Annotated in this window: 46 protein-coding genes and 1 tRNA gene (1 of these 47 only partly in view); 12 read left to right on the top strand and 35 right to left on the bottom strand. The window is 41.3% G+C overall.

Annotation, left to right across the window (positions count from 1 at the left end; translation table 11 throughout):
• Window positions 1-6742: Ig-like domain-containing protein (locus JIG37_RS19425; protein ID WP_199530109.1), on the bottom strand; the 6742-nt coding region annotated here is incomplete at its 3' end.
• Window positions 6743-6986: 244 nt separating this feature from the next.
• Here JIG37_RS19425 and JIG37_RS19420 point away from each other — a divergent pair.
• The 4 genes from JIG37_RS19420 (at window position 6987) to JIG37_RS19405 (ending at window position 13238) form a co-directional block, all read left to right on the top strand.
• Window positions 6987-8999: a TolC family outer membrane protein gene (locus tag JIG37_RS19420; RefSeq protein ID WP_244664416.1), complete on the top strand. Its 2013-nt coding sequence runs from the start codon at window positions 6987-6989 to the stop codon at window positions 8997-8999.
• Window positions 9000-9071: 72 nt separating this feature from the next.
• A complete protein-coding gene (locus JIG37_RS19415; RefSeq protein WP_199530108.1) occupies window positions 9072-11210 on the top strand; it encodes a type I secretion system permease/ATPase in 2139 nt (712 codons plus the stop codon).
• Window positions 11207-12628 (top strand): HlyD family type I secretion periplasmic adaptor subunit, encoded by a 1422-nt coding sequence (locus tag JIG37_RS19410; protein WP_199530107.1) that lies wholly within the window; start codon window positions 11207-11209, stop codon window positions 12626-12628. The genes JIG37_RS19415 and JIG37_RS19410 overlap by 4 nt, the downstream gene beginning before the upstream one ends.
• A 22-nt stretch (window positions 12629-12650) precedes the next feature.
• A complete protein-coding gene (locus JIG37_RS19405) occupies window positions 12651-13238 on the top strand; it encodes a response regulator transcription factor (protein ID WP_166341764.1) in 588 nt (195 codons plus the stop codon).
• Here the strand turns inward: JIG37_RS19405 and JIG37_RS19400 are convergent.
• The 3 genes from JIG37_RS19400 to JIG37_RS19390 form a co-directional block, all read right to left on the bottom strand.
• Entirely contained in the window at window positions 13235-15193 is a 1959-nt protein-coding gene (locus JIG37_RS19400) for a LapD/MoxY N-terminal periplasmic domain-containing protein (RefSeq protein WP_199530106.1), read from the bottom strand. The genes JIG37_RS19405 and JIG37_RS19400 overlap by 4 nt on opposite strands.
• Entirely contained in the window at window positions 15187-15894 is a 708-nt protein-coding gene (locus JIG37_RS19395; protein WP_138600306.1) for a transglutaminase-like cysteine peptidase, read from the bottom strand. The genes JIG37_RS19400 and JIG37_RS19395 overlap by 7 nt, the downstream gene beginning before the upstream one ends.
• 120 nt (window positions 15895-16014) lie before the next feature.
• Window positions 16015-16473, bottom strand: a complete 459-nt coding sequence (locus tag JIG37_RS19390; protein ID WP_054554372.1) for an LPP20 family lipoprotein — start codon at window positions 16471-16473, stop codon at window positions 16015-16017.
• A 110-nt stretch (window positions 16474-16583) separates the two neighbouring features.
• Here JIG37_RS19390 and JIG37_RS19385 point away from each other — a divergent pair, with 110 nt between their 5' ends.
• Window positions 16584-17774 (top strand): flagellar assembly protein FlgT, encoded by a 1191-nt coding sequence (locus JIG37_RS19385; protein WP_054554371.1) that lies wholly within the window; start codon window positions 16584-16586, stop codon window positions 17772-17774.
• Here JIG37_RS19385 and JIG37_RS19380 read toward each other — a convergent pair.
• Window positions 17757-18656, bottom strand: coding sequence for a LysR substrate-binding domain-containing protein (locus tag JIG37_RS19380; RefSeq protein ID WP_194442586.1), 900 nt, complete (start codon window positions 18654-18656; stop codon window positions 17757-17759). The genes JIG37_RS19385 and JIG37_RS19380 overlap by 18 nt on opposite strands.
• A gap of 109 nt (window positions 18657-18765) precedes the next feature.
• Between JIG37_RS19380 and JIG37_RS19375 the strand changes: the two genes are divergently transcribed.
• From JIG37_RS19375 to JIG37_RS19365, 3 genes are all read left to right on the top strand, one after another.
• Entirely contained in the window at window positions 18766-19494 is a 729-nt protein-coding gene (locus tag JIG37_RS19375) for a glutathione peroxidase (RefSeq protein WP_199530105.1), read from the top strand.
• Window positions 19495-19726: 232 nt separating this feature from the next.
• Window positions 19727-21160 (top strand): sodium:proton antiporter NhaD, encoded by a 1434-nt coding sequence (nhaD, locus tag JIG37_RS19370; RefSeq protein WP_199530104.1) that lies wholly within the window; start codon window positions 19727-19729, stop codon window positions 21158-21160.
• Window positions 21161-21341: 181 nt separating this feature from the next.
• Complete coding sequence (locus JIG37_RS19365) at window positions 21342-22406, top strand: zinc-binding dehydrogenase (RefSeq protein WP_199530103.1); 1065 nt, start codon at window positions 21342-21344, stop codon at window positions 22404-22406.
• 42 nt (window positions 22407-22448) lie between these two features.
• Here the strand turns inward: JIG37_RS19365 and JIG37_RS19360 are convergent, their stop codons facing one another.
• From JIG37_RS19360 to rppH, 18 genes are all read right to left on the bottom strand, one after another.
• On the bottom strand, window positions 22449-23405 hold the full coding sequence (locus JIG37_RS19360; RefSeq protein WP_194442589.1) for an alpha/beta hydrolase: 957 nt from the start codon (window positions 23403-23405) through the stop codon (window positions 22449-22451).
• Between the two features lie 361 nt (window positions 23406-23766).
• Window positions 23767-23841 (bottom strand) — tRNA-Arg (locus JIG37_RS19355).
• A 110-nt stretch (window positions 23842-23951) separates the two neighbouring features.
• Window positions 23952-24617 (bottom strand): FlgO family outer membrane protein, encoded by a 666-nt coding sequence (locus JIG37_RS19350; RefSeq protein WP_138618699.1) that lies wholly within the window; start codon window positions 24615-24617, stop codon window positions 23952-23954.
• Window positions 24618-24620: 3 nt separating this feature from the next.
• Window positions 24621-25295, bottom strand: coding sequence for a FlgO family outer membrane protein (locus JIG37_RS19345; RefSeq protein ID WP_138600292.1), 675 nt, complete (start codon window positions 25293-25295; stop codon window positions 24621-24623).
• 14 nt (window positions 25296-25309) lie between these two features.
• Window positions 25310-25903: a FlgO family outer membrane protein gene (locus JIG37_RS19340; RefSeq protein WP_054554363.1), complete on the bottom strand. Its 594-nt coding sequence runs from the start codon at window positions 25901-25903 to the stop codon at window positions 25310-25312.
• 54 nt (window positions 25904-25957) lie between these two features.
• Complete coding sequence (locus JIG37_RS19335) at window positions 25958-26560, bottom strand: SPOR domain-containing protein (protein ID WP_171041497.1); 603 nt, start codon at window positions 26558-26560, stop codon at window positions 25958-25960.
• Complete coding sequence (locus JIG37_RS19330) at window positions 26550-29540, bottom strand: hypothetical protein (protein WP_206769774.1); 2991 nt, start codon at window positions 29538-29540, stop codon at window positions 26550-26552. The genes JIG37_RS19335 and JIG37_RS19330 overlap by 11 nt, the downstream gene beginning before the upstream one ends.
• A 20-nt stretch (window positions 29541-29560) precedes the next feature.
• The gene (locus tag JIG37_RS19325; RefSeq protein WP_138600288.1) at window positions 29561-30352 is read right to left on the bottom strand and encodes a fimbria/pilus periplasmic chaperone; all 792 of its coding nucleotides are present in this window, start codon (window positions 30350-30352) and stop codon (window positions 29561-29563) included.
• An 8-nt stretch (window positions 30353-30360) separates the two neighbouring features.
• Window positions 30361-30828, bottom strand: a complete 468-nt coding sequence (locus JIG37_RS19320) for a DUF4402 domain-containing protein (RefSeq protein WP_054554359.1) — start codon at window positions 30826-30828, stop codon at window positions 30361-30363.
• 19 nt (window positions 30829-30847) lie between these two features.
• Entirely contained in the window at window positions 30848-31441 is a 594-nt protein-coding gene (locus JIG37_RS19315) for a DUF4402 domain-containing protein (protein ID WP_054554358.1), read from the bottom strand.
• 111 nt (window positions 31442-31552) lie between these two features.
• Entirely contained in the window at window positions 31553-32161 is a 609-nt protein-coding gene (locus JIG37_RS19310; RefSeq protein WP_082389317.1) for an SPOR domain-containing protein, read from the bottom strand.
• Window positions 32162-32234: 73 nt separating this feature from the next.
• Window positions 32235-32744 carry an SPOR domain-containing protein gene (locus tag JIG37_RS19305; RefSeq protein WP_054554356.1) on the bottom strand — a complete coding sequence of 170 codons (510 nt, stop codon included), beginning with the start codon at window positions 32742-32744 and terminating at the stop codon, window positions 32235-32237.
• Window positions 32745-33172: 428 nt separating this feature from the next.
• Window positions 33173-34054: a UTP--glucose-1-phosphate uridylyltransferase GalU gene (gene galU / locus JIG37_RS19300; RefSeq protein ID WP_054554355.1), complete on the bottom strand. Its 882-nt coding sequence runs from the start codon at window positions 34052-34054 to the stop codon at window positions 33173-33175.
• A 26-nt stretch (window positions 34055-34080) separates the two neighbouring features.
• Window positions 34081-34932, bottom strand: coding sequence for a thymidylate synthase (locus JIG37_RS19295; RefSeq protein ID WP_138600286.1), 852 nt, complete (start codon window positions 34930-34932; stop codon window positions 34081-34083).
• Window positions 34933-34945: 13 nt separating this feature from the next.
• Window positions 34946-35749, bottom strand: a complete 804-nt coding sequence (gene lgt / locus JIG37_RS19290) for a prolipoprotein diacylglyceryl transferase (RefSeq protein ID WP_054554353.1) — start codon at window positions 35747-35749, stop codon at window positions 34946-34948.
• 14 nt (window positions 35750-35763) lie between these two features.
• On the bottom strand, window positions 35764-36573 hold the full coding sequence (locus JIG37_RS19285) for a sulfite exporter TauE/SafE family protein (RefSeq protein WP_054554352.1): 810 nt from the start codon (window positions 36571-36573) through the stop codon (window positions 35764-35766).
• Between the two features lie 338 nt (window positions 36574-36911).
• Window positions 36912-39188, bottom strand: coding sequence for a phosphoenolpyruvate--protein phosphotransferase (ptsP, locus tag JIG37_RS19280; RefSeq protein ID WP_138619366.1), 2277 nt, complete (start codon window positions 39186-39188; stop codon window positions 36912-36914).
• 33 nt (window positions 39189-39221) lie between these two features.
• The gene (gene rppH / locus JIG37_RS19275; RefSeq protein WP_054554350.1) at window positions 39222-39740 is read right to left on the bottom strand and encodes an RNA pyrophosphohydrolase; all 519 of its coding nucleotides are present in this window, start codon (window positions 39738-39740) and stop codon (window positions 39222-39224) included.
• Window positions 39741-40280: 540 nt separating this feature from the next.
• On the opposite strand from rppH, the gene mutH reads away from it, so the two are divergent.
• Window positions 40281-40952: a DNA mismatch repair endonuclease MutH gene (gene mutH, locus JIG37_RS19270; RefSeq protein WP_063707194.1), complete on the top strand. Its 672-nt coding sequence runs from the start codon at window positions 40281-40283 to the stop codon at window positions 40950-40952.
• Here mutH and JIG37_RS22955 read toward each other — a convergent pair.
• From JIG37_RS22955 to rlmD, 6 genes are all read right to left on the bottom strand, one after another.
• A complete protein-coding gene (locus JIG37_RS22955) occupies window positions 40947-41915 on the bottom strand; it encodes a 2OG-Fe(II) oxygenase (RefSeq protein WP_054554348.1) in 969 nt (322 codons plus the stop codon). The two genes, mutH and JIG37_RS22955, sit on opposite strands and share 6 nt — an antisense overlap.
• Window positions 41916-42070: 155 nt before the next feature.
• Window positions 42071-43369: a phosphopyruvate hydratase gene (gene eno, locus JIG37_RS19260; protein WP_138619368.1), complete on the bottom strand. Its 1299-nt coding sequence runs from the start codon at window positions 43367-43369 to the stop codon at window positions 42071-42073.
• Between the two features lie 113 nt (window positions 43370-43482).
• Window positions 43483-45117, bottom strand: coding sequence for a CTP synthase (locus JIG37_RS19255; RefSeq protein ID WP_054562242.1), 1635 nt, complete (start codon window positions 45115-45117; stop codon window positions 43483-43485).
• A gap of 157 nt (window positions 45118-45274) precedes the next feature.
• On the bottom strand, window positions 45275-46075 hold the full coding sequence (gene mazG / locus JIG37_RS19250; protein WP_199530102.1) for a nucleoside triphosphate pyrophosphohydrolase: 801 nt from the start codon (window positions 46073-46075) through the stop codon (window positions 45275-45277).
• Complete coding sequence (gene relA / locus JIG37_RS19245) at window positions 46075-48234, bottom strand: GTP diphosphokinase (protein ID WP_054554344.1); 2160 nt, start codon at window positions 48232-48234, stop codon at window positions 46075-46077. The genes mazG and relA overlap by 1 nt, the downstream gene beginning before the upstream one ends.
• Before the next feature lie 7 nt (window positions 48235-48241).
• Window positions 48242-49567 carry a 23S rRNA (uracil(1939)-C(5))-methyltransferase RlmD gene (gene rlmD, locus JIG37_RS19240; protein WP_054554343.1) on the bottom strand — a complete coding sequence of 442 codons (1326 nt, stop codon included), beginning with the start codon at window positions 49565-49567 and terminating at the stop codon, window positions 48242-48244.
• A gap of 80 nt (window positions 49568-49647) precedes the next feature.
• Here rlmD and barA point away from each other — a divergent pair, with 80 nt between their 5' ends.
• Genes barA through JIG37_RS19225 form a run of 3 tightly spaced genes read left to right on the top strand, consistent with a single transcriptional unit; the run spans window position 49648 to window position 53265 of the window.
• Window positions 49648-52416, top strand: coding sequence for a two-component sensor histidine kinase BarA (barA, locus tag JIG37_RS19235; RefSeq protein ID WP_199530110.1), 2769 nt, complete (start codon window positions 49648-49650; stop codon window positions 52414-52416).
• Between the two features lie 33 nt (window positions 52417-52449).
• The gene (locus tag JIG37_RS19230) at window positions 52450-52926 is read left to right on the top strand and encodes an energy transducer TonB (RefSeq protein WP_199530101.1); all 477 of its coding nucleotides are present in this window, start codon (window positions 52450-52452) and stop codon (window positions 52924-52926) included.
• Between the two features lie 12 nt (window positions 52927-52938).
• Complete coding sequence (locus tag JIG37_RS19225; protein ID WP_199530100.1) at window positions 52939-53265, top strand: hypothetical protein; 327 nt, start codon at window positions 52939-52941, stop codon at window positions 53263-53265.
• A gap of 70 nt (window positions 53266-53335) precedes the next feature.
• Here the strand turns inward: JIG37_RS19225 and pdxJ are convergent, their stop codons facing one another.
• The 6 genes in view from pdxJ to lepA are tightly spaced (at most 43 nt apart) and all read right to left on the bottom strand, a layout consistent with a single transcriptional unit that may run on beyond the window.
• Entirely contained in the window at window positions 53336-54067 is a 732-nt protein-coding gene (pdxJ, locus tag JIG37_RS19220; RefSeq protein WP_054554340.1) for a pyridoxine 5'-phosphate synthase, read from the bottom strand.
• A gap of 43 nt (window positions 54068-54110) precedes the next feature.
• Entirely contained in the window at window positions 54111-54797 is a 687-nt protein-coding gene (recO, locus tag JIG37_RS19215) for a DNA repair protein RecO (RefSeq protein WP_199530099.1), read from the bottom strand.
• A gap of 17 nt (window positions 54798-54814) precedes the next feature.
• Entirely contained in the window at window positions 54815-55747 is a 933-nt protein-coding gene (era, locus tag JIG37_RS19210; RefSeq protein ID WP_054554338.1) for a GTPase Era, read from the bottom strand.
• Entirely contained in the window at window positions 55737-56414 is a 678-nt protein-coding gene (gene rnc, locus JIG37_RS19205; RefSeq protein ID WP_054554337.1) for a ribonuclease III, read from the bottom strand. Before rnc ends, era begins: the two co-directional genes overlap by 11 nt.
• Before the next feature lie 2 nt (window positions 56415-56416).
• Entirely contained in the window at window positions 56417-57352 is a 936-nt protein-coding gene (gene lepB, locus JIG37_RS19200; RefSeq protein WP_054554336.1) for a signal peptidase I, read from the bottom strand.
• A 26-nt stretch (window positions 57353-57378) separates the two neighbouring features.
• A protein-coding gene (gene lepA, locus JIG37_RS19195) for a translation elongation factor 4 (RefSeq protein WP_054554335.1) crosses the window boundary here: on the bottom strand, window positions 57379-57401 show its end. The gene runs 1765 nt beyond the window's last position; only the last 23 of its 1788 coding nucleotides appear in the window; the start codon falls outside the window, past its right edge; the stop codon is at window positions 57379-57381.

The following is a 57401-nucleotide window of genomic DNA, read 5'->3' as shown; positions in this document are numbered from 1 at the left end:
GTGGAATGGTGTCGACTTCACCACTGTCACTGGCACTGCTGTTATTACCTGCTGCATCACTGATACTGGCACTGACTGTGTAGTTGCCATCGGCTAAGGCTTGCCCTGCTTCGGCGCTCCAATTACCTGAAGCATCAGTGGTGACTGTCACGGTATGGCTGATACCATCAGCATCGGTAAAGGTCACGGCGAGTGAGGTATTGGCTAAGTCTGAGGTGCCAGTGACCGTCGGCGTATTGTCGCTGGTCAGTGCTGGCGCATCAATGCTAATCGTTGGTGCCGTCACATCAATGGTGCCTGTTTCAGTATCGCTGCCTTCGTTACCCGCCGCGTCGCTCACGGTGGCCACCACGGTATAATCACCTTCAGCTAATGCCGTACTTGGCTCAACAGACCAACTGCCATCCGCTTGCACCGTCGCTGTCGCACTTTGTACATTACCGGCACTGTCAGTGATAGTAAGCAGCACTAAGCTGCCCACAGCCGCTCCGGTGGTTTGCCCACTAATGAGCGGTGTCACATCATTACTATCGGCCAAGGTATCAAGGCTAATCGTCGGTGCGGTAATGTCGATTTCACCAGTGGCACTATCGGTACCAGTATTACCTGCCGCATCTGAAACTTCTGCTTCAATAGTGTAATTACCCTCGGCAAGTACTTCAGTTGCAGCAACTGACCAGCTTCCGTCAGCACTAGTAATAGCAATTAAAGTTTGAATATTACCAGCACTGTCGGTAACCGTTAGTCTAACCTCAGTACCTGCAGGAACGCCTGAGCTTTGTCCTGAGAATACTGGGGTTGTATCATTTGTGATATTTTGAGGATCGATGAATACACTTGGTGCTGTGGTATCGATATTACCCGTTGCGGTGTCAGATCCTTGATTTCCTGCAGTATCTTGTACTGTAGCAACAACAGTAAATTCTCCTTCAGCAATTGCTACGCTTGGCTCAACAGACCAGCTGCCGTCCGCTTGAACAATCGCTGTCGCTGTTTGAACATTACCAGCACTATCGGTGATTTCTAAATTAACAAGTGTACCTGTTGCCACACCATTCGCTACACCACTGATCAGCGGTGTTACATCAGCACTATCTGACAATGGATCAACACTAATAGTAGGGGCTGTTAAATCAATTAAACCGGTTGCCGAGGTTGAAGCAGAGTTTCCAGCAACATCACTCACAGATGCTTCGACAGTGAAGCTTCCTTCAGCAATAATAACCTCAGCATCAACAAACCATGATCCATCAGCTAATGTGGTAGTAGTTAAAGTTTGGGTATTACCCGAACTATCTGTTATTAATAAAGTTACCTGCGTGCCTTGCGGTACACCTGTTGTTTGACCCGTTAGAGTAGGTGTAACGTCATTTGTATCAGCAATAGCATCAATGCTAATTGTAGGCGCAGATAAATCGATGATACCTAATTGAGAGTCGCTCGCTTCATTGCCTGCATTATCTACCACCTCAGCTAATACAGAATACTGTCCTTCAGCCAGCGCATTGCTAACTTCTGCTGACCATGAACCATCTTGCGAGATAACAACAGATGCTGTCTGAACGGCTCCTGCACTGTCAGTAATTGTGAGTGTTACGACACTACCAGCCGCCAAACCTGACGTCTGACCCGTAATGATCGGAGTTACATCGTTGCTATCTACTAAGGCATCAATACTGACTGTCGGCGCTGTTACATCAATTACGCCTTGAGCAGCAGCATCACTGGTCAAGCCATCAACTGTTACTGACGCATTAACAGTAAATGTGCCTTCACTTAAAGCTTGCTGTATCTCTACACTCCACTGACCATTCAGCACTGTTGCAGTAAGCTGTTGGCTGTTGTTATTACTGTCTTCAACAATTATAGTTATGACGCTGCCATTAGGGGCATCTGAGGTGCCACTTATAGCTGGCGTTGTGTCATTGGTTTCGTTGATTGCATCTATTGCAATGCTAGGCGCAGCACTATTTAAAATAAAGCTATTCGTTGCTTGGGCCTGATTGCCTGCAGCATCAGTTATTGACGCTGTAACATTGATGTTGCCATCGTCTAATTCTGCAGGCACATCCCCAGACCAACTGCCATCAGCATTAACGGTTGCGCTAAATTCATAGCTGTTAATACCATCTGAGACAACAACCGTAACGATACTACCCGCAGGCTCATTCGTTTGTCCGCTAATTGTAGGCGTTGTATCGTTGACCGTTCCCAAATTGTCAATCGTAATAATTGGAGCAGTGAGATCAACAACACCGTTTTGAGTGATTTGCGTTTGATTGCCAGATTCATCCTCTACACTTGCTGTCACCGTGAACGCCCCTTCAGCTAGAGGCGTAGTAGGGCTGATTGACCAGCTTCCGTCCGCAGCCACAACCGCAGAAAGCGTTTGTACCACGCCATCGCTGTCAGTAACGTTGACAGTAACAATACTGCCTGCAGTGACATCAGTTGTGCCTGTGATCAACGGCGTACTGTCATTAGTCAAAGGATCAAAATCTAACGTTAATAAAGGATTAATTCCATCGAACGTACCAACTTCAGTATCCGTGCCTGTATTACCTGCATTATCAGTGATGCTGGCTGTTACAGTAAATTCCCCTTGCGACACTGCACTTGTAACAGGCACTGCCCAATTTCCATCAGCATCAACAGTTGTCGTATAGGTTTGGCTATTATTTTGAGAGTCGACAACAGTAACTGTTACTGTATTACCTGCCGTCGCTCCTTGTGAGCTGCCTGAAATTAGAGGCGTACTGTCATTGATAGCGCCTATGGTATCTATGCTAATAAGCGGTGCAGTCGTATCAACCACTGCGGTGATCGAATCATTTGCGGTATTACCAAATTGGTCGGTAACAGTGGCATCAATCGTAAACTCACCCTCTGCAAGTTCATCTGATACATTGATACTCCAATCTCCATTTGCATCAACTGTTGTTGTAAATGTTTGGCTTGGACCCGAAGCAGGAATAATCACCACCGTGACCACATCACCTGCTGTTGCATTTAATGTTGAACCTGAAATACTGGGTGTTGTGTCGTTTGTTTCGCCTAACGCATCAATTAAGATAGTTAAAGATGAACTATCCACCGTACCCGTTTCTGAATCCGAGGCTTGATTACCAGCTAAGTCAGATACCGTAGCGGTAACCGTGTATTGCCCATCAGCAAGGCTGCCTGGTACGTCTGCACTAAATACACCATTATCATTAGTGATTGCAGTAAACGTCTGACTATTGCCATTTGCATCTGTGACAACTAAAGTGACCGGTGTGCCTGCTGCAACGCCTTGCACTGTACCTGAAATTGTAGGTGTGTTGTCAGCACTACTTCCTAAGTTATCAAGGCTTATAATTGGCGCGGTTAGATCAATGATCCCTGTCGTCGTATCTTGAGCTTGATTACCAGCAGGATCACTCACTGTTGCGGTAATTGTAAACTCACCCTCAGCCAACACTTGATTTGCACCAACTTGCCAGCTGCTATCTGCATTAACTGTGGTCGTCAGTATTTGCTGATTTCCATTACTATCAACGAGTATGATCGTAACAACCGAGCCAGCATCAACCCCTGATACAACACCTGAAATAATGGGTGTAACATCATTAGAATCGTTAAACTCATCAATTGTGATGGTAGGTGCAGTTAAATCAATCACACCCCTTTCAATGTCTTGTGCGCTATTTCCTGCTTCATCTTGAGTTTGCGCAACAACAGTGAACTCGCCTTCAGCTAGCTCTTGATCAATATTAATCGACCAGCTGCCATCGGCATTTGTAACAGTTGCAAATACTTGTGCACTCCCATTACTGTCGGTAACCGTGACTGTAACTGTGCTACCAGCATTTAACCCTTGTGTTGTGCCTGATATTGTCGGCGTGGTGTCATTACTATCAGCAATTGCATTAATATTAATAATTGGTGCAGTTAAATCTATTGTGCCAGTTGCTGTTGCTGAACTGGTGTTACCCGCTTCGTCGCTTGCGCTTGCAGTGACAGTATAATCTCCCTCAGCAAGCTCATTTAAAGTTTCGACTTGCCATACACCTTGTGCATTTGTGGTGGTTGTTATCGTTTGCACAACACCATTACTATCTGTAATGACTAACGTAACTGTCGTTCCTGCTGGTACATCTGCAACAGATCCTGAAATTAGTGGAGTTGTGTCATTAGTATCATTTAAAGGATTGATTGAAATAGTAGGATCGGTTAAATCAATGACCCCTATTTCTGTTGCTGTTGCTGTATTACCCACTTCATCGGTTACTGTCGCGGTGACTGTGAATTGACCTTCAGCCAATGCAGTACTTGCTTCAACAGTCCAATTACCGTTTGCATCGGTAATAACTTGTAAAGTTTCAGTCGCTCCATCACTTCCTGTAAATGTAACAGTAACGACTGCGCCTGGTTCAACATCTTGTGTTGAACCAGATACACTTGGAGTCGTGTCATTAGTATCAATAATGAAATTAATACTGACTGTTAAATCTACATTACCAATCGCGGTTGCTTGTGCTTCATTGCCTTGAGGATCTAATACCGATGCGACAACTGTAAAATCTCCTTCAGGTAAAGGTTCTGTCAATTGAATAGACCAACTTCCATCAGCTTGAGTGATTGCGAGTAAATTAATAACCCGCCCATCACTTGCTGTAATTGTCAGCGAAATTGTCGTTCCAGTAGCTACGCCATCGGTTTGCCCACTCAGCAATGGTGTTGTGTCATTACTATCAGCAATAGAATCAATTGTGATTGAAATAGGAGAAAATGCGACGGTACCTGTCGTATTTGCAGATGCTGAGTTACCCGCAGCATCACTAACGGTAGCAATTGCCGTAAAACTGCCTTCAGGCAAAGGGCTTATTGCATCAACACTATAACTGCCATCAGCAAGAACAAGCGCCGTCAACGTTTGCGACTGACCATTACTATCAACAACTTGTATTGTAACTTCGGTGCCCTCTGGCACCCCTTCAACTCGCCCGACAAAGGTTGGCGTTGTATCATTTGTATTGGCAATAGCTGTTAACGTTATGTCAGGAGCCGTCAAGTCAACAACCCCTTGGGTGTCAGCTTGGGCAGTATTTCCGGCTGCATCAGTTACGGATGCACTTACGTCAAAAATCCCTTCAGCAAGATCTGCGACAACATCTAAACTCCAATTCCCATCAGCATCGGTTACCGTTGTCAATGTTTGAACTTGACCATTAATATCAGTGACAACAACGGTAACAAGTGTGCCTTGTTGAACACCAACAACATTACCACTGATATTTGGCGTAGTGTCCTGCGTATCATCAATTGGCGTGATACTAATCACAGGCGCTGTATTATCAATAACACCTGTGGTCGTTGCTTGCGCCTCATTTCCAGCAATATCAACGGCTGTTGCAGTTACAGTAAACTCACCTTCAACAAGTGCATCAGGCACATCAACGATCCAACTACCATCTTCAGCAACAATTGCAGTTACGGTCTGCACTGTATTATCTGCGCCAGTGATCACGACAGTGATTTCACTACCAACAGTGACTCCACTTACCGTTCCTGAAATAGTTGGCGTGGTATCATTTGTTTCGCCGATGGTGTCAATACTTATAACGGGAGCAGTCAGATCGACTAGACCATTTTCACTATCACTGCCTTCATTGCCAGCCTCATCAACTGCCGATGCAACGACTGTATAAAGCCCCTCAGCAAGTGCTTCAGTCGTAATACTCCAACTTCCTTGATCATCTACTTGCGTCGCTATTACCTGAACTTGTCCTGCGCTGTCTGTAACAGTGATAGTGACAGTATCACCACTGCTGATACCAGACACTGTGCCAGTAATTAGTACATTTTGAATCGCTGAATCAGTAAGTGTATCAATCGTTACAACTGGCGCGACAGTATCAATACTTGCGCCAATATTATCTGATACAGGGTCACCATTTGGATCAAGAGCAACCACATCGACAGTGATTGGACCATCAGGTAATGGGTCAAGTGGTGGGGTTACAAAAGTACCATCTGGTTGGACCACAACAGTCACAACTTGGGTATTACCATTCGCGTCGGTTACTGTCACCGTGACCGTTTGTCCTACTAGGTTTTCAGATGTACCTGATATAACTGGTTGTGGATTATTAGTAAGACCTAATTCATTGACACTCAATGTTGCAATTAACTCATCACCTGGTACAACACCATCGGTTGTATCTCTAGGAGAGAAAATGCCAGTGTTATCAGCGTTAAAGCTGTCATCAAATGCTAAACTAGATGGATCGATACCTTCAGCGATACGTGCTAGCTCTACAAACGAGGTGCCTCCGCCAGATGCAGCACCACCGCCTCCACCAGCAGCCGTCGCCTCTAAATTATCTAAAATGTCTCCCCCCCCTTCAAGCGCATCTAAAAAATCACTGATATCAGTGCCTGTTTGTTGCTCTGGGGTTGGTTGATTGGGTTGATTTAAACTTGCAATGGCTTCGTCGATACTATCATCGAAAAGGGTATTCTCTGAGTTATCTTGCGTCTCTTTTGCTAGCAAGTCAGGGGTTATAGTCACTGATTTATTGGCAGGGATCGCCAACGACTCTCCTTGTACATCAATTAATATGGTCGAGTTATCTGCGGTAACAACAGTATCACCTACCGTTATCACATCGCCAACTGAGAGGGCTTTTATAGAACCATCCGCTTGCACTAAGCCTGCAGAACCTTGTACATCAATAACCAGTAATTGATTTGCGTCCATTTGCTTTTCCTCAAACTATGAGTAATACATTTGTATAACTTAAGCTTAGCCAGCAAGTAACACTTTGTTACTGGACTATGGTACAGGTGAACACTAAAAAACAGCACTATTTCACTAATATTCGAATAAACAAAACAATTAATAAAAAACTAAAAGCAACACAAAAGTATCATTTGCAGTATTTGAAATTGTTGGCTAAACCTTAACTTAGCGTGAATAAAATTTAGTCTAAAAAGAGGATCATATGGCTATAAGCAAGCAGTTCACTAGCAAAAAGCTCAGCGCTTTACTTATTTTAATGTTTGCAGCGAATGGAAGTGTATTCGACGCACAAGCAGAACAAACCTCTGTAATGCCTTTGCATTATGTATCTGATAAAGCAATTTCATCTAACCCAGAAGTACAACAAGCTTGGCATGCATTTAAAGCATCAATGTATGGCATTGATGCTGCTCGTTCAGGTTATTTACCAACCGTCGATGTATCAGCGAGTGCAGGTTATGAAAAACGTAACTACGGTATTGAAGATGAATACAACCGCAATACCGCAGAGCTCACATTGGGGCAAATGCTATACGATGGTTTTAGAACATCGAACACAGTTAAGCGCTTTGAACGAATTCAACTGATACGTTATTTTGAACTACTTGATCAAGCTGAAAAAATTGCACTTCAGGCAAGTATTGCTTACCTAGATGTGCAAAAGTTCACTGAGTTAGTTGAGCTTGCTGAAAATAACTTAAAAGAGCACGAGGCTGTCTATCAGCAAATAGAGCAAAGCGTTGGTGCTGGTGTTGCTAGAGCAGCAGATCTTGAACAAATTAATGGTCGCCTCTCGCTTGCGCAATCGAATGTTATGACAGAGTATGCAAACTTGCATGATGTAAGTGCTCGCTATTTACGCATTGTTGGAGAGCTGCCAACAAAAGGAACTGCAAAAGCAAGACTAAGTGATGATGCAATTCCCATCACCATCAATCAAGCACTTGATATAGCTTACAAAAGCAGCCCTAACTTTTACGCGTCTCTGTATAATATCGAAGCGCAAAAAGCGAATGCTGATTCACAACGCTCCGCATTTCATCCTAATGTAGATTTATCTGCACGCTACGGAATGCAAGATAGAGATGAGTTAGGTTTAAATGAAACTCGCTCTGAGGCAAGAGTTGGTATAGATATTCGCTACAATTTATACAATGGTGGCTTAGACAGTGCGAATCTTGATCAAGCCTATCAAGAGATTAATGTTGCTAAATATCAGCGCGACCAAACCTGTATTGAAATTAGACAAAACCTTCAAGTTGCTTATAACAATGTGCAGGTTTTACAAAATAAGATCCCTTCTCTTGCTAGTCATAAAGAGTCATCTAATAAAGTAAAATATGCCTATAAAGACCAGTTTGATATTGGCCAAAGAACGTTACTTGATGTGCTTGACGCTGAAAATGAAGCATTTCAATCAAATCGTTCTTATATCGCGGCTCTATATGACAGACAGTCAGCTATTTTAACTATGCTTGCGGAGATGGGTAAATTACTCGACACGCTCAACGTTACATCCGACAAGTTTCCAAAAATTACAGAGTTAACTGATGACCCAATTGCATTAAATGCAGACAGTATTTGTCCAAAATTTGATGTAGCTGCAACGATTGGCAGACAAGCATTCTTGCAGAAAAAAAAACAGCAAGATAATGCATATATGACAGTAACCGCTATGCCTAGCTACTTAACTATGCCGGCAACTACTGTCGAAACAGCTACGACATTTGCCGATGATGATAATGATGGTATCGCAAATGCGCAAGATGAATGCCCATCTACGCCTGCATTTACGGAGGTTGATGAAAAAGGCTGCACAAAGTATCGAAGCAACACGAGTAATGTAGAGATTGGCATTCCTTTTCTCGCAGACTCAAGTGTTGTGCGCCCTCAGTATATGCAGGAAATAGCTCGACTTGCTGATTTCTTAAAAGAACACCCCAACAAAAATGTTGAAATTCAAGGGCATGCTTCCCTTGAAGGACCAGCCCTTTACAATAGAAAGCTCTCTGAAGAACGCGCATCTTCGGTTGCTGAGATATTAATCCAGCAATACGGTATTGCCCCAAACAGAGTGAAATCGCTTGGTTATGGTGTTGATCAACCAAGAATAAATGAGATTTCAGTTAGAGCAAATGCTGCAAATCGTCGCATTGAAGCAGTGATAACCGACGCAGGTAGCCGCCCAGCAGTCATGAAAGATGGCTGGTCGTAAAGCTCATGGTGAATTTAATACCAATTCGCTTAATTTAGTATTTTTGCACATTGGTATAAGTATGGATATTGTATGCAAGAAACTGATGCTCAAGATCATGGTGGCAGCCTTGTTGACTGTTTAGAAACGCTATGCCGCTATCATGATCGAGAATTTTCTCGTGAAACATTATTAAGCGGTTTACCCCTTGAGAACGGCTTATTGACTCCGTCAGGTTTTTCACGTGCCGCTAAACGTATAGGCTTTAAAACTAAAATTGTTCACAAACCCCTATGCGACCTTAATACAGCTTTGTTACCTGCGGTGTTAATCCTAAAAGGTAATAAAGCCTGTGTAATTACTGAGCTTGATATCGAAAACGACAGCGCTGAGGTCATCTACCCTGAATTAAATGACTCTGCCGTTAAAATCAGTATTACAAAACTTGCTGATAGCAGCACAGCAATGGTTATTTATGCACAGCCCGAATTCGCTTTTGACGCACGCTCCCCTGTACTACAAAAATTAGCTAAAGATGGCTGGTTTTGGGGAGTCATCAAAGAGTGCCGAAGTTTATACAAAGATGTAGTCGTTTCTGCCATTGCATTAGGCGTATTATCAATTGCGATGCCGCTTTTTGTTATGAATGTGTATGACCGAGTTGTACCCAATCATGCAGTAGAAACCCTATGGGTGCTGGCAAGCGGTGTTTTAATTGCACTCACCGCAGATTTTATTTTACGGTTAGTTCGAAGTTACTTTGTGGAGCTGGCAGCAAGTCGTATTGATGTCAAAGTTTCAGCTGTCATTATGGAACGCGTACTTGGCATGAAACTAAAAAACCGCCCCGCTTCTGCAGGTTCGTTTGCAAGTAATATTCAATCATTTGAAGCGGTCAGAGGCTTCTTTAGCTCTATGACCCTTATTGCGCTTGTCGATTTACCTTTTGTTTTACTCTATTTAATCGTAATCGCGATCATTGGCGTCGAATTGAGCTTACCAATAATCGTCGGGGCTTTGATATTGCTCTGTTACGCATTAGCAGCCCACCGAAAGCTTGAAAGCCTCTCAGAGCAAACAATGAAAGCAAGCTCTATGCGCAATGCAATTTTAGTTGAAAGCTTAACTAATATTGAAGATGTAAAAAGCTTTCATAGTGAGTGTAAAACTCAGTCCAATTGGGAGAAATCAACAATTTACATTGCTCGCGTTAACGCGCAAAGCCGCTTAATTTCATCTTCTATCAGCAATGCAGGTTCATGGGTTCAGCAATGTGTTGGGGTCATAATTATGATGGTTGGCGTACATCTCATTATTTCCGGTGACCTCACTCAAGGAGGGCTCATTGCAGCCTACTTACTTTCGTCGCGTACTATGGCTCCAATTACCCAATCTGCTGCTGTGCTAGCTCAGTTTCATCATGCCGCAATTGCAATGCATTCACTCAATGAAATTATGGATAATGAAGTTGAACGCCCTGCCGGCAAGCACTGGCTAAGTCACCCAGTACTACTGGGTGATATTGAATTTAATGATGTTCGGTTTAAGTACTCTCAAGAAAGCAATGAAGCATTAAGTGGTGTTAGCTTTAAAATAAAGTCTGGTGAAAAAGTAGCGATTCTTGGTCGCAATGGCTCTGGTAAAAGCACAATTGAAAAATTAATTCTCGGCCTATATGAACCAACTTCTGGCAGTATCTTAATAGATAATAATGATATCCATCAGATCGATCCTGCCGAGTTACGACATAACATTGGCTATGTACCACAAACAATTTCTTTATTTTTTGGCACCCTTAAAGACAATATCACCCTTAGTGCATGGCATGCTAAAGACGAGCAAATTTTATCTGCGTGTCAACAAAGCCAATTATTTGAGTTAATAAACTCACACCCAGATGGTTTTGACCTACAAGTGGGTGAACAAGGCCGGCTACTTTCTGGCGGGCAGCGCCAAGCTGTTGGGATTGCACGTGCGCTTCTGAACAACCCGCCCATCTTACTGATGGATGAACCCACATCAGCACTTGATCACAATAGCGAAAGTAAAATTATTAACAATATCAAGCGCAACTGCCAAGAGAAGACCCTAATTGTCGTCACTCACAGAACCTCATTACTCGAGCTGGTAGACCGCATCATTGTACTTGATAACGGCAAAGTGGTTGCTGATGGCCCCAAGGCACAGGTGTTATTGGCTTTAAATAACCATACAGTAGGAAAAGTATCATGAGTAATAAAAACTTACCTATTGAACAGCGCTCATTTGAACATCTAAACAAGGTGCTGGAAAAGCAAAAAGCAAAACGTCCCTCTATTTTCTCTAAGCTTTTTTCCGGTTGGTTATCACCGCCAAATAGTCAAGACTGGGTCGTTGACGCACAATGGGAAAAAATGCAGCAACAACCAGCAAGTGCCCGATTACTGCTTTACATTATCTGTATCAGTATTGTTGCGCTTATTGTTTGGTCGGGATTTGCTCATCTCGATGAAGTAGCCAGAGGAGAAGGCCGTGTAATCCCATCTCACAAATTGCAAATAGTGCAGTCGTACGATGGTGGTATGGTCGAGCAGATATTTGTACGTGAAGGACAAGTTGTTAATGCAGGTGATGTTTTAATAAAAATTGATCCCACACGGTTTATTTCTTCATTTAGAGAAAACCAAGCTAAGGTACTGTCTTTGACTGCTAAAGTTGAGCGATTAAAAGCTCTTACGCAAAAAAAACCTCTGCTATTTACTGCCAGCTTGATAGAGCAAGCACCGGACGCGGTTCTACATGAACAAGCTATTTTTGAAAGCAGTAACAAAGAACTTGAGCAACAGGTTACCATTCATAAACGCCAATTAGAGCAGCGTCGACAAGATTATGCCGAAGCTAGGGCTGCATTACAGCAACACACGAATTCATTGAGTTTAGCTAACCGAGAGTTAGCAGTAACTCGCCCCCTACTTCGCACAGGTGCGGTATCAGACATAGATATAATTCGCTTAGAGCGCCAAATTGTTGAACATACAGGTGAAATAAATCGAACAAAAGCGGCAATAAATCGTAGCCTATCAGCTATAAATGAAGCAAAAAACAAAGTCACCGAAGTTGAGCTTGCCATGATAAATCGCTGGAGTAATGAGCTATCAGAAGCCTTACTCAGGCTTGATGCAATGAAAGAAACTGAGTCTGGACTTGCTGATAAAGTTGCACAAACGGAGATCCGCTCCCCCGTCAATGGAACGGTTCAACGCCTATTAGTCAACACAGTTGGCGGAGTACTCCAACCTGGCAGCGACGCAATTGAAATTATTCCACTCGATGATCAATTGGTTGTTGAAGCTAAAATTCTACCTAAAGACATTGCTTTTTTACGCCCAGGTCAAGCTGCAATGATTAAATTTAGTGCTTATGATTTTGCGATCTATGGCGGCTTAGAGGCTGAAGTTACTCATATCAGCGCTGATACGATTACAGATGACAGAGACAATACATTTTACTTAGTGCAGCTTAAAACAAATCGTAATCACTTTGCAGACAACCTAACCATCATTCCGGGAATGACTACACAAGTCGATATTATTACCGGTAAAAAAACGGTTCTTGAGTATTTATTCAAACCAATTTTGCGTGCAACGTCGCTGGCAATGAGTGAACGCTAGCGGGCTTTTTAATGGAGTAATCATGCGTCGCAGTATTTTTATTACACAAGATGATTTGCAATCGCCTCACTGGCTAAATGCATTTCCAAATTGCGTAATTCAGACAGCCTGTCCTAAGAAATTATTAGCAGACACATTAGTCTGGTTACTTGCAGACTCTGCGGATTGGCAAGTGCAGCTACAAAAATTAACCGCACAACGACTACCCGTGATTGTGATGACAACTCAGCTGGATATTCAACAACTGTGTGATGCACTGCAACTTGGTGCACGCGGATACATTGAAGCATTTGCAAACAAAACTGTCATCGAACAAGTTGCTGAAACCGTTAACGCCGGTGGAATTTGGCTTCCTGGGCAATTACTTTCAAACTTGGTTGGCGTGTTATCAGGACAAGCAATTAACTATCCGCATCAATGTGATCTGAGTTCTCTCACCAAGCGTGAAAAACAGGTTGTTGATGAAGTTATAAAAGGTGCAACCAACAAACAAGTCGCGCAAGTTTTAAATATTACTGAGCGCACTGTCAAAGAGCACATGAGCTCAATTTTTCATAAATTAAAGGTACGCGATCGAATGCAATTAATGCTTGCTGTGAAGGGTCATTAAACTGACTCTTCAACCGCAACAACACCATCAAAACCAAGCCCTTTTAAGGTTGATTGATCACTTGGGTTTTTAACCCCTTCAGCAACAACCTTAATCCCTAGCGAGTGAGCTAATGAGCATACCCCTCTCAAAAAGCTTTGGTTTGAGTCATTAAAACTAATGTTATGACAATAAACGCTATCTACCTTTATCATCTCAAGGCCAAGCTCTTGGATTTTAGTTAATTTTGTAAACTCAGCCCCAACGCGTTTTAACGCAACTTTTGCACCTATGCTATGCACCTGACTGCAAAAACGCCTGAATAACGGTAAATCTTTAATGGCAGTGTTTGCTCGTACCTCAAAGCAAATTCGCTTAGCAAGTTCAGGGTAAGCACACAATCCTGTCAAAATTGACGCTACGGCCATATCATCATGTAAGGTACCTGCTGAGAGCTCCATCCCCAGCAAGGCACCGTCTGTTAACTCACCATATTGCTTAATCATCAATTTCATTAGGCTCCAATCAAGCCGCGCTAATAATTGAAGTTTGTGCGCCCATTGATAGTAAAATCCTATTCCGTACTTCTCTCCTTTGAGCAATAAACTCAGTGAAATTTGTTGTTGTAGAAGAACGTCGCTGAACGAGGTAACGGGATATAATGCAATTTCTAGTTGGTTTTCTTTTAATGCTGATTCTATCGTTTCTCGCCAAAAATTAAGGTCATCATTTCTAAGCTCAGCAGTACCATCTACAGTAAAGTGGGCATTACAACCAGGCTTTGAAATCGCCACTTTTAATAAGCTATCAACCCGTTTTAACAGCGCTCCTCGCGTATCGTTGGTAGTAACTAAACTGCAACTATGAGATACAGCAAGATCCACCTGTGCGTACTGAGCAACTAATTGCTGATGAGACTGCAAAATATTGTCACTCAACAGTGTTAGATCACTCACATCAGAAAACAACACCAAAAAGTCGACATGCGACATTCGCGCAATATGGCTCTCTCTAAAGCTATCTTCATTAGACTCTAGAAATGCAACTAACGACTGCGAGAAAAGACGTAAAAACTCGACCATCTCTACACGTCCAACTTGCTCTGTTAGCTCCTCAAGATTAACCACCCTAAAAAGGAATAATGCGCCATGCCCTTGTGTATTATCTAAAAAGGTATCTAAGGTCGCATTAAAATACTCACGATTTGCAAGTCCAGTCAGGTCATCGTGCTGGCTCTTAAAACGCATTTCTTCAAGCCTTTGACGGTCTTCTTTCACAATGCGGCTAAAACGTGTAGATAGTAAGTTCATTGAAGAAACTAATTTGGCAAACTCGTATGTTCTAGGCACCTTTGATTTAATAAAGCGCTTTTCTCCTAACGCTATTGCTTGGCGCATTACATCGCTCAAAGGGCTTAAAATTTTCGATAAGAAGTAAGCGCTCGCTATACAAGCAACAACTGCAACAGCAAGAAAGCTAAAAAACAAATGCACCGAACTTTGCCAAAGCGCATCTTGTGTATGTTGACTATGACTTTCAACATATAAAGTACCATATTGCTGCCAACCATCACTGACAAGCGCAATGCCGGGTGCTACTTCAAGAGAATATAAATGGCGGAACCAGCTCGGTGCATCAAGCACTAACTCGCCCTTAAATGCACGTTTTATAATAGTCTCACCATTCGGATCTTTTAATTCAATACGTTGGTAATAACCTGTATCAAACGACGCCGAAAGAAGCAGTTCGATTTCCACCGGGTCCTTATCCATTTGACTCAACATTAGCGCTAATGAATTTGCATTATCTACATTTTTCATTTTAAGTTCGGCTGTAAAATAGTCTTTTGCCGAACTTGTACTAATCAGCAAACTGCTAATAAAGCCAATAATGATCACCACTAAAATGGCAATCCATAACTCTTGTTTCAAAGTAATGGTTTTTTTGCGTTTAAACGCTTTAATTATATTCACCATTTAACTCCTTCTTTACGAGTTTGCTCTAAAATATGTCGCCAACGTGATAGTCTCGCTGTCGGATCGGCTACGCTTTGTGCTGAATTGTTAGCCCAAAGGCCCTTACTGTTAAAGCTGAAAACAGGACTAAGATCGGTGCGCTTTGCAGCAGGCAACACTTTTACGATTAAGCTGTCTAAAATAAGTGGTTGTGCATTGGGTTGACTGTAATAACCCAACACCATGTGGGCTTGGGTCTTCCTAGTTCCAGGTAATTGCGCTTTAACATAAATCAATCGGAGCTTGGTATCGCTTATACCCAAAGCGCGTAAGCTGACGTACTTAGCAATAGCGTAATCTTCACAATCACCAAGCCCTGTTCCCATTGTTTCTAGTGGGGTTGCCCAATAATCATTTTGTTTCCATAGCTGGATATCAGTTTGATAACGTAAACTACGCGCAAAAAAATCATTAACGACCAAAATTTGCTGTTGTTCAGGAAGGTTTTGAGCATGCTGCAACATGCCTTGCCATTGCCTTGCGACAGTAACTCGAGTGGCGCCGTAGCGTTGCTGCATTTGTTGAATAAAGGTTGAAAACTCGATCACTAAGCGCTCAGCTAAAGCACCGCTAGTGACGCAAAATAGAATGACAATTAAAGAAGATAAAAAGCGGTAACGCCCAATAAAACGACAAGCAAAGATACAAGCCTTAGATAACATAAGGCATGCCTTGAAGATATTCAGCTTGAATGTAATCGTGTGTGTTACCCATTATGCTTTAATAAAAAAATATGATTTTTAAAGCATAGCACCCAAGCTGAAACTATGAGAATTTAAGCGCTAATAATACGTTACTTTTTTTACCTGCCGAGGTTTTACTTCGCCGATGTATAAATCGTGCACACGCTTCATATCGAGCTGCAATTCAGTTGCATAGGTATCGCCTACTGCATAAGTCTTGATCACCTGTGCACCTTTGATCACACCTTGTACTTGGCTTTGTAATTGATCATTATGTGCGATACTGTTTTGCACTGTGGTACCTGCGGAAATTTTTTGCCCGTAAACTTGCTCAGCAAGCTCTCGATACGCTTCAAGCTTTGAGGCTTTAATCGCAAGAAGGGTACGCTGCGATTCATTATTACCAGGTTGAGCACTAATAGGCGCATAACCCACGGCTTTTAGCACTGGGTAGCTATCTGGCTCAATGTAAGTGTATTCTACATGTTTATCAAAAATACTACTGCAGCCGGTTAATGCTGCGCAGGCAACCAGCCCACCGAATAATAATGCTCGCATGATTTATTTCCGCTTAAAACTCTTTGGCTACAAATATGCACGTTTAATGCCACTGTGGTACAGTCCTTGCTCGTTAAGGTTATTCATTGGTTTTAATGCTAGGTGTCAGCATGAAAAATAAAACAAGAGCCAACTTTAAGTGGTTCGCTTTAGCCTTTACAATTTTGTTTTCTAACAATAGCTTAGCGCAGTGGTTTGAATCTACAGGTCATGCTGTTATAAAAAATGGCGATACGAGCCAAGCCAAATCTGCCGCTATTAAAGACGCCATAACTCAGGCGTTAGTGTTTTCTGGCGCTCGAGTTAGCTCAGTACAAACCCTCGTTGACGGGGTTTTGACGCAAGATCAGCTAAAAATAAGCAGCCACGGTGAAATCCAAAAAATAGAACTGATCAGCGAAGACCGCCATAACGACACCTATGCTATAACGCTTCGCTTAGATATTTTTGCTCAAGCAGAAGAATGCCCAGCAAACCAATACACTAAATTTATTGCCGTGACACAAAGCCAACTGGCCAACCGCGAGCAAGCGCGCATGGGCCAAATTTTTGACGTAAACAAAGCTATTAGCGAACACCTCTATGCCAGCTTAAACAATACGCAAATGGCTGCAAAGCCAACAGCCTATTACAATATCCCACTGCGAGTAGATCATTTTTTCACTCAGCAATACGATTACAGTAATGCGCTACTTGAAGAGATCACTAGTCGCAGTAACTCGCAATATGTATTACTGAGCCGTATTCGTGACTTATCGGTTAACCATAAGATCAACAACGATTATGCATTTTGGCAAGATGACAGTTTCAAGCGTGCATACAAAGTAGATTACGTATTATTTGATGGCACCACTTACGAAAAGCTCTGGCAAAAAAGCTACCAAACAGAAGGCATTTGGCCGTATAAAAAGACTGAGATCATCGATGTATATAGCGACCGATTTTGGGCAACTGACTATGGCCAAGCTATCAGCGATATAAACCAAACCCTAACCTATGACTTACAAGCAGCCATGGCCTGCTTACCCACGCAAGGAAAAATACTGCATATCGAAAACGATAGGCTAATCATCAACTTGGGTAAGGCGCACGGGATTGAGCAAGGGCAAATTTTAAATATTGCCCATCATAATTACCTAACGGATGCTCAGGGTAATAAGCTTCCGCATAAAATCACCACACTTAACCAGGTAAAAGTAACTCAGCTTTATCAGCAATCAGCGGTAGCCATAAGTATTGATCAGCAACCACTACCAAACATTCAAATAAACGATATTGTTGAATTAGCTACTAGCGAGTAAATGAGCTTGTAGTCCCTTATGAGCATTTAGCCAGTCGGCTAATTGCTCAACGCCTGCTATATGTGGGTAATGCTTACGGGTTGCAATAACAACTTGGCGCTGCTGATTTGGTGTAATTGCTAAGTACTTTACTCCTTCACGTGGTGTACAAGCAAGCTTAGGAACAAAAGTTAACCCATCATCCATTGCCACCAGCGCGAGTAAGGTTTCAATACTATTGCCTTTATATTGATTTGACACCTCAACCCCTGCTGAAAAGCAAAATTGTTCTGCTTGATCTTTAAAGCAATGCCCTTCATTTAGCATCAATAAATCACAACCTTGTAATTGAGCCAGCGCAACCTCAGGGCATTTTGCTAATGCATGTTGTTCAGAAACCGCTACTAAAAAATCTTCTTTATAAAGCGGTGACACATGATAAGGCGCTAAATCAGCCACATCAGCAACAATGGCAATATCAATCTCACCATTATCAAGCGCTACAAGCGTTTGTGCTGTTTGCATTTCTATAAATGAAAACTGAGTTTCACTAAAGGCTTGCTTCATCGATGTTAGCAGCGTTGGCAGTAAATAAGGCGCAATGGTAGGAATAATACCGACATTTATTTTACCTTTAAGTGGGTCGTGTGAGCTGGTAGCTATTTCTTTAAGTACCTGTGTTTGCTCTAAAATAACTGTGATCTGTTTAAGTAGTTGCTCACCTTGCACAGTCAACGTAACCTGCTTAGTTGAACGGTCAAAAATAACAACACCCAACTCTTGCTCAAGCTTTTTGACCTGACCACTCAATGTCGGTTGGCTGACATAGCACGCATCGGCAGCTTTTCTGAAGTGCTTATATTGTGCAACCGCTTTTACGTATTCAAAGTCTTTTAAATTCATACCACACCATCAATAGTTTTTACCTATCATACTAACACAAACAAACGATTGGAGCTATCATAAATTAAATTGCATAATGGCACTCAACAAATCAAGAGGAATCAAAACAATGTTAAAGAATATCGAAGGCCAAAGAGTACCAAACGTTACATTCGCAACGCGTGTAGACGAGCAGTGGAAATCAATAACCACTGACGAAATTTTTAAAGGTAAAACGGTTGTGCTCTTTGCATTACCTGGTGCATTTACACCAACATGCTCATCAACTCACTTACCACGTTATAACGAGCTTGCAGCTGTATTTAAACAAAACGGCGTTGATGACATTGTTTGTATTTCTGTAAACGATACATTCGTAATGAATGCATGGGCTCAAAACCAAGAAGCGCAAAACATTACTCTATTACCAGATGGTAACGGTGAGTTTACCGACGGTATGGGTATGCTCGTTGATAAAAACGACTTAGGTTTTGGTAAACGCAGCTGGCGTTATTCTATGCTGGTAAAAGATGGCGTTATCGAAAAAATGTTTATCGAGCCACAAAAGCCTGGCGACCCGTTTGAAGTATCTGATGCAGATACCATGCTTGAATACATTAACCCAGCACAGGTAAAACCAGAATCAGTGAGCATTATTACTAAACCTAACTGCCCGTTCTGTACCAAAGCTAAAGCGCTACTAGAGGCGAAAGGTTATGTGTACGAAGAAATTGTATTAGGTCAACACGCTTCACTAACGAGTTTAAAAGCAATTTCAGGTCGTGAGACAGTGCCGCAAGTATTTATAGGCGGTGAGCACATTGGTGGCTCTGACGATTTAGAAAAACACTTTGCATAATTTTCAAGTTGGGGCTGCTCGTTGCAGCCCTTTATTATTTTAAAATCTCAACCCATTGATTAAATTACAAATTATACAACTGGTCTGCTCTCGCCATCACCCATATTTATATTCAAAATACCAACACCTTAGTTACCAAATTGTTACATAAAGCCAAGAATAAACTTAAAATGTCTGCAGCTACATTTACTCAAACCGTAACGAATTTAAGATGAATTAAGTGGAATATACAATGAAAAAACTATTACAAGGACTGATCCTATCCTTGCTATGTTTCGGTGGCCAAGCTCATGCTGCGTCAACTGGTACAATCGATTTACTCACCCACCCTGTTGGCATTATCTGCCTTGTTATTTTTATCTTTGCTTATGTGCTCGTCATACTCGAAGAAAAAATTCACTTACGCAAATCAAAACCCGTATTGGTTGCAGCCGGGATTATTTGGACCCTTATTGCTTGGCAATACAGTGCACAAGACTTATCTGATCTTAGCACCGACGCATTTCGCCATGCCTTGTTAGAGTTTTCAGAGTTAATGCTATTTTTGCTCGTTGCGATGACCTACATAAACGCCCTAGAAGAACGCCGTTTATTTGATGGTCTAAGAAGCTGGCTGGTTGCGAGGGGCTTTAGCTACAAACAATTATTTTGGATAAGTGGTGTACTGGCATTTTGTATTTCACCTGTAGCCGATAACTTAACAACCGCCCTACTTTTATGTGCTGTGGTAATGAAAGTTGCTGCAAATGATAACCGCTTTATTGCTATGTCATGCGTAAATATAGTGATTGCCGCTAATGCCGGCGGCGCATTCAGCCCATTTGGTGACATCACGACACTGATGGTTTGGCAAGCCGATGTTGTTGCCTTTACCGAGTTCTTTGTTTTATTTCTGCCAGCTTTAGTCAGCTATATCATTCCAGCCTTCGTTATGTCTTTATTTATCAATAACCGTCACCCTGATACGGCCGATGAAGATATTGAGCTTAAACGCGGTGCGCTTCGCATATTGTGCTTATTCTTACTGACAATTTTAACCGCCGTGGTGCTAAAAACCGCCTTTGGTTTACCGCCGGTTGTGGGCATGATGATGGGCCTTGGCTATTTACAGTTTTTTGGTTACTTCTTACGCGTGACACTCCCTGGCTCTCTTGCCAGAAAACGCGCGATGGCAGAGCGTGAAGGTGATAAAGAACGCTTATCACGCTTAGGTAACGTTGTTCCTTTTGATGTATTTAGCCGTGTATCGAGAGCAGAGTGGGACACGCTCTTGTTCTTTTATGGCATCGTTATTTGTGTTGGTGGCTTAGGGTTTATCGGCTACTTAGCGCTGCTTTCTGATTTACTTTATAACAACTGGTCTGCCACCGGTGCGAACATTATTCTTGGTTTAATGTCAGCGGTAGTCGATAACATTCCAGTGATGTTTGCAGTGCTGCAAATGATGCCTGATATGTCGCACGGTCAATGGTTGCTTATCACGCTAACAGCCGGAATTGGTGGTAGCCTGTTATCAATTGGCTCCGCGGCAGGGGTTGCACTCATGGGTCAAGCGCGAGGGATCTACACCTTTAATAGCCACTTAAAATGGTCGCCGGTCATTTTACTCGGTTACTTTGCTGGAGTATTAACTCATTTATACCTCAATACAGCCTACTTCGGCTAAGACTTAATAAAGTAAAAACCCTTATCACTTTGAGGGTTTTTACTTTAAATATTTCACAATGAGCAGTTTATAAACAACAGCGTCGTAATAAGCTGTGTTTTTGTCGTAAAAAGTCAAGATTAAGGCAGGCACTTTACTTTAGTCTAATAATTCACAAATAAGGTGAATTGAGGACACACATATGAGCCAAATGAATTCTGTTGCCATGCAAAATGGCAAGCTGCATGTAAAACAAATTGATATCCCTACACCTGGACCCGGCCAAGTACTGGTAAAAAGCCTAGCTTGCGGTATTTGCGGTTCTGATATTCATATTACCCGCCACACCAACGATGTATTCGATATCTATAAGAACCTTGGCATCATGGCTAAAGAGGCAGGCGATGACCAAGAAGTATTATTAGGCCATGAATATGCGGCAGAAATCGTTAGCTATGGCCCCAATACTAAAGGCGAATTAGCTAAAGGCACCCGCGTAACCTCAGTGCCTATTTTACTTTCTGCGGGCGGCGCTGGCGTAGGTGTAACCCCTGGGCTATATGGTGCCTATTCTGAATATTTTATTGTTGATGAAGCCTTGCTATTACCTATTCCTGATGCAGTTCCATCAGAAGCAGCAGCCATTACAGAACCACTTGCTGTTGGCTTGCACGCAGTGAACCGTGCACAAATGAATAATGACGATGTTGCCATTGTGGTTGGCTGTGGCCCAATTGGCCTTGCCGCGATTGCCGCGTTAAAGCTTCAAGGCGTAAAACACATCGTTGCCTCTGATCCACAAGAAAGTAAAAAACAAATTGCCCTTGAATTTGGCGCCACAGTATATGTTAACCCTATGGCGGATGATGAAGTTGCTACAGCCGCAGCACTTGCGGGTAACAACAAGGTGGTTATTTTTGAATGTGCTGGTGTAAGCCGCTTATTAAACGATTACATTTTACGTGCGCCAGCAAAAGCAAAAATCATTGTAACTGGTGTACATACCGCGCCACTAAACGTTAACTTTGCTTATGCCACAGTGAAAGAGTTAGACCTTATTTTCTCTTATTACTACCAGCCAGAAGAGTTTGCACAATCGCTTGAGAACATCGCGTCAGGCAAAATTGCATGGCAAAAAATGCGTACTGGTAAAGTCGGCATAGATGGCGTACAAGGTGCATTTGATACCTTATTTAAACCAAACGACCATATCAAAATCATCATTGAACCATGGCGCACAGGCGAGCTTGAAAAAGTAACGGGTTAATTTTAATGAGGCTATTAAAAAATTAATAGCCTCATTTTAGAGCTAAAATCTATAAGCGTTCAACTTACTATCAAAAACTAAGCCATCAGTCTCCTCACCTCTACCGCCATTTAAAACAGTTGTAAAAAATGATTTAACTACATCATTTGTCTTTTCATAGAACAGGCCATGGGTTTTCCCTACATTTGGGCCGCCAGTAAAGTCAAAATAAAAAGCATTTGAAGCGACCAAATTCCTAGCAGTTCTTCCTAACCGATCTTTTTGAAAATTCGCATCAGACCATTTTAGGACCCAATCATTTTCATTGATCGTAATATAAACTCGTTTTCCAGCTTCTATATTATTTACCCAATGTTGATGACCTGCGTTATCAACATCAGCTTGGCACAATACAACGTTATCAAACATTCTTGTTTCAGCTTCGTATAAAGCGTTGATAACGTAATTCTGAAACAAGAAATTCCCCAAACTGTATGTCATAAAGGTAAATTTAATATCACATGCCTCAAGGGCCTCTTTATTGAACGGCTCTTTCATGTAATGACCTAGCTTTTCCAACGTAGCATCCAAAGCACCAACTGACGCCTGTGCATTCCTCTTAGCGCTTCGGTATTCTTTTGTCTTAAAACCTCCAGGATTAGAGGGCCAAGAAAAAACAACAACCTCAACCCCATGCTCTTTTTCTAATGCTAATGACTTTTCTAAGTTCTTATAAAAGCTTTGATTAAAGCCATGTACAAAAAAAACGCAGTTTTTACCTGAAGAAGTGAGCCGTTCACGAACTTCTGCAAATGCTTTTTTAGAGGGAATATTATTCTCTGTGATTTTAGATGGCTCAGTGACTAGTCGCACTTGCCATACTCCCTCTACTTTATCTGCATGAGCGAGCCTAACTTCATTAGGTCCTTTAGCGTTTGCGTAGTCACCAAAAGCATTGTGATCGCCTACGCCACTTTTAAAGTTTGATTTATTTATGTTTCTATTCGTAATAATCAACATATCAATATCCTTATTCTGTTTTTAGCCATAGGAAGTAGTTAGAACCTGTCACTTTTATAGGCGGGGTTAAAACTAATCTGCAAAATAATGATTAGTTTAGATTTCAATCAAACAGCAAGAAAAACAGTAAAGAACACGACAAACGTATTGTTTTTTAATATTGAAAATAGACATAGTGTTGAGTAAGTGAAATGCTGGCAGCACTAAAAAACGACTTGATAAGAAGACTGTTCGAATGAAGAAATCTGTATTATTTAATAGAACACTCAAATTTATCGGATATTGATTTAGGCAATCGATTTGGAACTTTAATGCTACAAATTTGCTTCAAAGAAGAACATGACTAACTTATTGATTTTATTGGTAGCCCCTACAGGAATCGAACCTGTAACTGCCCCTTAGGAGGGGGCCGTTATATCCATTTAACTAAGAGGCCACTTAAAAAGCTGAGGTAAAGCTACAGAAAATTATAACGGTCTAAGGCTTTGGTAATCAAGAAATTAATCCAACCGGCTTTAGAGCAAGCCGATCGGTAAAATAATGAGGCTAGTTAACGCGAGCAGTTGCTGATTTGATTGACTCATTCTTTAGCACAAAATAAGGGATCACTTTTTGTGCGCTGGCAATAACCAGCTTTGAGTTTAGATTAATTACTCGCGCATTCACTTCAACACCATTAGGGCGATATATCAGCGTGCCTGTAAGTACATGGCTGGCGATGCGACGCTCGGCTAGCTCTTCTACATCACGCGACATAACAAAATCACCACGCGAGGTCACACTAATGATATCCATCGCTTTAAAATCAACAACGCCAAAGCCGAATTTTTGCAGCTGGTGCATCATTGTTTCAGAGAGTTGATTACCAAGTTGAGAGCTGTTTTTTAGGCTCGCATCTAAATCAACAAAGCTAGTAATGGCTATTCCTAACTCGCTTTCTTGTTGCATGGTATCCACTAATTCAAGGGCCATTTGCTCGACATAATTAACAACGGTTTTATGATGTTGATAAGGCACAAATAAACGATGGTTAGCGTTATCCTGCTGCATATCTTTTTGCTCAAGCGCTTGCAGCATAGCAACATAATCGACTTGAGTACTTGCTGATGCAGGTGCACTTTGAGCGGTATTTTGCGGCTCTGCTGATTGCTCTGGCAGCAATTGGCAGCCAGAAATCGCGAGCGTTAACGATGCGAAGATAAAACCTTTCATAGCTTACTCACTTGCTTGTTTAAGTGTAATACCATCACTACGGTTGGTGCTATCAAGGGCATCAACCACTGATTGTGGTATAAAGCCTTGCGCTGACCCTACAACTGCTTTGCTTGCTAAACCAACAATGCGGGCATTAACGAGCACACCACTTTGATGATTAACCAAAGTACCCGCCAATACATAATTGAAGTTTTGATCTTGGCTTAGCTCTAAATAATCACGACTGAAAACATAGTCACCACTTGGCGTGACACGCATATAATCAGTGGTTTTAAAATCAATGACAGGTACACCAAATGCATGAAGCTCATGAATGAAACTTTCAGCAATTTGATTACCTAGCAAATTCGTTGAGTTGTAATCTGCATCAAGGTATACAAAGCTTGAAACAGCAACCGGCGTGTTATCGCTAACATATTGCAAGTTTTCAACTAAGTCCTGCATGATGCCACGCACATAGTGATTAATATTTTTGCGCGTTGGTGCAGCGGTAAAGGTGCTGTTATTCATCACCGCCTGATTGGTTTGAAACACACTGTAGTTACTATGCGGCGCGGCAACTTCTCTTTGCGCAGCTAATTGAGGATCATTATCGTGTTGTGTTACATCACCAGTTAACATTGACGAGCAACCAAAGCCAAAAGGCAAACATAAAGTTAAAATTAAACGTTTCATTAAATGAGTTCCTCTTAATATTCGCTTCGATACAACTGGCCATCACGTTGCTGAACTTTTTCAGCGCCCCACATCACATTGATAGGGATCTCGGTGCTTGCTGCTGACACTATTCGCAGATCTTTGGTATTTACCAATCGGGCGTTAACTATGTAGGCATGTTGTTGCCGCGTCAGTGTGCCGGTAATAACAAAGTCAATATTCTGACGTTGACGCAAGGTATTTACATCACGACTAAGTACACTATCGGCCGATTGCTGCAAATTTAAAGTCTTTTCTAATCGATACTCTATGGTATGAAAACCAAGCTGAGTAAATTGCGTTAATAAACTTTCTTGAATTTGCTGACTCAAACCACTGCCCTGATCTTCTGCTAAATCAGTACCTAAGCCATCAGCCATATAGAAACTGGTCACAGCAATACGTGCATTGCCTTTGTAAGGGCCTTGAATACGGCTCAGCTGACTACTTAGATCAGCAACGTATTGATGCACCGTATAAGGTGCCATCGGCGATTTTGGGGTTTCTCTAGGGGGCGCTTTTTGTGGCTTTTCAGTTAAGCTACAACCCACCAACACTAAAAAAACTGAATAAAATAACAGGCGCATAATTGCCATCCTCACTAAACTTAGTAAGTATAAAGCAATAATTATGCCTAAGTATTATTGTTGATGGGATAAATCAAGCGGATTTTGCACATAGTGCGATACCAAGCATGCCACCCCGACAGATGCTAACTTTTTACAATCATTAGCAGCTTGCTGCTTTTGTTGATATGCACCAATTTTCAAGCGATGGAAAGTGCTGCCATTTACAGTTACTGACTCTACATTAGCAATAAACTGACCATGAAATAGTGCCGGCGCTTGTTTTTTAATTTCAGCAAGGCGAGCTGTTAGTCGAGGTAATTCTGTTACGGAAGCAAGCTGTAGTGCAAACTTAGCTTCAGGCTCCGCAATAAACTGAGGGGCGGTTACTGATGACTTTTTAGTATTTACAGGCTCAGCTTGCTGCGTATTTAACAAAGTAAGTTGTTCAGTGAGTAAGGTTAACTCACTTTCAATTGTCAGCAAGCGCTCAAGCTCTGGCTTCATTGCTTGGAATTGCTGATGCGACTGCCTTAGCTCCATAAGCTCTTGCTGGCTAATTTTCACTAAGTTTTCTTCACTCACTTGTGGCTCTGATACGCTTTGGCAACCAAAGATAGGAGTAACCAGTAAAACTAACCATACTTTCTTCAGATTTTGAAAAATACTAAAAACCATAATTTGCTCCTTGCAAGTGTTGGACATGCTGTTCTGTTACATGGCATTTAATTGCTTGTGATATTAGCTGCACACATTGCTGCTCAAGCTCGTTTGCAGATTGTGCGTCAAAGCCAACCGCAAGCGTGTAGTGCGCATTTGCTTTATCGTGAATATAAAAAGCGTTTTTTAACCCTTGCTGTAACAAACGCTGTTTCACCAATGAGTAATACACCTTTAATATTTTCAGTGAATTAAACTTGCCAATACTCGCTATATATCCCTGGCGCTTTTCGAGTGGCCGCAAAGTAATGTCAACTCCCACCAGCACATCACCTTTGGGCGATAACTGTATTTTATGTGTTTGAGTACTAGTCAGTGATTTTTGTCCTTGGTACTGCTTATCTACAATCGCCTGATACTTACCGGGCTTAATATCAGTAAACAAGTAATAGCCATCATAAGCCGCTTGCGTAGTTGCTACATCATTACCTTGCTCATCCACTAAAGTAATTTGGGCATAAGGTTGAACATTAGCTCCTTGCTCTGTCTGCTGATAAACAGTGCCTTCTATTTCGCTGGCATTATTTACTGGGTAATCCATGTACTCAACAAAGCCTGCTCGTGGTGTTATGGAGAAACCATCGTGGGCGGGGATCATAAAAGGGTCAGCAAAACTGTCACGATCGAGCACTATATCTGTTGTGCGGTTAGCTGGCATAGCAGAAAGAATCGCGATCCCTTGTTCATCAGTAATCGCTTGGCGATAATTTTGTAAGCCTTTTACTTTAACACCCGCCAAGCCCTTCTCAGTACTGTCTTTAATACCATTATCATTTTCATCTAAAAACACATTAACCATTAAGCTACCTGTATTGGTCAACGTTCTGTTGCTCATAAATGGTTGATTATATTGGCTATCAAAACCAAAGCTAAATCGGCTATTTAAGCGAATTTGCCATTGGTCATTACTATCGTAATTAACATTACTGCTTAAGTTAATCCTGTCATTTTGCCACGTTAGTCCTAATTCTGCAGACTGAACATCGTAATCTAGAGAGTCCCTTATAGTTAACTCTGCTTGGAGACTCGGGCCTAAACTTCGGCTAAATTCAGCTTCATAACTTGCTATCTCACTCACTGGAGAAAGTCGATAATTAACACCAAACCGACTGTACACTCTGCCTAGTCGTGTTTGTAAACGCGTCATACCATCTACACTTTCTTGCCCGGCGCTTGGGTCTTGCCATTGCAATAAATTATTTATTGAGACGTTTGCATAGCTGTAATTTAAACGGTTATAAATTTGCTTTAAATCACCACTTTGTGCGTGTTGAACTAAAAAGTTGTTTTGATAATTAAGACGCCCAAAGTTGTTTTGCATCAGCTCACCAGACATATCAAATTGATAGCTTTTCAGCGTTATATCTCGACCATTCTGGTTATCAGTACGGTTCGTTGCGCTGAATAGCAAAGACTGATCAGCCAGTTTAGTTCTTGTTGTTAATTCAAATTCTCTTTGTTGTTGATTGTTTTCTTCATATTCCAGATTAACTAATAACCTATCTAACAAGCTGAGATTCGTTCCTAGAGCAACATGGTATAACTCATCTTGCTCTTGCTTTTGCGCCATAAAGCCTGAGTACATAGCAACGTTATCACTCAATCCATATTGGTATCGCCCTGCAGCAACCCAGCCCTTGTTTGCACTATTACTGTAATTACCTAATAACTGCTTGCCTTGCTCTGAAACAGATAACTCATAGACTGCTTCCCCTTGTTCAAGCTGCGTACCATCAATGTAGTAATATTCTGTTTTTCGCTCTACTTGCCCTTGCGGACCATAAAAAATCAACTCAAAGTTATTTTCACCAAACAGTAAATCAACGTCAGCAAAAACATAGCGCCCATCCGCCAAGCTCAATTGCTGCTCAATTAAAATACCATTGCGGTATAATTCAACATCCCAACCTGGCTGTACTACACCAGTTAGATTCACTCGATTATTATTAACTGCTTGCCCAAGTTGATAATTCGAAATTTTAACTCCGCGCCCGTACTGGTTGTTATAACGGCTGCCAACTTGCGTAGCTGTGACATCACCTACCTCAATAAGACTTGCAGCAAGTGGACCTAACAGCTGATTATTCACATCTTGCTTGGAGAAAGTTAGTCTTGAGTTATTCAATAAATCACTTTCACGGCCCGATAAAAAGTATTCCATAGTAAGGTATGCAAAATCTTGCGAGCCAAGTAATGAGTAACTTGCCTGACTACCATCATTATCTTGGGTATAGTTCAATTGTAAGTCAGCCACAGGGACAGATAAGGCCTGATATGGGCTTGGTTTCCAAGGTAAAGTTGCTTGCTTTTGAGTACTATAGCTTTGTAGTTGTTTTTTATGTCGCTGCGCTTGGGCGACAACCGGATAAACAGACTCAGTTTCAATATACAGCTCTAAGCTTGCGTAATCAGAGCGATGCTGAAATTCTAAAGCCTCAGCGAGTACTGCTGCCTCTATATAAATATCATCATCAACACTAATTTGTTGTTCTGTAAGCTGCCACTTTTTTGTATCTGTAATCAACTGTTTTTGAGCTGTTAATTGAAAGGTTTTATTGGTGTTAATGAACCAACCTTCGGCCCTCTCGGCTGATATATCGACATTAATTGCAAGCTGTAAAATATCAACTAGCCCCGAAACGCCAAGCAATATGTCTTGATCAGACTTAAGGGCAAACAACTCACCTAAATAATTTTCATTTAAATAAATTGAAAATAGCAAAAATTCCCCAGTGGCAATTCGTTGCTGAGCGTCTAAGGTATCTGCAGAATGATTAACAGCAGGTATATGCTTAGATTGTGGAGCGTAAAGCTGTTCGCCATTTAGCTTAGCTCTTATGGCATTGACTCTAGCTAGTACATCCTCTGTACTCACAGTCGAATTAGCAACGCTGATAGGACTTAATAGTATAAGCCCTATCGCAAATAAGCGATTCATAAATGTTTTCGCATTAATCCTTAATGTCGAATAGGCAATGAATATGAGCCAAAATCGACGCCTTCATACTCATCGGCACCTTGATATTTAAGCTCAATGTTCCCTTGTTTTGGCAACTGTTTACCAGAGAATAAATCTAACAACACAGTCGCTTGTTCAATTTCAGGGTATAGGCTTAGATTCCCGATTTCTGCGATTTTTTCTTGTTTACCTGCAGAATTAGTAACATACGCGCTAAGTCGACCGTAACTACTAAAACCTTGTTGTTCAGTTAATTTAACGGCAATTTTTGGTTTTTTGTTTACCGAATCTTCAACTATTTCTGCAGTTTGAAATGCAACTTTTGGCAGCTCACCTTGTTCACGATATACAACTGGAATACTAAAACTCAAAATCATATTCACTTTAAGTCCAGCCTTAGCTGCCTTATCTTCATTTGGTAAGGCTTGAAATAGTAAATGGGAACGATATTCCCCTTTAGCCAAATCCTTAGGCTTTCTAATTGCTATTTTAATCGTTTGCCTTTCGCCAGGTGCTAAGCGAATTTGCTTTGGTGATAAGCGTGCCATAGGAGAAAGGCTCGTGGTTACTGGCTCACTCAATGTTTGATAGCCCCCACCAGGTAGCGCTAATTTTTCGCTCCATACCACGCGGTATGTACGGTACTCTTCTGAGCTATTAATGACGGTGACTTTTGCGCTTCGTTGGCGCTCATCAAATGAAACCCGCGTTGGTGAAATAAGTAAGTTTGCCGTTGCATATTGACTGAAAAAAACAAAAAGAAGTCCACATAAAAGACGTTTTGCGAACATATCTATCCTTAGTAATCGACTGATATTTCTAAATAAGTTGTAGAAGAATACTGACCATCAGCGTATGGTTTAGCGCTACGGTCTGTCGTTAAAATACCGCCAATAAATACTTTTGCTTCACCAAATTCATTGGTAATCACATATTTAGGAAAACCATTAAGGCGTACAGAAAATCCAGCACTCGAGTTGCCATCGATATCATGTGTTAAGTCAACTGGGGCAACTAGATTCATAGTTAGCTGAGTTCTAGCTGGAAAGTCAGTAAGTAATAATTCTGCAGGGCGGCCATTTTTAAGAACATAAACCGAGCCCTGCGTATTGATACTGCCATCATCTTTGACGATTACAGAGCTGGTATTTGTATTAGCTAGAATAACTAGAGTACCAAAATCAAGCGCTTGTTGCTCTGTGCTCGCAGCCTGTAAGGGTGTTGAGAACACACAAAATAAAACAGTAGCTAAAAGCAAAAAGCGCATGACTAATTACCTAGTATTATTAGTAAGCAACTTCTAATTGGAAAGTGCCGGTATACTCAACATCACGATAAGGCTCAGATGACGCCGAATTTGAGGTAGATAAATTGGCACCAATGTTAAACTCAACACTGCCGTCTGCATCTGCTGTTAAATTTGGGCTGCCTGGAAGGTAATAAGCATTTGCATTTGGGCCTGAAGTAATAAAATACTTCCATTCATCAACAATAAAGTTTGGCTCATTTAAACCTTGTCCATCAGAAGCTAAAGTATTAGCAGTAGGATCAGTAATCGACAAACGCGCATTTGGCACCGCTTCCGATACCGTAAATGAAGCAGGAGACCCTTGCTCAATAATTGAAATAATCGCAGGAGATGCATCTGTTCTTGTTGAAACAGGGCTTGCATCAGGTTCTGGGTTAATTGTTAAAACAGCTTGCGCAGCACCTGAAGGATCGGCTACGGCACGAATAGTACCAAAATTTAGATCATTCCCTTTTGTTAAAACAACTGAGTTTTGAACCTTTACTGTTGCACTGAAAGATTCAGTAGTGGCATAAGAATAAAAAGCAGAAAATGCTAATGAGCATGCAATTAAAGAAAGAGGTAATTTCATATTAAGTCCTTATAAATAAATGGCTAAGCCATTTTGCTGTATCTTAAGCTTTATCGACCTCTAGAACAAATACTTTAAGGTTAATCCCCTAATTTCCAAGAGGAAAGATACTTATAGCATCTCCCCAATAAAAGGGGCTGTCACACAAGTTTGCCCCATTCTTTTGGCTATCTCACAAAAAGCTGTCGCCTGAGTATAATTTGCAAATGGACCTGCTCGTAATCCATACAAGGTTACCCCTTTTTGCTCACGAGTTTTAAAGCGAAAATCTAGGTCATTTAAAACAGCAGGATAATCACGTTTAAGGTTCAAGACCTGATGTCTGACCTTTTTCGGCGTTAAATATAAACCTAATTGCACACCTGCTTCTGCTGCTTTGTTTGCAGCAATAATCGTTTCTAATGAGTCGATTGATGATGATTGCTGAGATTGTATTTGCTCACTTTGGTGATAGATCACATCATTTTGCGGCTCAAATGCCGATGGTTGTGCAGTTAAATCACTATTAGCCGAAAGTACCTCGATTAACAACGCAAGGTCTTTTTCCATTGCAGCAAGACGTTCAATGCTAGGCTGTTGATTTTGCCACTCGGCAGCAAATTGCTGTACCTGCTGTTCAGTATAAACAGGCTGGCTTTGTTCTTGGCTCATCATACATGCTGTTAAAGCAGTTAAGCAGATGGTTAACAATAAATATTTAGAGAAAATAGAAAAATGCATGGTGACGTCAATTCTAAAAAACAGACTTAAATCTTAGCAATAAAAATGCCACCTTTAGAGTGAATATTTGACGCTAAAAATAAATTCGATTATCTGTGTATTTACTAACCCAACAATCAATACCTTGTCGCTTAATAGCCGCGCAGTCAGCTTTCGCATTTTTTAAATACTTATAGCCTCCAAACTTTAAGCGGTAGAAAGTTCTATCATGCACGTCTGCAACTTCAACATTCAAAATTGGTTTACCTTGAAAAATACTAGGCGCTTGTTTTGCCATTTTATGAAAGGTGACTTCTATTGCGGTCTCAGAGCTAACTGATGCTAACTGTAACGCAAAAGTATAATTAGGTTTTGTAGGTGCTAATATAGCAGCAGTGGCTAGGGTATTTTTTTGTGTAGCCGTTGATTGAAGCTCAGAACTAGTTTTTACATTAATTTGAAAAATAGGATCGATTAAGCGAAGTGCAAAACTTTGCATAGAATTAACGGTAGAGCTTAGCAGCAGCTCATTACTGCAACCAGAAACAGTTAATAACACCATTAGGTATATACTGCAGCGAAAAGGCTTGAAGTAATCTTTCATAATCAGGATTCTTAAACGTACCGTTAAAAAATTGCTTCTTACTTTGAAGAAGACTATCTGTTAGTACTTACCTGTACATCAAAAGCTAAAAGATAATTTAAGATATTGAAAATAAACACTAACATTATGTTTTTATTATAATTTCAGTTTAGTGCTTTAATTCGCTGCAAATCATGTTGTTAGTAAAAAGTAGCTTTATAACATAAACAATTTGCAGCAAAATTATTAATGCTTTTCATTACTCAGTTAACTAACTGAATTAGAGCAATTAATCACCATACTCATCTTAACAACCCTATAAGACAAAGGTATATCAGAAAAGTCCCTAATTTGTTAATAATCAACAATTGTCAGCTGCTTGTAAATAACAAAAAAGTGCCATATAGGCACTTTTTTAACATAATTTATTACTAAGTAAATAGAATTGGTTATTTAACCAACGACTTTATGAAGTCGCTCAATTCATCTTTGAATTCCTCACGTCGTAAAGCAAATTCAACGATGGCTTTTAAATAACCAATTTTGCTACCACAGTCATGGCTTTTACCTTTCATAGAGTATGCATCAACCGTTTCTTTTTCCATTAGCATGGCTATGGCATCTGTTAATTGAATTTCATCACCTGCCCCAGCTGGAGTTTTTGCAAGTAATGGCCAAATATTTTTGCTCAGTACATAGCGACCCACAACAGCAAGATTTGATGGAGCTTGATCAATAGGAGGCTTTTCAACCATATTCAAAATTGCGGCGCTTTCACCTTGATTGATTGTTACATCACCTAAGTCTACTACACCGAACTTGTCTACTTCGTTTTGCGGCACAGGCTCAACCATAATTTGGCTCTCACCGGTGGTTTCAAAACGCTGGATCATTTCAGCTAAGTTATCTTTTTTAAGATCGCTCGCAACATCATCGATGATAACATCCGGTAAGATAACAACAAACGGTTCATTACCTATAATAGGCGCCGCACAATTTATCGCATGACCAAGGCCTTTCGCTTCACCTTGACGAACGTGGATAATAGTCACATCTTTCGGGCAGATTGACTGTACTTCAGCAAGTAACTGACGTTTCACACGCTTTTCAAGTGTGGCTTCTAACTCAAAACTGGTATCAAAGTGGTTTTCAATTGAGTTTTTACTTGAATGCGTTACTAAAACAATTTCTTTAATTCCTGCTGATATTGCTTCATTTACAACGTACTGAATCAACGGGCGATCAACAATAGGAAGCATTTCTTTAGGGATTGCTTTTGTTGCAGGTAACATACGCGTGCCAAGACCAGCAACTGGGATCACTGCTTTCATTGATTTCTCCTTAAATTTTATTGTTCTTAAACTGAAAACGGATACTTAATTGCATCGTGACACTGATAACCTACTACTTCAAAATCATCTTTTGTAACCCAGCTTTCAATGTCTTCTAATGATTTAATATTTGGGTTTATTTTTAATTCTGGCGACGCGAAAGGCTCTCGCTTAAGTTGTACATCACGCATCAATTCAAGTTGGTTTTCATAAATATGCGCATTCGCTATTTTATGATACGCCTTACCCGGTTTATGTCCGGTTATTTGTGCAACTAAAGCAAGTAACACAAAACATTGAATTTGATTAAAGTTCAGACCCAGCGGCACATCACAGCTACGTTGGTATGATGTTAAGTATAAAGTATCGCCCAACAAAGAAAAGGTGTGCGTGTGCATACAAGGGCGTAAACAACCTAGCTCAAATTCACCTGGATTATAAAAAGTGACGATTTCACCGCGATCATCAATTCCTTTCGATAAGTTATCGATAACTTTTTTAAGCTGATCAAGGTGGCTACCATCAGGGCGTTGCCAACTGCGCCCTTGAACACCATACACACGGCCCATATCATCCTCACCACGACGATGCGGATTTTCAAGCCACGCTTTGTTCTCGTTCGCGTTGGCATTCCAAGTCATACAGCCGATATCACGAAACTGTGCAGCGCTGTCGTAACCACGTAAATAACCCAGTAACTCCGCTATCGCCGCTTTGTAAAAGCTCTTTCGCGTGGTGATGAGCGGAAACTTGTTATTTGCCACATCATATTCAAGATCGGCATTAATTACGGTTAAACATTTGGTTCCTGTGCGTTTGTTCTCAACCCACACACCTTCGTCAACAATACGCTGACATAAATCTAAATACTGTTTCATTGATTTGCTCTTGTTATGCTTTGCTTGCCACGCTTTGCTGCGGCTTTTTATAGGCCCATATTAACAAACCAAGGCCACCAATTACCATCGGCAATGACAGTATTTGACCCATAGAGATAACGCCTGCAAATAAACCTAAATGAGCATCTGGTTCACGGAAGTATTCAACAATAAACCTAAACGTACCATAGCCAAGTAAGAACACCCCAGCAACACTTCCCGCTGGACGAGGCTTTTTGATAAACCATTGTAAGATTAAGAACAGCACTAGGCCTTCTAAAAAGGCTTCGTATAATTGGGATGGGTGACGAGGCTCTGGGCCACCTGTAGGAAAAACAAATGCCCAAGGTACATCTGTCACTCGGCCCCATAGTTCGCCATTAATAAAGTTACCAATACGTCCGGCTAATAAACCAAGCGGCACAAGTGGCACTACAAAGTCACCTACCTCAAACAATGATTTTTTACGGGTCCAAGCAAAGATTGCAATAGCTGTAATGACACCCAGGGTGCCACCATGGAACGACATACCACCTTGGTCAATTCTGAATAAATACAGTGGGTTTTCGATAAAGTAGCTGAACTGATAAAACAATACATAACCAATACGGCCACCGAGTATAACCCCGAGCATGCCGTAAAATAATAAGTCACTGACTTGTTCTTTTGTCCAACCTGAGTTTGGTTTTGCTGCTTGGCGATTAGCAAGCCACATCGCCAAAGCAAAACCAATTAAATACATTAAACCGTACCAACGTACGCTGAGCGGGCCTACCGAAAAAATAACCGGATCGATATCTGGAAATTGAAGAGCCATAAAAATTAAAACCTTTAACTAAACACCATTTTAAGCGCAATTATGACAAGTAATAGCGCGAATACTTTTTTTATTGTTGCCACAGGCAAGTAATGCGTGGCTTTGGCACCTATAGGCGCAATGAGCGACGAGGTAACCACAATCCCGACTAACGCAGGTAAATACACAAATCCGGCAAATCCATCACTGAAAGATGTTAATTGCCAGCCGGCAGATACGTAACCCACCGAGCCAAACAGCGCAATGACAATACCACAAGCAGCAGCACAACCAATGGCCTTTTTAATATCAACGGAAAAATAATGCAGTAGCGGCACAATAAGCGCCCCACCACCAATACCAATTAGTCCTGAAAGTGCCCCCATTATGGCACATAAAAAGCCAAGAATAGGCCCTGATGGAAGCGGCTTTTCACTGGCGGCTTTTTTTCGTGTCGATAACACCATTCTAAGTGCGATAAACACCACGCTACCGGCAAAAACAAAGCGCAGCAGCTGCTCAGGAATAAAGCTTGCTGCAAAGCCACTGATCAATGCGCCTAGGCCAACGCCAGTCATAACCCAAGGAGCAATTTCCCATGGCACGTTAGCATTACGATGATGAGCAAAGGCTGAAGACGTCGAGGTAAAAATAATGGATGCTAACGAGGTTGCTATCGCGATAACTAATACATGGCTTGGGTCGGCAACATTAAACGACACTAATAGCGCACTAAGTACTGGCACGATTATAAGACCGCCACCAATGCCTAATAAGCCTGCTAAAAATCCAACCACACTGCCCAAAATTGCGCAGTACACCATTAAAAGTATTACATCATGCATAGCACACTCATATATTCAATTTGTTATATACATATACTAAACTAATATATATACCCAAACCACCTCAAGATGCGAGTTTCAGTTGGAATTAAAAGCGATTTAGGCAAGGCATTGATTGCAAGTAATAGTGGTTCTATTGTTAAAATCAATAACGCAGTATAAATCGCTTTTAAACCAACCCTTTGGGCGTTTCACAGGCACTTACTCTCATCGTTGTGACTTCTTAAAAGGGACTGCCATTGTTGCAAAGTAACGCCTTGATATTAAGCACCTGTGAAACGCTGAATTCTACATCTTGAGGTGGCTTGGGTATAAGTGCTTCATAGCACAATTTTCCCTCATGATTGACCTTGGCTTGGGGTGTAAAATAGCTCACCGAGTTGATGTTCAATCATAAAGTTACGCGTTAACCTAAGTACATGTTTTGCAGTGGGTTGTAATAAGCATTCTGCAAGTAACTTTTCCATATCACTGACATTTAATCGCCTAAGCACAAACTTAATTTTACTAATCGAAGCAAAGTTCATACTCAAGCTTCGATAACCCATTGCAATAAGCAGTAATGCGCCTTCTGGATCGCCGCCTAACTCACCACACAAGCTAAATGGCAGCTCATGTTGCTGACACTCCTGTGCTATTTTTAACAACACTCTAAGAACACTTGGGTGATAAGGATTAAATAGCTCAGCAACGCGGGCATTAGAGCGGTCAACTGCCAGCATATACTGGGTTAAATCGTTGCTACCTACAGAGCAAAAATCGACTTTTTGCGACCACTCTTCAAGCATAAATACACTCGAAGGTACTTCTAACATCACCCCGATTTCAGGGCGCTCAATGGCTTGTTCGGGGTATTGCTCACTTAACTCAAAATAGGCTTGTTCGAGCAGCTTTAAAGATTCATCGACTTCTTCTGAGCCACTGATCATCGGCAGCATAATTTTTAAATTCCCCAAACCAATGTTGGCTTTTAACATCGCCTTGAGTTGATCTAAAAATAGCTCGGGGTGATCTAAGGTCACACGAATACCACGCCAACCTAAAAATGGGTTTTCTTCGGTTATATTGAAGTAATCTAAAACTTTATCACCACCAATATCGAGTGTACGCATCACCACAGGATTAGGGTGGTAACTCGTTAGCACTTCGCGATACCAGTTTTCTTGTTCTGACTGTGAAGGAAATTGGCCTTTTTGCATAAACCAGGCTTCGGTGCGATAAAGACCTACCCCATCGCAAAATGGCTTATTGTCATGCTCGGTATTTAATTCAAGACCCGCGTTTAGTAACAAGCTAATGTGTTCGCCATCTTTAGTGACGGCATCTAGGTTTTGCTCTGCAACAAAACGGTCGTTCAATAAGGCTTCTTGATATTTAAGCTGGCTGTATTCCTCTTGCAGCATTTGTGAAGGAGAAATATATAAACGCCCTGCATAGGCGTCTAATATCATTTGCTTGCTTTCAAACTGCAATAACGGCACATCTTCAATGCCCCAAATTGCTGGGATCCCCATAGCACGAGTTAAAATTGAAGCATGGCTATTTGCTGCACCATTAACACTTACAACCCCAGCAAGGTGCCCTTTAGGTACTTCAGCAAGCATCGCAGGAGTTAATGTACCAGCAATTAAAATAGTGTCTTTAGGGTAAGGTTTTGCCGCATGCTCAGTATTAACTAAATGATGCAAGACCCGTAAACCAATATCTTTAACATCAACAGCGCGCTCTTTAATATAAGGGTCTTGCATGGCATTGAATTGAGTCACCAATTTCTCAATAACAATTTTCAGAGCACTTTTGGCGTTCCATCCTTGTTTTAATTGCGCTTCAACATTTTGACCAAGGCTTTTGGCATCGAGTAACTGCTGATAAACATCAAATACAGCAAGTGCCTCTTGCGGAATAGAGTCACTCAGTGTCATAGATAAGGTATTAAACTCGTTACGCGTTGCAGCAACCGCTTGTGTAAATAGTTTGCGCTGGGTGCTCACATCGTCGTCTTTTTGCAGTTCTATAGAGCTAAAGTCAAGTTTAGGGATCACTACAAAGGCTTCACCTATGGCAATACCCGGCGCACTTGATACCCCTTTTAATACTGAGGTTTGGTGTGAAAACTCATCGACCCGTAATATTTCTTTTATTTCTGCATGCGCTAACTGAGAAGCTAACTGGGCCGAGAGCGTAATTAAGAATGACTCTTCGTCAGGGCTAAAAACACGGGCTAGTTTTTGTTGAACAACAATAACGCCTAAAACCTTTTTCTGATGCACGACTGGCACTGATAAAAACGCGTTGTAGCCTTCTTCATTAACTTCAGGTGAGAGTTTAAAACGAGGGTGAGATTTAGCAAAAGCTATATTAATGGGCTCTTCACGCTGAGCAACAAGGCCAACGAGACCTTCGGTAAAGCCTATACGAAACTTACCCACGGCATCTGGGTTGAGGCCTTGGGTGGCCATCAATACAAAGTTATCTTGGCTATAATCGGCAAAATAAATCGAGCAGCACTGTGTTTGCATGGCATCTTTTACCATTTGCACAAAACACCCCAGCGCACTGTTTAAGTCCGCCTGTTGCGACACTGCCTCAGCAATTGATCTGAGCGTGGCTAACATGATGCTGCTCCTTTGATTTAAATAAGGTTGCCCTTATCGTTTATGTCGCCAATGATCTTTGTGTTGCTCTCGTTTATTAAACGGCATTGCAAACGGAGCAAACTCTTTCATTACTCGACGATATACATCGCGCTTAAACGAAACAACTTGCCTAACCGGATACCAATAACTCACCCATCGCCAATCATCAAACTCGGGGTGATGAGTTTTAAGTAAATTTACATCTTCATCTTTACAACGAAGTTTCAGTAAAAACCATTTTTGTTTTTGCCCAATGCACACAGGACTTGAGTCTCTGCGAATTAAACGCTTGGGTAATTTATAGCGTAACCAATGTTTAGAACTTGCGACGATCTCAACGTCTTCAGGAAGCAAGCCCACTTCTTCGTGTAATTCTCTGTACATGGTTTGCTCTGCTGTTTCGCCGTCATCCACACCACCTTGGGGAAATTGCCAAGAGTGCTGACCATAGCGACGAGCCCAAAATACTTGTCCCTGATTATTGCAAATTACAATTCCGACATTGGCACGAAAACCTTCGGCATCAATCACCTTAGTGCCTCATTTGTAAGTCGATTTTTATTGATTGTTCCACATAACCTGCGATACAGCAAACACTTTACACCTAAGCCTAAATTAGATTGAAAAATTATTTTTTAACAAACATGTTTAATCAAGGTGTTACGAAGTAATTATCATAAAAATGTGCCGTTTGATTAAAATAACCATTTACAACCGTATTTTCATCACCTTACCCACAGCTTGTGCATAACTTTTGTAAATCATGCCTAAATTGCAAACAAATCCACAATCCACAGTTTAAATATACACTTTCTCCACAGAAACTGTGGATAAACATGTTTATATATCTGTATTTATACAAACAACTGATTAATTAATGAAATGGAAACACCGTACAAAAACAGTAAAATAGATAAATATCAATTAGTTAGGGTATGGCACCTCAAAATAAAACTGATTATTTTTAGCCCACACTTAACGTGCGCAAAAAACACCCAAACACAAAGATATCCACTAAGGCGCGCATTTGCTATCATGAACCGGATAAATAGACAATCAAATAAACGCCTTATGCGACCTATAAAACCAGCCTCAGTAAACGAATTAATGCAACGTGTTGATGCTATAGCCGGCCTCACCTTAGGGCAATTAGCTGAGCAATATCAATTTAAAACCCCTGACGATTTACTACGTGAAAAAGGCTGGACCGGGCAACTTATTGAATATGTACTTGGCGCAACGGCAGGTTCAAAACCAACACCTGATTTTGAAGAGTTAGGTATTGAGCTAAAAACCTTACCTATTTCATTTAAAGGCAAACCTCTCGAAACAACCTTTGTTTCGGTCACACCACTATTAAATGTGACAGGAATGACTTGGCAGCAAAGCACGGTTCGTAAAAAGTTGAATCATGTTTTATGGCTACCGATTTTAGGCGAACGTGAGATACTGCCTTTTCACCGTACCATAGGCAGTGGCTTTTTATGGCAGCCAAGTGCAGAGCAAGATGCCCTTTTACAGCGTGATTGGGAAGAACAAATGGAGCTAATCGCCCTTGGGCGCGTAGATGAAATTTCGGGTCATTTAGGTGATGTAATGCAAATAAGGCCAAAAGCAGCCAATAGCAAAGCACTGACTGATGCAATTGGCCCGAATGGCCAGATAGTACAAACCTTACCTCGCGGTTTTTATCTAAAAACCAGCTTTACCGGCGAGATCCTAAAACAACAATTTCAGCTATGAATTCCAAATAGAAGCTCTTAACCAGAATGGTTTTTCTCTGAACCATAGAGTACAAATCCATTTTTCACCATCAATTACTGGTTTTCCAGAATGTACTGAACTTTTATCAACTTTAGTATCAAGCATATTGTTAAATTGAATTAACTGACCTGCTTTCGCTGATACTTCTAATTCCCAAAACTTAAAGGCAGTCTCCCCACCTTTAAACCCCTCATTAAGGTTTAAAATGATTGTTTTTTTTCGTTGCCCAAAAAAGTCTATTTCTTTTTGGGCTGCACTATTGCTCGGGGTGATAAAGTCATAGTGCCATTTATACTGCTGTCCTTTTTTATATCGATAAATGATAGCTGGTTCAGCATACTTCAAATCAAAAATATTATTAATACACATATATCTTTGAATAAGTGCCGTGAAAAAATCATTGACTGGTAAAGTAACAATATGTTGATCATTATTTCGAATTGAATCTACTTTCTGATGCTTTTGTTGTTCCGAATAAAGTTTAGCATCAGTTAATTTTTCTTTGGCAAATCCAATCACTTTTTGTAGGGCTTCATCATTCATTTTACTGTCGAGTAAGTTAACTCGAGAATCACCAAGATTTTGCGATACAGGAAGGGGTAACAACATTTGAATTAGTTGAGTCAGCTCTTCAGTTAACAACTCATTAATCTCAGGGACTTTACTAACTAGATGAGGCGAGGCTTTCAATAGCTGACACTTTTGAAACTGCAATTTAGGCCAATACTCAAACAACAATTCAAGTTCATTTAAATTATGATACTTTGCAATTAGAAGGCAGTTAATCAATTCATCATGTAGCAAAGAAGATGATATAGCATGGTAAAACCAAGCTCTCGCAAAGTCTTTATTTTTAACCGCGTAATCAATTATGGCCGAATTTTCAACTATTTTGCCATTGAACCGCGCTTCTAATAATTCAAAAATTAACTTGCCAGCCACATTACCCTCAGATTAAATAGAACAAAACACAATAATCTTTAAAACATTATCATTTTTATATTGATTACAAAAGCTTGCTGTTACTACTTAAAGTTTACGCTATAAAAAAACCTCCCGAAGGAGGTTTTTAAGGTCTTGATGAGCTAAAAGCCAGATTACTGACCTTTAACCTCTTTAAGACCATTGTAAGGTGCTTTCTCACCTAATACTTCTTCAATGCGAAGTAATTGGTTGTACTTAGCAATACGGTCAGAACGGCTTAATGAACCCGTTTTGATTTGACCCGCTGCAGTACCTACTGCTAAATCAGCAATTGTCGCATCTTCAGTTTCACCTGAACGGTGTGAGATAACAGCTGTGAAGCCAGCGTCTTTAGCCATTTTGATAGCAGCAAGCGTTTCAGTTAATGAACCGATTTGGTTGAACTTGATTAGGATTGAGTTAGCAATACCGTTATCAATACCACGCTTTAAGATCTTTGTGTTAGTTACGAAAAGATCATCACCTACTAATTGTACTTTGTCGCCAATTAGTTGTGTTTGGTGTGCGAAACCATCCCAATCAGACTCATCTAAGCCGTCTTCAATTGAAACAATTGGGTATTGCTCTGTAAGGCCTTTAAGGAAGTGGTTGAATTCTTCAGAAGTGAATTTTTTACCTTCGCCTTTAAGGTCGTAGATATTTGCTTCTTTGTCGTAGAACTCAGATGCCGCACAGTCTAGAGCTAGAGTGATATCTTTACCAAGCTCATAACCTGCATTTGCAACAGCGACCTTGATTGCAGCAAGTGCCGCTTCGTTTGATTCAAGGTTAGGAGCAAAACCACCTTCATCACCTACTGATGTAGAGTGACCTTCAGCTTTAAGTACTTTTGCTAGGCTGTGGAAAACTTCAGCGCCCATGCGCAACGCTTCACGGAAGTTTGTAGCGCCAACTGGCTGGATCATGAACTCTTGAATATCAACAGAGTTATCAGCGTGCTCACCACCATTGATGATGTTCATCATAGGTAATGGCATTGAGTAAACACCTGGCGTGCCGTTTAGGTCTGCAATGTGCTCATAAAGCTCAACGCCTTTTGAGTTTGCAGCCGCTTTAGCTGTTGCTAAAGACACAGCTAAGATAGCGTTAGCACCTAGTTTTTCTTTGTTTTCAGTACCATCTAAGTCAAGCATTACTTGGTCAACCGCTTTTTGGTCAACTGCGTTTTGGCCTTTAAGAGCTTCAGCGATTTCGTTATTGATATAGCCTACTGCTTTTAAAACACCTTTACCTAGGTAACGTGTTTTATCACCATCACGTAATTCAAGCGCTTCGCGAGTACCTGTTGATGCACCAGATGGTGCTGCAGCACGGCCCCATGAACCATCAGCTAAATGTACATCAGCTTCAACAGTTGGGTTACCACGCGAGTCCATGATTTCGCGACCAATCACTTTTACGATTTCTGACATCTTGATTCCTCTTTTCCCGAAAATGGTGAGTTAGTGCCAATTTTATTAATTATCCTTAATGCCATTGGCTTATTAAAACAAATAAGCCGTGCATAAAGCACGGCCTATTTAAATTACGATGACGCTTTTTGGTGAGTATGTGCAGCTGCAACAAACCCTTCAAATAGCGGGTGACCATCACGTGGTGTTGACGTGAATTCCGGGTGGAATTGCGCGGCAATAAACCAAGGGTGATCTTTATTCTCGATAATTTCGACTAGTTTCTTATCTTCAGATAAACCAGTGAAACTTAAGCCTGCTTTTTCAAGCTGCTCTACAAAGTGGTTATTCACTTCGTAACGGTGACGGTGACGCTCTACAATCTCGTCACTACCGTATACTTCACTTACTTTAGAACCCGGTGTTAAGTGACACTTCTGTGCACCTAAACGCATAGTACCACCTAGGTCAGATTGCTCATCACGGATTTCAACGTTACCGTCAGCATCTTGCCATTCTGTGATCAAACCAACAACTGGGTGTGCTGATTTAGCATTAAACTCTGTTGAGTTTGCATCTTCAAGGCCTGCAACGTTACGCGCATATTCAATAAGCGCTACTTGCATACCTAAACAAATGCCTAAGTAAGGAACTTTGTTTTCACGTGCATATTTAGCCGCTAAGATCTTACCTTCAACACCACGGCCGCCGAAGCCACCTGGTACTAAGATAGCATCAAGGTGAGACAGTAACTCAGTACCTTTGCTTTCTAAGTCTTGTGAATCAACATATTCGATGTTCACAGTTAAACGGTTTTTCAGACCCGCATGCTTTAATGCTTCGTTTACTGATTTATATGCATCTGGTAGTTCTATGTACTTACCAACCATACCAATTGTCACTTCACCTGTCGGGTTAGACTCTTGATATAACACTTGTTCCCATTCAGATAAATCTGCTTCTGGGCACTCAAGGTAGAAACGACGACAAACGAAGTTATCTAATTCTTGTGACTTAAGTAACGCAGGGATCTTATAGATGCTTTCTACGTCTGGTAATGAAATAACGGCTTTCTCTTCAACGTTAGTGAAAAGTGCAATCTTCGCACGCTCGTTATTTGGTAATTTACGATCAGAACGACAGATCAAGATATCAGGTTGGATACCAATCGAACGTAATTCTTTTACTGAATGTTGTGTTGGCTTAGTTTTAACTTCACCTGCAGGGCCTAAGAATGGCACTAGCGTTAGGTGGATAAACAATGCGCGCTCACGGCCAATTTCAGTGCCAAGCTGACGAATTGCTTCTAAGAATGGTTGTGACTCGATGTCACCAACTGTACCGCCAATTTCAACGATTGCTACATCGCGACCTTCAGCACCGTCGTATACACGTTGCTTAATGTCGTTTGTGATGTGTGGAATAACCTGAATTGTTGCACCAAGGTACTCACCACGACGCTCACGTCGTAATACATCTTCATAAACACGACCTTGTGTGAAGTTGTTGCGGCTAGTCATCTTGGTACGGATGAAACGCTCATAGTGACCTAAGTCAAGGTCAGTCTCTGCACCGTCTTCAGTTACAAATACTTCACCGTGTTGAATTGGGCTCATAGTGCCTGGGTCAACGTTAATGTAAGGATCCAGCTTTAAAATAGTCACGTTAAGACCACGTGCTTCTAAAATAGCGGCTAATGACGCTGCTGCAATACCCTTACCCAACGAAGAAACAACCCCGCCAGTTACGAAGATAAATTTTGTACTCATGCGAACCCTAGAATATCAGGAATTAAAAGGAATAATATAGAATCAAGACGGGGCGATATTGTAGCAAAGGGACTGCTATCAATCCAGATAAAATTAGCAAATAAGTGCACAAAAAACGAGCTTGGTTACGCTGTACCCAAGCCGTATCATAACTTACTTAGTTTGCCTGCTTTTTAATGGCTTCCCATGCGTTGTCCATTTCTTCGAGGCTAGCCGTCTCTAAACTTTGACCACGTTCACCTAAGTAAGCAGCCACTTTTTCAAAGCGTGACGCGAACTTAGCATTGGCACTTCGTAATAATTGCTCAGGGTCACGTTTAATATGGCGGGCTACATTTACCGTTGCAAAAAGTAAATCACCCAGCTCCTCTGCACTATGATCAGAGTTAGGATCATGAGCCAGTGCTTCTTTAACTTCGTCTACTTCTTCAGCAACTTTATCGAGTGCCCCATGATAACTTGGCCAATCAAACCCTAGGCTTGCTACGCGCTGTTGAATCTTCTTCGCTTTTGATAACCCCGGCATAGCATCAGGAATATCTTGCCATAAACTCATTTGTGGAGAGGCGGTTTTTTCTGCTCGCTCTTGTGCTTTAATAGCTTGCCACTGCGCCGAAAGCTCAGCGTCCGACAGCTCACTTTGCTTTGCAAAGACATGGGGATGACGACGAACTAATTTATCATTAAGCGTATTAGCCACATCGGCAAAATCAAATAAGCCCTGCTCTTTAGCAAGTTGAGCATAAAAAATAACTTGAAAAAGTAAATCGCCAAGCTCACTTTTAAGCTCAGTGAGTTCACCTTTTTCAATGCAGTCTGCTACTTCGTAAGCTTCTTCAAGGGTATGCGGTACAATCGATTTAAAGTCTTGTTTTAAATCCCACGGGCACCCAGATTCTGGGTCCCGTAGTTTGGCCATAATTGCAAGCGATTGCTCAATTGCCTGTTTATTACTCATTACGAATGACCACGCTTTGCATCATGCACACCTTCGATTTGGTGTAGCTTAGACAATAAGCGGTTAGTACTCGATAGGTCATGCACTTCAACCTGCATTGAAAACAGCGCAAGTTGCTTATCTTCAATTGTGTTGACGTTCATGTTCAGCACATTCACTTTTTCGTTTGCAAGCACTGAGCTGATATCTCGAATAAGACCTGAGCGGTCAGTGGCTTCAACTTTAATCGTTAATGAGTAAGAGCCATTAATGTCGTCTGACCAACTTACTGATATCACCCGCTCAGGATGCTTCTGGCGAAGTTTCTCAAACGAATCACAATCCTCTCGGTGAACTGCAATCCCTCGGCCTTGCGTAATGTAGCCGATGATTTCATCACCCGGCACGGGTCGGCAGCATTTAGCAACATGGCTCATTAAGCTACCTACCCCATCAACAACAATACCGTTCTTATCGCCAGTGACACTTTTTGGTTTTTTAAACTTAATTTGTGGTTCGTCATGCTCACGGTCACTAATAAAGTTTAATAACTGGTTTAAGCGAACATCCCCAGCACCTACCGCAACCATAAGGTCGTCAAGGCCTTTAAGGTTAAAACGCTCAATTGCTGGCGCTAGATCTTTGGTCGATAAATCCAGCTTTTGCAGCTCAGTTTCAAGAATCTCTTTACCGGCACTTAAGTTTTTATCGCGATCAAGCTGCTTAAACCAATGATGGATTTTAGAACGAGCTCGTGATGACTTGATATAACCAAGCGATGGGTTTAACCAATCACGGCTTGGATTAGGCTGCTTTTGAGTTAAAATTTCAACCTGATCACCGGTACTTAATTGATGAGTAAAGGGTACGATTTTGCCGAACACTTTTGCACCAATACAGCGATGCCCTACGTTTGAGTGAATGTAATAAGCAAAATCAAGTGGTGTTGCACCTAGCGGTAAATCGAAAATATCACCCTTAGGCGTAAACACATAAACGCGGTCTTCTACTACTTGGTTTTTAAGCTCTTCCGCTAGGTCACTGCCATCAACGACTTCTTCTTGCCATTGCAGTAACTTACGTAACCAGCTAATTTTTTGCTCGTAGCCTGAACCACGCCCTGGCAATGCACCTTCTTTGTACATCCAATGCGCAGCAACACCTAGCTCAGCATCTTGGTGCATTTCGCTCGTACGAATTTGAATTTCAACGGTTTTACCTTCAGGGCCAAATACCACGGTATGGATTGACTGATAACCGTTTTGTTTAGGTGTTGCGATGTAATCATCAAATTCTTTATTTAAATGGCGCCAGTTAGTATGAACGATACCTAACGCCGCGTAACAATCTTGCAGGCGCTCTACCACTATGCGCATAGCGCGAATGTCAAAAAGCTGGTCGAACTCATAGTTCTTCTGTGCCATTTTTTTATAGATGCTGTAGATATGCTTAGGGCGACCATACACCTCACCTTCAATACCCGCCTCAGCCAAGCGTGCTTTAACTAAAGCAACCATGTTCTCCATGTAAGCTTCACGGGCAAGGCGCTTATCATCTAGCTGTTTAGCGATATTTTTATAGGTATCTGGATGCAGATAACGGAACGACAGGTCTTCAAGTTCCCACTTAAGCTGGCCAATCCCTAAACGGTTAGCAAGGGGGGCAAAAATGTCGCGAGTTTCTTTAGCGGCAATAACGCGCTCTTCTTCACTGGCGTCTTTAACATCACGCAAGTGGCACACTTGCTCTGCCAGTTTAATCACTACAGCCCGCACATCTTCAACCATGGCTAATAACATGCGGCGGATATTATCAATTTGTACAGTGCCTTTCCCTTGGTGGGCTAAGGTACTGATGGTCGCCATTTGGCTTACGCCTGTTAGTAATAATGCAACGTGGTTACCCAGCTTTTCAGTGACTGTCTCTATCGAGATTTTTTCAGCTAAAAAATAAGGCGTTAAAAAAGCAGTAGCAAGGGAATCTGCGTCTAAATTTAGCTCAGCTAAAATTTCCACCATTTCAATGGCTGTGTTTTCACGTTTTGCATCATCGCAATGCAGGCACAGTTGGTGAGCCTGCTCTAATAAGGTATGTTTGTCTTCTGTTAGCGCTAACAGCTCGATACGGCTGGCAAAATCACTCGGCTTAGTTAGCTGATGTGACTGTCTAGTGGCTACCATGTGCGCTTTACCTCCTGTGAAATAACGCCATCGTTTCAATATGCCCGGTATGCGGGAACATATTCATAAGCCCAATTTTTTCAATGCTAAAGCCTGCTTGTAAAATAATTGCACTGTCACGGGCTAAAGTAACAGGATCACAAGAGACGTATAAAATCGTTTTAAACTGAGTAAGTGGTAACTGCTCTAAAATAGCCATTGCACCAGTACGTGATGGATCAAGTACTAACACGTCAAGTTCGGCACTAAACCAAGCAGCTGATTGCAGTGATTTTGTTAAATCAAAACAATAAAAATCGGTATTCGACAATGAGTTAGTTTGCGCATTTTGTTTTGCTAATGCAACCGCAGAATCGACCCCTTCAACACCAATAACATATTTAGCATACTTTGCAATCAATAATGAAAAGTTACCAATGCCACAAAACAAATCCAATACCTGCTCATGACCTTGTAAATCAAGCCACTGTTTTGCTTGATGCAGCATAGCTTGGTTTACTTGCGGGTTAACTTGAATAAAGTTTTCAAGGCCAAACTCAAAGCGTAAATCATAAGCCGGTATCTGGTAGTACGGCATTGGATGGTCACTGTGATCAATTTCGCCACTGTGTGACTGCCACACAACACGCCAGCTATATTCATCACACGCTGCGACTACAATGGCTTTTAACTCTGCGTTAATGGCTTTGGTATGCCTAATAACCACAAAGGCCGCGTTATCAGCTTCACATAATTGTAAGTGACTAATGCTACTCAGACCTGAATGGCTGTTGATAAGAACATCAAAAACTGAAAAAACGTCTTTAAAAGTGCCGCTCAGCACATCACAGTTTTCTATGCTCACTAATTGTTTAGAACCTTGAGCCCGATACCCTACTCGCATTTTCTTTGCGGCTTTGTCGTGCATTACGGCAATGCGCGCAGAGCGACGATAATGGTGCTCTTCACTAAGCAGAGGTGCTTGCCAATTTAAGTCATCAGCTTTGGCAAACTTGCTAAACAGCTGGCTAACCGCAGCTTGCTTCTCAACCAATTGCTGCTCTGCATCAAGGTGCTGTAGCTGACAACCACCACAAACCTGATAATGCTGGCAAAAAGGAGTAACCCTATGCGCTGAGGCTGATAGCACTTTTTTACAATCAGCACTGGCAAAACGTGCCTTATCTTCAATCAATAACGCTTTTACTTCTTCACCCGGCAAAGCACCATTAACAAAACAGACTTTATTCCCCTGCTTAGCAACGCCCCGCCCTTGGTGATCCATAGCAGTGACATTCAGGGTTAGCATTTTTTGCGAAACGGATTTCTTTTTGGCTTTGAAAATCTGTGCCATTGGGCAACACCTTAATTATTGATAAAGCGGGAGTAAGTATATACTCTTAAACAACGATAATAATGATAACAACATTCTTTATGACTAAATTTGGCTTACGTGACTCAGTCTTAACCCTTACACTTATACCGACTGTGATCATAGGCTTGTTGCTGGGCGGTTATTTTACAATAAATCGTTACATTGAGCTCGATGAAATTTTGTATCAACAGGGCGTGACTATTATTGAGCCCCTCGCCATTGCTGTTGAGCAACCGCTATTAAAGCGTGATAAAGCCTTATTAACTCGCTTAGTTAGTCATACGCACAACAAACACTCCCCTGCTATCCAATCAATTGCTATTTTTGATGAAAACAATGAGTTAGTGATTTTTAGTAAATACCAAAGTGAGTTCAAAGAAATTGTTAGCAGCAATGCAAACAACATGGATGGCATCCAAGTACAAAATTCTGAGCACTATTTAACATTCTCCACTGCCATAATTAATCATAGCCGCCAAGACACGATTTGGAATCATCACAGCTATCAAGCATCACTTGGTACTGTGGTGATCATGCTTAACAAACAACAAGCCATTATTGGCCAGCAACGGGCATTATTGGTCAGTGGCGTAGTGATATTACTCGCGCTCATACTTGCTATCGTATTAGCGTTTAGACTAACTCGCATGTTTATACAGCCTCTTAATAAGTTAGTACTAGCTACCGACAAGCTTATTGAAGGTAAAGTAGACACTGGACTTGATCAAAAAATGTTTGGTGAGTTTGAGTTATTACGCACAGGTTTAAATACCATTGCAGAAACCATGGTCGTGCAACGTGATGAGATGCAAAAGCACATTGACCAAGCAACCTCAGATTATCGCGAAACACTCGAACAATACGAAACCCAAAATATTCAGTTAAGTATTGCTAAAAAAGACGCGCAAGATGCGAACCGAGTAAAATCAGACTTTTTAGCTAAAATGAGTCACGAATTACGCACACCTTTGAATGGTGTAATTGGTTTTACACGCCAGCTTTATAAGACTCCGCTAAATAAGCATCAAAAAGATTATCTTGATACCATTGAACTGTCGGCAAATAGTTTACTTACCATTATCAGCGATATTTTAGACTTTTCGAAATTAGAAGCCGGAGCCATGGAGCTTGAGTCAATGCAATTCCAGCTCCGTGACAATATTAATGAAGTTATGACCTTGTTGGCACCAAGTGCTCACGAAAAACAACTTGAACTATCAATATTTATCCACCCACAAGTACCCGACAACTTAACTGGCGACCCGACCCGCTTTAAACAAATTTTAATCAACCTGTTAAGTAATGCCATTAAGTTTACTGAAAAAGGCTCAATCAAAGTTGATGTTGGCTATCGCTTATTAGATGAAGAACGCGCCTCTATTTTAGTGTCTGTCACCGACACTGGTGTAGGCATCCCAATGGATAAACAAGATGCGTTATTTACCCCATTTGGCCAGGCTGACTCTAGTATCACCCGTAAATTTGGTGGCACAGGTCTTGGGCTAATCATCACTAAGCATATTGTTGAAGCGATGAATGGCCGCATCACCCTAAACTCAGCACCTGGTAATGGTACCTGCTTTACGTTCAATGCCGTATTCAGAACGCCAAGTAACTCAATTACCAGTGACTTACCGACTCAGTCACTAATTAATAAGCGTATTCTTTACCTTGAACCTCACGAGCATACACACCAAGCGACTCTGTCATTGCTTAATGAGTGGCAAGCACGAGTAACTGCCTGCTTAGATGAAGAAAGTTTCTTAGCTGAGATTAACAAAGACTTCAGTTACGATATTTGTATTATCGGTCATACAGCTGCAATTGATGATATGCAACAGCTCAAGAGTTATGTAAAAGCCGTTCGCCCTGTCACTGACTATCTTTACCTTATGCTCAATACAGTTTCGCATAATATGCGCGAAGCCTTTATTGGCAGCGGAGCAGATGCGTGCTTAAGCAAACCACTTAACCACCGTAAATTATGCGAAGTGCTTGCTGCACCTTATCGCCTTGATCACCCTGTACATAACATTGAACAAGGCGATGAAAAACTATTACCGCTAAAAGTACTGGTTGTAGACGATAACGATGCCAACCTTAAACTTATTTGCACCTTGCTTGATGAACAAATAGAACTGATAGATACCGCACACAACGGTTCACAAGCTTACAGCTTAAGTAAAAGCCACAAATATGACTTAATCTTCATGGACATCCAAATGCCAATTATGGATGGTATTACCGCATGTAAACTTATTCGCGAGTCATCTCTTAATGAAGATACCCCTATCATTGCTGTAACCGCTCACGCCCTAGCGGGTGAAAAAGAACAGCTACTTAAGGATGGTTTTAAAGGCTATTTAACCAAACCTATTGATGAGGACATGCTAAAACAAATAATTAGCGATCATAGTCCACAATCACCGATTAACCGTGAACGCAACAAAGTTGCAGCAATTAACTCAGAGCCTCCATTTGAAAGTGCCCGCTTAGATTGGCAGTTAGCACTACAACGTGCTGGCGGTAAAGAAGAGCTAGCACTAGAAATGCTCAATATGTTATTACTCAGCGTGCCGGAAACCTTGCGTCTGCTCAATGAAGCTATAGAAAAAGAAGATTGTGAACATGTGCTTAGCATTGTGCACAAGTTCCATGGCGCATGTTGTTACACTGGTGTGCCAAAACTTAAATCCCTCGCCGAAACACTCGAGACAGCACTAAAAGGTGATTGCGATTTAAATTACATTGAGCCTGAATTGTTTGAGCTTGTTGATGAGCTAAATAATTTGTTGAGCGATGCTGGAATGCTTGAGCAGCAACGATAAAAAACACTCAATAAATTCTATAAAGGAATATTAATGAAAAACTATTTAATGCTAGCTGGCAGTTTGTTTGTCTTTGGTTGCGCATCAACCTCAGACAAACCAGTAAAATTAGAGTATGCGGATTTAGCTGTTAGCTATAATGAAATGGAGTCAGCAAAATGGCAACAGCTTGAACGCTTTCCTGCCAGATATCCAAAAAAAGCAGTCATCCAAGCAAAAGAAGGTTGCGCAACTATTGAGTACGTCATTACGCCACAAAATGAGATTAGAGATATTCAGGTAGTTGCCTCAACTAACCCTGTATTTGCAGATGCAGCAAAAGATGTAATCACTAATTGGCACTGGAATGAGCTGGCGAAAAATATTACTGATAAAGCAGTGAAAACCCAAACTCGCTTTGACTTTTGTTTTGACACACCTGAGCAACCTTGCAAAGAGCTAAAACCTAACTATTCATGCCCTAGTTCCGATATTATTTATTCCACGGGTACACGCGTAGTGAAGTATTAAAGGGAGCTTGCTTTGTATTTTATTTTACTTATCGTCTTTAGCGCTATTTCACTCACTTGGTTTTTCCTTTGCTATAAAAAACTAAGTATTGAAGCTAATAATTACGTAAAAACCAATTACACTGAACAGTGGCAAGCATACGAGAGTAAAGCCCGCTTAATGAAAGCAAAACCTGACTCAATGGTTATTCATTCAATTAAGAAAGGTGAATTGTCGGCAATAGATGATGATGTTTTGAAAAGCTTTAAGAAAAAGCATCAATATTTAGTGGTCCTACTCTGCCTTTCCCCTTGGCTATCTTCATTGCTTGCACAATTTATTGTTTATCTGAGTAAATAAAAAACGCGGTGGATATCACATCCACCGCGCTCAGTATTCAAATTTGCTGGCTCTTATTAAAGGCGTCAGCTTAAAGTCTTGCTTCAATCATTAAACGTTTCATATCGCTGACTGCTTTTTCTAAACCATCAATCGCTGCACGGGCAATAATCGCATGACCAATGTTTAACTCATAAATTTCTGGCATTGCCGCAATGGGTTTTACATTGTGGTAATGAAGACCATGGCCGGCATTTACGATTAAACCTAGGCTATCGGCATATTGTACGCCGCTACGAATACGCTCAAGCTCAGTGTGAAGTTCTTCGTCATTTTCAGCATCAGCATAAGCACCGGTGTGAATTTCAACGTATGGAGCATTACACGCTTTTGCAGCGTCAAGTTGTGCGTTGTCGGCATCAATGAATAACGAAACCTTAATTCCTGCTGCTGTTAGCTTTTCTGTTGCTGCTTTTACTTTTTCAAAATTACCCACAACATCAAGACCACCCTCTGTGGTAAGCTCTTCACGCTTTTCAGGCACTAAACAAACATAAGCAGGTTTCACTTCAAGGGCGATGTCGATCATTTCATCGGTCACTGCAATTTCAAGATTCATACGTGTTTGAATCGTTTTTGCCATCACATATACGTCGCGATCTTGAATATGACGACGGTCTTCACGCAAATGAATGGTGATACCATCTGCACCAGCATGCTCTGCAACAGCTGCAGCATGCGCAGGATCTGGGTAACTCGTGCCACGCGCTTGGCGTAAAGTGGCAATGTGATCAACGTTTACACCAAGAAGAATATCTTTCATTTTTTTACCTGTTTAAAACAACGATTCAAGGCTGAACATCAGCCTACTTAATAAATAACTCACGGCTTTTTAATGGCTTTTTACCAAGTAAAGGCTTGAGTAGGTATCGACTTAATTGCTTTGCCATATATAACACATCAGGGGCGCTAAAGTCATGAGCTGCTATGGCATTTAATTGCTTTCCTGAAAAACCACTATGGGGGTCGTCATGCAGTAAAAAACCGTATTCAGCAAAGTACTGGTAATTTGCTGCATCGTTAATTTCATCACCTTCGGCATCAACACTAAAATCAACGCCATAACCAAGCATTTCAAGTAACTGAAACTCATAAGAGCGAAGCACCGCTTGCAGGTTTTTAGTGGTTGATAATTCACCTAGATGCTGTTTATAAAGATGATAAACACTTTCCATCGGCTCATTGATAGGTACGATACGATTGGTTAATTCGTTCATATAGAAGCCGCAATAAAGCTCGGTACCCTGCAACATAGTTTGCCGGCCATGGGGTTCAAAACGATTAATGTATTTTAAATCAGACTTGCCGTTATATTGTACGAGCAGAGATTGGAAAGGTTGTAATTGTGCTTTATATTTAGTGGCCTGGCGACCACTAACACGGGCCAGCATTCTCAGCTGACCTACGCCTTCTACCAGCATATCGAGCATGACTTGCGAGTCGCTAAATGGACGTCGGTGCAGCAAGTATGCTGTGTAGAATTCGCTATCCATGGCGTGTAAGACTTTACTTAGTCTTCACCATAGCCAAGGCTACGTAGCGCACGCTCATCGTCGGCCCAGCCAGACTTCACTTTTACCCAAAGTTCTAAAAACACTTTGTTATCAAGCATATCTTCAAGGTCTTTACGAGCTTCACGGCCAATAACTTTCAGCTTTTCGCCTTTATTGCCGATCACCATACGCTTTTGCGTTTCACGCTCAACGAGGATCAAACCATTAATTTGCCAAACACCGTTTTCTTGCCATTTAAACTGCTCGATCTCTACTGTGACTGAATATGGTAACTCATCACCCATAAAGCGCATCAGCTTTTCACGGATCACTTCAGCCGCCATAAAGCGCATTGAACGGTCTGTTACGTAATCTTCAGGGAAGTAAAACTCACAAAGCGGTAAGCGCTTTTTCACTTCATCTTTGATTAAATCAATATTTTTACCTTGCTTTGCAGAGACCGGCATAATAGCCACAAAATCAAATTTACCACCTAAAAACTGCATGTGCGGTAGCACTAAATCACGGTCTTTAACTTGGTCAATTTTATTCATAACTAATAACACTGGGCGACCGCTCTGACGAACTTTATTTAGTACCATCTCATCGTCTTCGTTCCAGTGTGTGCCTTCAACCACAAAGATGATCAGTTCGACATCGCCAATTGAGCTTGATGCAGCACGGTTCATTAAACGGTTAATAGCGCGTTTTTCTTCTACGTGTAAGCCTGGTGTATCCACATAAACAGCTTGGTATTTACCTTCGGTATGAATACCCATGATACGGTGTCGTGTGGTTTGTGGCTTACGCGAGGTAATAGACACCTTTTGCTCAACAATATAGTTAAGTAAGGTTGATTTACCTACATTTGGGCGGCCAACAATGGCAACCATACCGCAGTGCGTGTCTAGCTCTGCAGGTTCTTTGCTAATTAAATCATCAAGATTCATTTTTAAGTATCTTTAAGGCTTTTTCAGCGGCTTTTTGCTCAGCTTTACGACGTGAGCTACCTACTGAGATAATGCTATCCATCCCTTCAACAATACATTCAACCGTGAATGTTTGATTGTGCGCTTGGCCTTTTGTATCAATTACAGTGTAGCCAGGTAACGATAATTTGCGCGCTTGTAAGTATTCTTGAAGTAATGTTTTCGGATCTTTTTGATTTAAGCCCGGCGAAATTGCATCAAGACGCGACTCGTACCAGCTTAAAATTAACTCACCACATTGTTCAATGTTTGAGTCTAAGAACACCGCACCAATAATCGCCTCAACGGCATCAGCAAGGGTTGATTCACGGCGAAAACCACCGCTTTTAAGCTCGCCTGGACCTAAGCGTAAGTAATCGCCTAAGCCAAACTCTAGGCCAAATTCAGCCAACGTTTGACCACGAACTAGGGTCGAACGCATGCGGCTTAAATCACCTTCGCGTGCTTTTGGAAATTTAGTGTAAAGCGCATTCGCAATCACAAAGCTCAAAATCGAATCGCCCAAAAACTCTAAGCGCTCGTTATGTTGGCCTTTATGACTGCGGTGCGTCATTGCCTGCTCAAGCAAAGCTTGATCAGTAAATGTATAACCTATTTTGTTGTATAACTCTGTTACGTTTTTTTTCATCGTTACTGAATATTACCTAGGCGTTCAAAACGAACACCAGTTGGAACCCAGCCTGGTAAAAAGTCATCTGGGCCATTCTCAAATTCAAAACTCATCCATATAAAGACGGCTTTACCTACCAAGTTTTCTTTAGGTACAAAGCCCCAAAAGCGACTGTCTTGGCTATTATCACGGTTATCACCCATCATGAAATAATGATCGGCAGGAACAACCCACTCATCAGAGCGTGTACCTGGTTGTTGATAATAACGGCCTTTCATTTCAGGAGCTTGCGGGTTAATTAAAATATTATGATTCAATGTGCTTAGGTTTTCTTCTAAGCGCACTAAATTCATCGAACCCTGCTTGAACTCGTCACTATTGAGGATTTCCATATCAATTTTGTTGTATTCATTACACAGCAAATCACCTTGCTGCGTTTCACCTTCGGCACATTTTGGCTGAATATAAAGGTGCTTATTGCGATAAACAATTTTATCGCCCGGTAAACCAATCGTACGTTTAATGTAATCTACACGCTCGTCTAATGGGTATTTAAATACCACAATATCACCACGTTCAGGTTCATCAACATCAACTAACTGGCTGCGCCAAATTGGGTCTTTGATGCCATATGAGTACTTCTGTACCAAAATGAAGTCACCCACTAATAGGGTTGGCATCATTGAGCCAGATGGAATTTGAAACGGTTCAAAAATGAAAGAGCGAAAAATCGTGATCGCTGCAATCATCGGAAAAATTGACTTAGCCGTTTCAGTGATACTTGGCTCAGGCGCAATTAATGCGGCGGTTTCTTCGTCTAGTTCACCACCTGCTGCATTTTGAGCAAGGGCAATGCGTTGCTGACGCTTTGGCGCATACATAAAGTGGTCAATTAACCAAATTAATCCTGAGCCTAGCGTTAACAACACTAAGAAAATAGAAAAGTAACCCGCCATGCATTAATTCCTTTATTTACTTCTAATTATTTACCAACTTTAAGGATAG

The sequence above is a fragment of the Pseudoalteromonas sp. bablab_jr010 genome, from assembly GCF_016464105.1.
GTDB classification, from domain to species: domain Bacteria; phylum Pseudomonadota; class Gammaproteobacteria; order Enterobacterales; family Alteromonadaceae; genus Pseudoalteromonas; species Pseudoalteromonas simplex.
This window is presented reverse-complemented; position numbering and strand designations above follow the sequence as displayed.

Coding starts and splice junctions, on each gene's coding strand:
- JIG37_RS19420 (WP_244664416.1), top strand. CDS start 6,987: ATGGCTATAAGCAAGCAGTTCACTAGCAAAAAGCTCAGCGCTTTACTT.
- JIG37_RS19415 (WP_199530108.1), top strand. CDS start 9,072: ATGCAAGAAACTGATGCTCAAGATCATGGTGGCAGCCTTGTTGACTGT.
- JIG37_RS19410 (WP_199530107.1), top strand. CDS start 11,207: ATGAGTAATAAAAACTTACCTATTGAACAGCGCTCATTTGAACATCTA.
- JIG37_RS19405 (WP_166341764.1), top strand. CDS start 12,651: ATGCGTCGCAGTATTTTTATTACACAAGATGATTTGCAATCGCCTCAC.
- JIG37_RS19400 (WP_199530106.1), bottom strand. CDS start 15,193: ATGGTGAATATAATTAAAGCGTTTAAACGCAAAAAAACCATTACTTTG.
- JIG37_RS19395 (WP_138600306.1), bottom strand. CDS start 15,894: ATGTTATCTAAGGCTTGTATCTTTGCTTGTCGTTTTATTGGGCGTTAC.
- JIG37_RS19390 (WP_054554372.1), bottom strand. CDS start 16,473: ATGCGAGCATTATTATTCGGTGGGCTGGTTGCCTGCGCAGCATTAACC.
- JIG37_RS19385 (WP_054554371.1), top strand. CDS start 16,584: ATGAAAAATAAAACAAGAGCCAACTTTAAGTGGTTCGCTTTAGCCTTT.
- JIG37_RS19380 (WP_194442586.1), bottom strand. CDS start 18,656: ATGAATTTAAAAGACTTTGAATACGTAAAAGCGGTTGCACAATATAAG.
- JIG37_RS19375 (WP_199530105.1), top strand. CDS start 18,766: ATGTTAAAGAATATCGAAGGCCAAAGAGTACCAAACGTTACATTCGCA.
- nhaD (WP_199530104.1), top strand. CDS start 19,727: ATGAAAAAACTATTACAAGGACTGATCCTATCCTTGCTATGTTTCGGT.
- JIG37_RS19365 (WP_199530103.1), top strand. CDS start 21,342: ATGAGCCAAATGAATTCTGTTGCCATGCAAAATGGCAAGCTGCATGTA.
- JIG37_RS19360 (WP_194442589.1), bottom strand. CDS start 23,405: ATGTTGATTATTACGAATAGAAACATAAATAAATCAAACTTTAAAAGT.
- JIG37_RS19350 (WP_138618699.1), bottom strand. CDS start 24,617: ATGAAAGGTTTTATCTTCGCATCGTTAACGCTCGCGATTTCTGGCTGC.
- JIG37_RS19345 (WP_138600292.1), bottom strand. CDS start 25,295: ATGAAACGTTTAATTTTAACTTTATGTTTGCCTTTTGGCTTTGGTTGC.
- JIG37_RS19340 (WP_054554363.1), bottom strand. CDS start 25,903: ATGCGCCTGTTATTTTATTCAGTTTTTTTAGTGTTGGTGGGTTGTAGC.
- JIG37_RS19335 (WP_171041497.1), bottom strand. CDS start 26,560: ATGGTTTTTAGTATTTTTCAAAATCTGAAGAAAGTATGGTTAGTTTTA.
- JIG37_RS19330 (WP_206769774.1), bottom strand. CDS start 29,540: ATGAATCGCTTATTTGCGATAGGGCTTATACTATTAAGTCCTATCAGC.
- JIG37_RS19325 (WP_138600288.1), bottom strand. CDS start 30,352: ATGTTCGCAAAACGTCTTTTATGTGGACTTCTTTTTGTTTTTTTCAGT.
- JIG37_RS19320 (WP_054554359.1), bottom strand. CDS start 30,828: ATGCGCTTTTTGCTTTTAGCTACTGTTTTATTTTGTGTGTTCTCAACA.
- JIG37_RS19315 (WP_054554358.1), bottom strand. CDS start 31,441: ATGAAATTACCTCTTTCTTTAATTGCATGCTCATTAGCATTTTCTGCT.
- JIG37_RS19310 (WP_082389317.1), bottom strand. CDS start 32,161: ATGCATTTTTCTATTTTCTCTAAATATTTATTGTTAACCATCTGCTTA.
- JIG37_RS19305 (WP_054554356.1), bottom strand. CDS start 32,744: ATGAAAGATTACTTCAAGCCTTTTCGCTGCAGTATATACCTAATGGTG.
- galU (WP_054554355.1), bottom strand. CDS start 34,054: ATGAAAGCAGTGATCCCAGTTGCTGGTCTTGGCACGCGTATGTTACCT.
- JIG37_RS19295 (WP_138600286.1), bottom strand. CDS start 34,932: ATGAAACAGTATTTAGATTTATGTCAGCGTATTGTTGACGAAGGTGTG.
- lgt (WP_054554353.1), bottom strand. CDS start 35,749: ATGGCTCTTCAATTTCCAGATATCGATCCGGTTATTTTTTCGGTAGGC.
- JIG37_RS19285 (WP_054554352.1), bottom strand. CDS start 36,573: ATGCATGATGTAATACTTTTAATGGTGTACTGCGCAATTTTGGGCAGT.
- ptsP (WP_138619366.1), bottom strand. CDS start 39,188: ATGTTAGCCACGCTCAGATCAATTGCTGAGGCAGTGTCGCAACAGGCG.
- mutH (WP_063707194.1), top strand. CDS start 40,281: ATGCGACCTATAAAACCAGCCTCAGTAAACGAATTAATGCAACGTGTT.
- eno (WP_138619368.1), bottom strand. CDS start 43,369: ATGTCAGAAATCGTAAAAGTGATTGGTCGCGAAATCATGGACTCGCGT.
- JIG37_RS19255 (WP_054562242.1), bottom strand. CDS start 45,117: ATGAGTACAAAATTTATCTTCGTAACTGGCGGGGTTGTTTCTTCGTTG.
- mazG (WP_199530102.1), bottom strand. CDS start 46,075: ATGAGTAATAAACAGGCAATTGAGCAATCGCTTGCAATTATGGCCAAA.
- relA (WP_054554344.1), bottom strand. CDS start 48,234: ATGGTAGCCACTAGACAGTCACATCAGCTAACTAAGCCGAGTGATTTT.
- rlmD (WP_054554343.1), bottom strand. CDS start 49,567: ATGGCACAGATTTTCAAAGCCAAAAAGAAATCCGTTTCGCAAAAAATG.
- barA (WP_199530110.1), top strand. CDS start 49,648: ATGACTAAATTTGGCTTACGTGACTCAGTCTTAACCCTTACACTTATA.
- JIG37_RS19230 (WP_199530101.1), top strand. CDS start 52,450: ATGAAAAACTATTTAATGCTAGCTGGCAGTTTGTTTGTCTTTGGTTGC.
- pdxJ (WP_054554340.1), bottom strand. CDS start 54,067: ATGAAAGATATTCTTCTTGGTGTAAACGTTGATCACATTGCCACTTTA.
- recO (WP_199530099.1), bottom strand. CDS start 54,797: ATGGATAGCGAATTCTACACAGCATACTTGCTGCACCGACGTCCATTT.
- era (WP_054554338.1), bottom strand. CDS start 55,747: ATGAATCTTGATGATTTAATTAGCAAAGAACCTGCAGAGCTAGACACG.
- rnc (WP_054554337.1), bottom strand. CDS start 56,414: ATGAAAAAAAACGTAACAGAGTTATACAACAAAATAGGTTATACATTT.
- lepB (WP_054554336.1), bottom strand. CDS start 57,352: ATGGCGGGTTACTTTTCTATTTTCTTAGTGTTGTTAACGCTAGGCTCA.